The sequence below is a fragment of the Azospirillum griseum genome (assembly GCF_003966125.1).
Taxonomy (GTDB): domain Bacteria; phylum Pseudomonadota; class Alphaproteobacteria; order Azospirillales; family Azospirillaceae; genus Azospirillum; species Azospirillum griseum.
Genome location: NZ_RXMA01000014.1, coordinates 57,672 through 114,408, shown reverse-complemented (window position 1 = coordinate 114,408; position 56,737 = coordinate 57,672). Strand labels below are relative to the sequence as shown.

53 protein-coding genes (2 of these 53 only partly in view) are annotated in these 56,737 nt (G+C 65.7%); 18 read left to right on the top strand and 35 right to left on the bottom strand.

Annotated features, from left to right (window positions below):
• The 13 genes from EJ903_RS15575 to EJ903_RS15515 form a co-directional block, all read right to left on the bottom strand.
• Positions 1-664 carry the 5' portion of a Y-family DNA polymerase gene (locus tag EJ903_RS15575; protein ID WP_126617048.1) on the bottom strand. The gene continues 599 nt to the left of window position 1, outside the view, so only the first 664 of its 1,263 coding nucleotides appear in the window; it begins with the start codon at positions 662-664; its stop codon lies beyond the left edge, outside the window.
• 4 nt (positions 665-668) lie between these two features.
• Entirely contained in the window at positions 669-1,088 is a 420-nt protein-coding gene (locus EJ903_RS15570) for a LexA family protein (RefSeq protein WP_126617046.1), read from the bottom strand.
• Between the two features lie 168 nt (positions 1,089-1,256).
• Positions 1,257-2,378: an amino acid ABC transporter permease gene (locus tag EJ903_RS15565; protein ID WP_126617044.1), complete on the bottom strand. Its 1,122-nt coding sequence runs from the start codon at positions 2,376-2,378 to the stop codon at positions 1,257-1,259.
• The gene (locus EJ903_RS15560; RefSeq protein WP_174237308.1) at positions 2,375-3,607 is read right to left on the bottom strand and encodes an amino acid ABC transporter permease; all 1,233 of its coding nucleotides are present in this window, start codon (positions 3,605-3,607) and stop codon (positions 2,375-2,377) included. Before EJ903_RS15560 ends, EJ903_RS15565 begins: the two co-directional genes overlap by 4 nt.
• 21 nt (positions 3,608-3,628) lie before the next feature.
• Positions 3,629-4,714, bottom strand: a complete 1,086-nt coding sequence (locus EJ903_RS15555) for an amino acid ABC transporter substrate-binding protein (protein ID WP_246015617.1) — start codon at positions 4,712-4,714, stop codon at positions 3,629-3,631.
• A gap of 278 nt (positions 4,715-4,992) precedes the next feature.
• Positions 4,993-6,030: an ABC transporter substrate-binding protein gene (locus EJ903_RS15550; protein WP_126617042.1), complete on the bottom strand. Its 1,038-nt coding sequence runs from the start codon at positions 6,028-6,030 to the stop codon at positions 4,993-4,995.
• A 172-nt stretch (positions 6,031-6,202) separates the two neighbouring features.
• Positions 6,203-7,390, bottom strand: coding sequence for an FMNH2-dependent alkanesulfonate monooxygenase (gene ssuD / locus EJ903_RS15545; protein ID WP_126617040.1), 1,188 nt, complete (start codon positions 7,388-7,390; stop codon positions 6,203-6,205).
• Positions 7,387-8,349, bottom strand: a complete 963-nt coding sequence (locus EJ903_RS15540) for a sulfonate ABC transporter substrate-binding protein (RefSeq protein ID WP_126617038.1) — start codon at positions 8,347-8,349, stop codon at positions 7,387-7,389. Before EJ903_RS15540 ends, ssuD begins: the two co-directional genes overlap by 4 nt.
• 96 nt (positions 8,350-8,445) lie before the next feature.
• On the bottom strand, positions 8,446-9,657 hold the full coding sequence (locus tag EJ903_RS15535; protein WP_126617036.1) for an acyl-CoA dehydrogenase family protein: 1,212 nt from the start codon (positions 9,655-9,657) through the stop codon (positions 8,446-8,448).
• Entirely contained in the window at positions 9,657-10,655 is a 999-nt protein-coding gene (locus tag EJ903_RS15530) for an NrtA/SsuA/CpmA family ABC transporter substrate-binding protein (RefSeq protein WP_126617034.1), read from the bottom strand. Before EJ903_RS15530 ends, EJ903_RS15535 begins: the two co-directional genes overlap by 1 nt.
• 34 nt (positions 10,656-10,689) lie before the next feature.
• A complete protein-coding gene (locus EJ903_RS15525; protein ID WP_126617032.1) occupies positions 10,690-11,406 on the bottom strand; it encodes an ABC transporter ATP-binding protein in 717 nt (238 codons plus the stop codon).
• Entirely contained in the window at positions 11,403-12,263 is an 861-nt protein-coding gene (locus EJ903_RS15520) for an ABC transporter permease subunit (RefSeq protein WP_126617030.1), read from the bottom strand. Before EJ903_RS15520 ends, EJ903_RS15525 begins: the two co-directional genes overlap by 4 nt.
• A gap of 30 nt (positions 12,264-12,293) precedes the next feature.
• Complete coding sequence (locus EJ903_RS15515; RefSeq protein ID WP_126617028.1) at positions 12,294-13,376, bottom strand: LLM class flavin-dependent oxidoreductase; 1,083 nt, start codon at positions 13,374-13,376, stop codon at positions 12,294-12,296.
• A 212-nt stretch (positions 13,377-13,588) separates the two neighbouring features.
• Here EJ903_RS15515 and EJ903_RS15510 point away from each other — a divergent pair, with 212 nt between their 5' ends.
• The 3 genes from EJ903_RS15510 (at position 13,589) to bioB (ending at position 15,915) form a co-directional block, all read left to right on the top strand.
• Entirely contained in the window at positions 13,589-14,212 is a 624-nt protein-coding gene (locus EJ903_RS15510; RefSeq protein ID WP_126617026.1) for a GntR family transcriptional regulator, read from the top strand.
• A gap of 138 nt (positions 14,213-14,350) precedes the next feature.
• Positions 14,351-14,941 carry a biotin transporter BioY gene (locus EJ903_RS15505; RefSeq protein ID WP_126617024.1) on the top strand — a complete coding sequence of 197 codons (591 nt, stop codon included), beginning with the start codon at positions 14,351-14,353 and terminating at the stop codon, positions 14,939-14,941.
• Positions 14,938-15,915, top strand: coding sequence for a biotin synthase BioB (gene bioB, locus EJ903_RS15500; protein WP_126617022.1), 978 nt, complete (start codon positions 14,938-14,940; stop codon positions 15,913-15,915). The genes EJ903_RS15505 and bioB overlap by 4 nt, the downstream gene beginning before the upstream one ends.
• 319 nt (positions 15,916-16,234) lie before the next feature.
• On the opposite strand, the gene EJ903_RS15495 is transcribed toward bioB, so the two are convergent.
• The 9 genes from EJ903_RS15495 to EJ903_RS15455 all read right to left on the bottom strand — a co-directional run bounded on the left by EJ903_RS15495 (position 16,235) and on the right by EJ903_RS15455 (position 26,014).
• Positions 16,235-17,530, bottom strand: a complete 1,296-nt coding sequence (locus EJ903_RS15495; RefSeq protein ID WP_126617020.1) for an NAD(P)/FAD-dependent oxidoreductase — start codon at positions 17,528-17,530, stop codon at positions 16,235-16,237.
• A gap of 53 nt (positions 17,531-17,583) precedes the next feature.
• Entirely contained in the window at positions 17,584-18,006 is a 423-nt protein-coding gene (locus EJ903_RS15490; RefSeq protein WP_126617018.1) for a Rid family hydrolase, read from the bottom strand.
• Between the two features lie 107 nt (positions 18,007-18,113).
• Positions 18,114-19,253 (bottom strand): ornithine cyclodeaminase family protein, encoded by a 1,140-nt coding sequence (locus EJ903_RS15485; RefSeq protein ID WP_126617016.1) that lies wholly within the window; start codon positions 19,251-19,253, stop codon positions 18,114-18,116.
• A gap of 383 nt (positions 19,254-19,636) precedes the next feature.
• The gene (qhpR, locus tag EJ903_RS15480) at positions 19,637-20,713 is read right to left on the bottom strand and encodes an AraC-like transcriptional regulator QhpR (protein WP_246015616.1); all 1,077 of its coding nucleotides are present in this window, start codon (positions 20,711-20,713) and stop codon (positions 19,637-19,639) included.
• Between the two features lie 105 nt (positions 20,714-20,818).
• Complete coding sequence (locus EJ903_RS28110) at positions 20,819-22,147, bottom strand: ATP-binding cassette domain-containing protein (protein WP_126617014.1); 1,329 nt, start codon at positions 22,145-22,147, stop codon at positions 20,819-20,821.
• A gap of 5 nt (positions 22,148-22,152) precedes the next feature.
• A complete protein-coding gene (locus EJ903_RS15470; protein WP_126617012.1) occupies positions 22,153-22,917 on the bottom strand; it encodes an ABC transporter ATP-binding protein in 765 nt (254 codons plus the stop codon).
• A complete protein-coding gene (locus EJ903_RS15465) occupies positions 22,911-23,912 on the bottom strand; it encodes a branched-chain amino acid ABC transporter permease (protein WP_126617010.1) in 1,002 nt (333 codons plus the stop codon). Before EJ903_RS15465 ends, EJ903_RS15470 begins: the two co-directional genes overlap by 7 nt.
• Before the next feature lie 3 nt (positions 23,913-23,915).
• Positions 23,916-24,791, bottom strand: a complete 876-nt coding sequence (locus EJ903_RS15460) for a branched-chain amino acid ABC transporter permease (RefSeq protein WP_126617009.1) — start codon at positions 24,789-24,791, stop codon at positions 23,916-23,918.
• Between the two features lie 71 nt (positions 24,792-24,862).
• Positions 24,863-26,014 carry an ABC transporter substrate-binding protein gene (locus EJ903_RS15455; protein WP_126617007.1) on the bottom strand — a complete coding sequence of 384 codons (1,152 nt, stop codon included), beginning with the start codon at positions 26,012-26,014 and terminating at the stop codon, positions 24,863-24,865.
• Positions 26,015-26,477: 463 nt separating this feature from the next.
• On the opposite strand from EJ903_RS15455, the gene EJ903_RS15450 reads away from it, so the two are divergent.
• The gene (locus EJ903_RS15450) at positions 26,478-26,996 is read left to right on the top strand and encodes a MarR family winged helix-turn-helix transcriptional regulator (RefSeq protein WP_126617005.1); all 519 of its coding nucleotides are present in this window, start codon (positions 26,478-26,480) and stop codon (positions 26,994-26,996) included.
• A 5-nt stretch (positions 26,997-27,001) separates the two neighbouring features.
• On the opposite strand, the gene EJ903_RS15445 is transcribed toward EJ903_RS15450, so the two are convergent.
• The 8 genes from EJ903_RS15445 to EJ903_RS15410 are packed head-to-tail and all read right to left on the bottom strand — an operon-like array spanning position 27,002 to position 33,764.
• Positions 27,002-27,511: a flavin reductase gene (locus tag EJ903_RS15445; RefSeq protein ID WP_126617003.1), complete on the bottom strand. Its 510-nt coding sequence runs from the start codon at positions 27,509-27,511 to the stop codon at positions 27,002-27,004.
• 12 nt (positions 27,512-27,523) lie between these two features.
• Entirely contained in the window at positions 27,524-28,495 is a 972-nt protein-coding gene (locus tag EJ903_RS15440) for a PDR/VanB family oxidoreductase (RefSeq protein WP_126617001.1), read from the bottom strand.
• Positions 28,492-29,253 carry an SDR family NAD(P)-dependent oxidoreductase gene (locus EJ903_RS15435; protein WP_126616999.1) on the bottom strand — a complete coding sequence of 254 codons (762 nt, stop codon included), beginning with the start codon at positions 29,251-29,253 and terminating at the stop codon, positions 28,492-28,494. Before EJ903_RS15435 ends, EJ903_RS15440 begins: the two co-directional genes overlap by 4 nt.
• Positions 29,253-29,747 carry an aromatic-ring-hydroxylating dioxygenase subunit beta gene (locus EJ903_RS15430; RefSeq protein WP_126616997.1) on the bottom strand — a complete coding sequence of 165 codons (495 nt, stop codon included), beginning with the start codon at positions 29,745-29,747 and terminating at the stop codon, positions 29,253-29,255. The genes EJ903_RS15435 and EJ903_RS15430 overlap by 1 nt, the downstream gene beginning before the upstream one ends.
• Positions 29,744-31,006, bottom strand: a complete 1,263-nt coding sequence (locus tag EJ903_RS15425; RefSeq protein ID WP_126616995.1) for an aromatic ring-hydroxylating oxygenase subunit alpha — start codon at positions 31,004-31,006, stop codon at positions 29,744-29,746. Before EJ903_RS15425 ends, EJ903_RS15430 begins: the two co-directional genes overlap by 4 nt.
• A gap of 31 nt (positions 31,007-31,037) precedes the next feature.
• Complete coding sequence (locus EJ903_RS15420; RefSeq protein WP_126616993.1) at positions 31,038-31,403, bottom strand: hypothetical protein; 366 nt, start codon at positions 31,401-31,403, stop codon at positions 31,038-31,040.
• A 59-nt stretch (positions 31,404-31,462) separates the two neighbouring features.
• Complete coding sequence (locus tag EJ903_RS15415; protein ID WP_126616992.1) at positions 31,463-32,602, bottom strand: acyl-CoA dehydrogenase family protein; 1,140 nt, start codon at positions 32,600-32,602, stop codon at positions 31,463-31,465.
• Positions 32,603-32,606: 4 nt separating this feature from the next.
• Entirely contained in the window at positions 32,607-33,764 is a 1,158-nt protein-coding gene (locus tag EJ903_RS15410) for an amidase (protein ID WP_126616990.1), read from the bottom strand.
• Between the two features lie 489 nt (positions 33,765-34,253).
• Between EJ903_RS15410 and EJ903_RS15405 the strand changes: the two genes are divergently transcribed.
• On the top strand, positions 34,254-34,820 hold the full coding sequence (locus tag EJ903_RS15405; RefSeq protein ID WP_126616988.1) for a nuclear transport factor 2 family protein: 567 nt from the start codon (positions 34,254-34,256) through the stop codon (positions 34,818-34,820).
• An 82-nt stretch (positions 34,821-34,902) separates the two neighbouring features.
• Here the strand turns inward: EJ903_RS15405 and EJ903_RS15400 are convergent, their stop codons facing one another.
• A complete protein-coding gene (locus EJ903_RS15400) occupies positions 34,903-35,823 on the bottom strand; it encodes a LysR family transcriptional regulator (protein ID WP_126616986.1) in 921 nt (306 codons plus the stop codon).
• Between the two features lie 261 nt (positions 35,824-36,084).
• Here EJ903_RS15400 and EJ903_RS15395 point away from each other — a divergent pair, with 261 nt between their 5' ends.
• The 4 genes from EJ903_RS15395 to EJ903_RS15380 all read left to right on the top strand — a co-directional run bounded on the left by EJ903_RS15395 (position 36,085) and on the right by EJ903_RS15380 (position 41,013).
• On the top strand, positions 36,085-37,152 hold the full coding sequence (locus EJ903_RS15395; protein WP_126616984.1) for a maleylacetate reductase: 1,068 nt from the start codon (positions 36,085-36,087) through the stop codon (positions 37,150-37,152).
• A gap of 9 nt (positions 37,153-37,161) precedes the next feature.
• Positions 37,162-38,010, top strand: a complete 849-nt coding sequence (locus tag EJ903_RS15390; protein WP_126616982.1) for an intradiol ring-cleavage dioxygenase — start codon at positions 37,162-37,164, stop codon at positions 38,008-38,010.
• 18 nt (positions 38,011-38,028) lie between these two features.
• Positions 38,029-39,537, top strand: coding sequence for an aldehyde dehydrogenase family protein (locus tag EJ903_RS15385; RefSeq protein ID WP_126616980.1), 1,509 nt, complete (start codon positions 38,029-38,031; stop codon positions 39,535-39,537).
• Positions 39,538-39,702: 165 nt separating this feature from the next.
• Complete coding sequence (locus EJ903_RS15380; protein WP_342772175.1) at positions 39,703-41,013, top strand: methyl-accepting chemotaxis protein; 1,311 nt, start codon at positions 39,703-39,705, stop codon at positions 41,011-41,013.
• Between the two features lie 41 nt (positions 41,014-41,054).
• Here the strand turns inward: EJ903_RS15380 and EJ903_RS15375 are convergent, their stop codons facing one another.
• Positions 41,055-42,146 (bottom strand): AraC family transcriptional regulator, encoded by a 1,092-nt coding sequence (locus tag EJ903_RS15375; RefSeq protein ID WP_126616976.1) that lies wholly within the window; start codon positions 42,144-42,146, stop codon positions 41,055-41,057.
• Between the two features lie 125 nt (positions 42,147-42,271).
• Here EJ903_RS15375 and EJ903_RS15370 point away from each other — a divergent pair, with 125 nt between their 5' ends.
• Positions 42,272-43,720 carry an APC family permease gene (locus tag EJ903_RS15370; RefSeq protein WP_126616974.1) on the top strand — a complete coding sequence of 483 codons (1,449 nt, stop codon included), beginning with the start codon at positions 42,272-42,274 and terminating at the stop codon, positions 43,718-43,720.
• 163 nt (positions 43,721-43,883) lie between these two features.
• Here EJ903_RS15370 and EJ903_RS15365 read toward each other — a convergent pair whose 3' ends face one another.
• The 3 genes from EJ903_RS15365 to EJ903_RS15355 form a co-directional block, all read right to left on the bottom strand.
• Positions 43,884-45,257, bottom strand: a complete 1,374-nt coding sequence (locus EJ903_RS15365) for an alginate export family protein (RefSeq protein WP_126616972.1) — start codon at positions 45,255-45,257, stop codon at positions 43,884-43,886.
• A gap of 99 nt (positions 45,258-45,356) precedes the next feature.
• A complete protein-coding gene (locus tag EJ903_RS15360; protein ID WP_126616970.1) occupies positions 45,357-46,787 on the bottom strand; it encodes an aldehyde dehydrogenase family protein in 1,431 nt (476 codons plus the stop codon).
• 7 nt (positions 46,788-46,794) lie between these two features.
• The gene (locus EJ903_RS15355; RefSeq protein WP_126616968.1) at positions 46,795-47,967 is read right to left on the bottom strand and encodes an MFS transporter; all 1,173 of its coding nucleotides are present in this window, start codon (positions 47,965-47,967) and stop codon (positions 46,795-46,797) included.
• A 514-nt stretch (positions 47,968-48,481) separates the two neighbouring features.
• Here EJ903_RS15355 and EJ903_RS15350 point away from each other — a divergent pair.
• From EJ903_RS15350 to EJ903_RS15315, 8 genes are all read left to right on the top strand, one after another.
• Positions 48,482-49,945: an amidase gene (locus tag EJ903_RS15350; protein ID WP_126616966.1), complete on the top strand. Its 1,464-nt coding sequence runs from the start codon at positions 48,482-48,484 to the stop codon at positions 49,943-49,945.
• 85 nt (positions 49,946-50,030) lie between these two features.
• A complete protein-coding gene (locus EJ903_RS15345; protein ID WP_246015610.1) occupies positions 50,031-50,624 on the top strand; it encodes a TetR/AcrR family transcriptional regulator in 594 nt (197 codons plus the stop codon).
• Positions 50,625-50,652: 28 nt separating this feature from the next.
• Complete coding sequence (locus EJ903_RS15340; RefSeq protein WP_126616962.1) at positions 50,653-52,014, top strand: flavin monoamine oxidase family protein; 1,362 nt, start codon at positions 50,653-50,655, stop codon at positions 52,012-52,014.
• A gap of 42 nt (positions 52,015-52,056) precedes the next feature.
• Positions 52,057-53,115: an agmatinase gene (speB, locus tag EJ903_RS15335; protein WP_126616960.1), complete on the top strand. Its 1,059-nt coding sequence runs from the start codon at positions 52,057-52,059 to the stop codon at positions 53,113-53,115.
• Between the two features lie 238 nt (positions 53,116-53,353).
• Positions 53,354-54,385 (top strand): HD-GYP domain-containing protein, encoded by a 1,032-nt coding sequence (locus EJ903_RS15330; protein ID WP_126616958.1) that lies wholly within the window; start codon positions 53,354-53,356, stop codon positions 54,383-54,385.
• Positions 54,386-54,583: 198 nt separating this feature from the next.
• Positions 54,584-54,925 carry an STAS domain-containing protein gene (locus EJ903_RS15325; protein WP_158627943.1) on the top strand — a complete coding sequence of 114 codons (342 nt, stop codon included), beginning with the start codon at positions 54,584-54,586 and terminating at the stop codon, positions 54,923-54,925.
• Positions 54,900-55,268, top strand: coding sequence for a response regulator (locus EJ903_RS15320; protein WP_126616954.1), 369 nt, complete (start codon positions 54,900-54,902; stop codon positions 55,266-55,268). Before EJ903_RS15325 ends, EJ903_RS15320 begins: the two co-directional genes overlap by 26 nt.
• Positions 55,265-56,737, top strand: partial view of a chemotaxis protein CheA gene (locus EJ903_RS15315; protein ID WP_126616953.1) — the 5' portion only. It continues 573 nt past the right edge of the window; the window shows 1,473 of its 2,046 coding nt (coding positions 1-1,473); it begins with the start codon at positions 55,265-55,267; its stop codon lies beyond the right edge, outside the window. The genes EJ903_RS15320 and EJ903_RS15315 overlap by 4 nt, the downstream gene beginning before the upstream one ends.

Sequence of the window (56,737 nt, the reverse complement as noted above, 5' to 3'; positions counted from 1 at the left end):
CGATCACGGTCAGCGCCTGGCGGGCCAATCGCGGGTCAAGGTCGCGGAGATCGGCGGCGGTGGTGACGCCAAGCTGGCTCAACCGGACGGCGTTGCGCCGTCCAACGCCCCACACATCGGCCACCGGAACCTGCGGCAACACCCGCGCCCGCACGGCGGGATCGGACAGATCGCACACCCCGGACGGATCGAGCAGCGCCTTTTTGGCCGCGTGGTTGGCCAGCTTCGCCAGCGTTTTGGTGGGGCCGATGCCCACACAGGTGGGAATCCCGGTCCAGCGCTTCACCCTGGCCCGGATGTCGGCGGCGTAGGCGGGGAGGGGGCCGCCGATGCCGGTCAGATCCAGAAAGGACTCATCGATGGAGTAGACCTCCAGGCTTGGTGTGAATCCGTGCAGGCAGGCCACCACGCGCGACGACATGTCGCCGTAAAGCGCGTAATTCGACGAAAACACATGGACCTTGTGACGGCGAACCAGATCTCGCGTCTCGAAAAAAGGCTGGCCCATTTTCACGCCCAGCGCCTTGAGTTCCGCGCTGCGGGACACAAAGCATCCATCGTTGTTGCTCAGAACCCCGACGGGTAGGCCTTCCAGATCGGGACGAAAGACCCGCTCGCAGGACACATAGAAATTGTTGGCGTCCACCAGGGCATAAACGGGCATGACGTCACCGCCGGTGAAAGCGGATGGTCGCGGTGACGACGCCCCAGATCGCAAAACCCGGATGGTCGGTCACGTCGATGGCGGTGTAGGCGCGATCGTCGCAATCCGGTGCCAGCCGCGTGCGCCCCCGTTGGATCACCAGCCGTTTGCACAGCAACTCTCCATCAACGGCGGCGACGACCACATCGTCGTGCCGGGCGGTCAAGCTGCGGTCCACGATGGCCAGATCGCCGTCGTGGATTCCGGCCCCGGTCATGCTGTGACCGCTGATCCGCAAGGTGAAGCTGGCCGACGGGTGCGGAACCAGCGTGTCGGTCAGGTCGATGCGGCCCTCGGCATAGTCGCCAGCGGGCGACGGGAACCCGGCGGACACCACCGCCTCGACCGCGACGATCACGCAAGGTTGCAACGCCCGCAATTCCATATCCGTCCCTCCCAATCGGAACAAATATAGAACAAAACGCCTGTCCGGTCGAGTCCTGCGCTCCGTTGCCCAGGGCAACGAAGCCAGGTTAACGAAACGTTACCGACGCGAGGGATGGGTTTTGAACACGGATGAAAAGGATTGGACGTCCGGGTTGTTCCTCTCGACTCAACGCTCCACCCGCCGCAACCGGGCCTCCAGCCACAGGCTGTAGCGCGACGCCAGGACGCAGACGGTCAGATAGATCAGGGCGGCGAAGCCGAACGCTTCGGTGTAGAAGCCGAGCCAGGCGGGATCCTTGGCGGCGTTGCGGGCGGTGTTCAGCACGTCGAACAGGCCGATGGCGACGATCAGCGTGGTGTCCTGAAACAGCCCGATGGTGAGGTTGACGATGGATGGAATGACCGTCCGCAAGGCTTGCGGCAGGATCACCAGCCGCATGGTCCCCCAATAGGTCAAGCCCAGGGCGCGCGCCGCCTCATACTGGCCGTCGGGGATGGCCTGCAATCCGGCGCGGATGATTTCCGCCAGATAGGCCGAGACGAACAGGATGATGGCGACCTGCGCCCGCAACAGCTTGTCGATGGTCAGCCCGGACGGCAGCATCAGCGGGACCAGCAGCGTGGCGACGTAGAGAACGGCGATCAGCGGGACCCCGCGCGTCACCTCGATGAACAGCACCGCGAGGCTGCGGAGCCCGCCCATCCGGCTGCGCCGCGCCAAGGCCAGCAGCACCGCCACGGGAAAGGCCCCGATCATGCCGATGGTGGTGAGCAGCAGATTGATCGGCAGGCCGCTCCAGCGCTCCGTCGGCACCGGGGGGCCATCGGGCAGGCCGCAAAGCAGCAGCAGGGCCACGGCCAAACCCACCAGCCAGACGCCCAGCGTAGCCCGCCGCCAGAACAGCGGCGCGGCGCTCATCCCCGCCAGCCCCAGCAGGATGAGCGTGGCGGCCAGTGGCCGCCATTGTCGATCCTGATCGTAGAAGCCAAACAGGATGTAGCGCAGCTTTTCGCCGATGAAGGCCCAGCAGGCTCCGCCGCCGTCGGCGCAGCGCTCCGCCGGTCCGCTCCACACCGCATCCACAAGCGCCCAGCGGACCAGCGGCGGCAGGCTGACGGCCAGGACCGCCACACAGGCCAGCGTGATCGCCGCGTTGACTGGCGTGCCGAACAGCGCCCCCCACAGGGCACGGGCGTGGGACAGCGCCAGCCGTTGGCGCGGCGTCGGCTGGGTGGGCGGAAAGGGCGCGACCGGATGCGGCGCGGAGGTCAAGGCGTGATCGGTCATCGCCGCCTCCGATCGGTGAGCCGCCGGTTTTGGGCGTTCATCAGCGCCGACACGATCAGATTCACCGTCAAATAGGCCCCCATCATGATCGCCATGCTTTCCAGAACCTGCCCGGTCTGGTTGGCGCTGGTGTTGACCACGCTGACCAGATCGGGAAAGCCGATGGCCACGGCGAGGCTCGAATTCTTGATGAGATTCAAATAGCTGGAGGTCATCAGCGGCACGATCACGCGCAGGGCCTGGGGCAGAACCACCAGCCGCATGATCCGCCCGCGCGGCAGGCCCAGGGCGCGCGCGGCCTCCCATTGGCCGTTCGGCACCGCTTGGATGCCGCTGCGCACGATCTCCGCGATCATGGCGGCGGCGTTGACCACCAGCCCGATCAGCAGCGCTGAAAATTCCGGCGACACCACGCCGCCCCCGACGAAGTTGAAGCCGGTCAGTTCCGGGAAGCCGACGGTCAGGGACACGCCCGACCCGGCGATCACCCCGGCCCCGGTGCCCAGGGCGATCAGCAGGATCAGCGCGTCGGGCCACCGACCGCGGCCAATCGAACCCACGGTCCGGCCCATGATATGGTTGGACCGCAACCACATCCCGGCACCGCCCACCGCCACGGCGGCGAGCAGCGCCAGCAGAACCCAGCCGCCCGCCCCATCCTCGGCAAAGGCGGGCAACAGGATGCCCCGGTTGCACAGATAGACACCGGGCACAGGGTTGAGCGCCTGCCGGGGGCCGGGCAGGGCCTGGAGCGTCGCGCTCCAGAAGAAGAGCTGCAGCAGCAGCGGCGTGCTGCGGATCACCTCGACATAGCCCTGGACCAGCGCCGACAGCAGCGGATTGCCCGACAGCCGCGCCACCCCCAACGCCACCCCGATCACCGTGGCCAACAGGCCGCCGACCAGCGCGACCTTGACCGTGTTGAGCAGCCCGACCAGCATGGCCCGGGCGTAGCTGTCCTGCGGCTGGTAGCCGATCAGCGATTCGCCGATTTCAAAATTGGCCGGACGCAGCAGGAAGCCGAATCCGGGGGTGATGCCGAACCGCTCCATGTTCGCCGCCGTGTTGATGGCGAAAAAGACGAGGATCAGTGCCACCCCGGTCAGCAGCACCGCCTGCGTGACGGGCCGCTCCCCCCACCAGGAGACGACCCGACCGGTCAGGCCGGGCCGTCCGGGCGGTGATGCCCACCGCACGGGATCAAGCGCGGGCGTCGGTTGGTTCCGCACCGGACGGCTGCCGTGTCAGGCTCAACGGAAGGGCGGGGCGTAGAGCAGGCCGCCCTGCGTCCACAGGGCGTTGTGCCCGCGTTCCAGCGCGACCTTGGTCTTCGGGCCGACGTGGCGGTCGAAGATCTCGCCGTAATTCCCCACCGTCTTGATAATGGTGTAAATGAATTTGGGGTCGAGCTTGGCCGCTTCGCCCAGGCTGGGATCCACGCCCAGGAAGCGACGGATGCCGGGGTCGCTGCTGGTCAGGAAGCTGTCGACGTTGGCCTGGGTGATGCCGAACTCTTCGGCCTGGATGGTGGCGTTCACCACCCAATTGACGATCTCCAGCCATTGATCGTCGCCGTAGCGGATCGCCGGGGCCAGCGGTTCCTTGGAAATCCGTTCGGGCAGCAGGACGTAATCGTCGGGCTTGGGCAGCAGGGTGCGGGTGATCGCCAGATCGGAGGAATCCTGGGTCAGCACGTCGCAACGGCCGCTGGCGAACGCCTTCTGGTTTTCCGCCGTTTCCTCGATCACCACCGGTTTGAAGGTGATTTTGTTCTGGCGGAAAAAGTCGGTGATGTTCAACTCGCCCGTGGTCCCGGTCTGCACGCAGACGGTGGCCCCGTTCAGCTCCTTGCCCTTGGTCACGCCCAGCTTTTTGGGGACCAGCAGCCCTTGGCCGTCATAGAAGACGACCGGACCGAAATGGAAGCCCAGCTTGGTGGCGCGGGTGAAGGTCTGGGTCACGCCCGACAGCAGAATGTCGAACTCCCCCGATTGCAGGGAGGGAAGCCGTTGCTGCGGCGAGGAGGCGATGAACTGCACCTTGTCCGGGTCGTTGAACACGGCGATGGACAGCGCCCGCCCGAAATCGACGAAGAAACCCTGCCAGCGCCCGTTGCTGTCGGGTGAGAAGAAACCGGGCTGGGTGCCGACGCCGACCTTGATGGTTCCGCGCGCCTTGATGGCGTCGAGCGTCGGTCCCGCCTTGGCGGCGCCGGTGAGGGCCAACCCCAAGGCCAGGCTCAACGCACCGGCGATCAGCAGGCGCGGCGCCAGGCCCTTGGCGTTGGTGGGGCTGGTCGGGTGAGGCGGTGGAGAGGAGTGCGACAGGCTGCGCATGGTGTGGATTCCCGCAGAGTTTTGTGGTGTTGCCGCCGCGCTTGTGTTCGACGTGTTTGTAACGCCGAATGACCGAACCCAATGGCGGTGCGGGGCGTGCGGCTTATAATCTAATTATCTGGTAGACAATTATGGGTGTCAACTTGAATGTGGAAATTTAAATACAGCAAATTTTAATAGTGAAATAAGGGGCGTGCAGACCGACCAATCCCCCGGCATCACAGCGCGGTGGACCGTGCGGAGGCCAACACGGTCCACCACGCCGTGATGAATGTTGGTCAGCTCCCGGCCCGCAGATGGGCTTCCGGGAAGAACAGATCGCGCCAATCGTTCGGCTTGTTGCGAATGGTGCCGATGCGTCCCATAAAATCGGTGAAGGTCCCGATGCCGCGCGGCGTCAGGTCGTAACTCACCTCCGGATGGGCGATCAGTTTGGCGACCGTGTCGGCGTCCAGCTTGGAATTGTCGATCTTGATGTAGATGCGCGCCGCCTCCTGCGGGTTGGCCTTGATGAAGGCGACCGCTTCCTCCAGGGCGGCGAGCACGGCCTTGTACAGTTTGGGGTTGGCGTCGCGGAAGCTGGCGGTGGTCCAGATCGCGCTGAAGGAGGCCGGGCCGCCCAGCACGTCGTAGGAACTCAGCAGCTTGTGGATTTTCGGATCCTGAAGTTGCTGGTCCTGGAACGGCGGGCTGGTGAAATGGGCGGTGATTTCGGTTTTGCCGGACAGCAGGGCGGCGGTTCCGTCGGGGTGCGCCAGGGACACGGTCAGGGGATCAAGCCGCGCGTGCTGGCCGCTGCCGAACGCCTGTTCCGCCGCGATTTGCAGAACGATGGCTTGATAGGACGCGCGCACCGAGGGGACCACGATGCGGTCCTTTTCGGTGAAATCGGCAAGGCTTTTCACCTCGGCCCGGTTGGTGTTCAGATAGGCCGGTTGGGCGTTCAGCGCGCCAACACCGCGCAGATTCGCGTTTCCGCGTGTTTTGTCCCAGGCGATGATGAAGGCTGGCACGCCCGCCGCACCGAAATCGGCGTTGCCGGACAGGGTGGCCTCGGTGATCGTCGTCGGGTTTCCTAGAGCGGTGTAGCTGGTTTTGATCACGCCCAGACCGGCGGCCGCCGCGTGTTTTTCGACCAGCCCCAGATCCTGCATGACATAGAGCTGAAGGTACCCAAGGCCGAGGTTGCGGGCAAAGCGCACCTCTGTAGCCTCGGCTCTGGCCATGGTCGGCTGCAAAAGGGACGGAACGGCGACCGACAGGCCAATCGCCATGGCGAGCGCGGCGCGGCGGGTGAGGCGGGGCAGCAGTGGCATGGCGGGCGATGTCCTCACACAAGGGGGCGGATGACGCGAAAGCGGTGCGCGGGCAGGGCAGGGGCTGACCGCCTGCCGACCCACGCCACCGCCTCCCACAAGGTCAGCGGCGCGAGCGGCAGGAACCCGAGCAACAGGAACCAGGGCGGCCTCCCCACTCATGAACCGGTTTTCACTGCGCCGATTGGCGCAGTGCCGGCGGTTGCTGGTTGGCGATGCTTTCGCCAAAGGGGCCGTTGTTTGCCGCGCGACCGCGCGACCGCCCGGTGGTGGCCGCCAGCGGCAGCAGCGGGAACACCAGCTCGGCGAAGCGGTACGCCTCCTCCAGATGCGGGTAGCCCGACAGGATGAAGGTGTCGATGCCGAGGTCGATGTATTCGCGCATGCGGGCGGCCACCGTCGCCGGATCGCCGACCAGGGCGGTTCCCGCCCCGCCGCGCACCAGCCCGACACCCGCCCACAGGTTGGGGCTGACCTCCAGCTTGTCGCGGCGGCCGCCATGCAACTCCGACATCCGGCGTTGACCGACCGAATCCATCCGGCTGTAGACCGATTGCGCCGCCGCGATGGTGGCGTCGTCAACGTGGCGGATCAGGTCGTCGGCGGCCTTCCACGCCTGTTCGTTGGTGTCCCGCACGATCACGTGCAGGCGGATGCCGAAAGTGACGGTCCGGCCCTGCGCCTCGGCCAGACGGCGGACCTCCGCCAGCTTGGCGGCCACCTGCGCCGGAGGTTCGCCCCAGGTCAGATATTTGTCGACATAGGTGGCGGCGATCCCGTTGGCGGCGTCGGACGACCCGCCGAAGAACAACGGCGGCCCGCCCGCCTGGACCGGCGGGTAGAACAGGCGGCCATCCTCGATGCGGATGTGTTTGCCCTGGTGGTGGACCGGCTCCGGCCCGAACAGGCCCTTCCACACGTCCAGGAATTCGCGCGTCACCTCATAGCGTTCATCGTGCGAGAGAAAGATGCCGTCCCCCTTGTTCTCGACCGGATCGCCGCCGGTGACGACGTTGACCAGCAACCGCCCGTCGGAGATCCGGTCCAGCGTCGCCGCCATGCGGGCGGCCAGCGTCGGCGATTGCAAACCGGGCCGGACGGCGACCAGATAGCGCAGCCGCTCGGTCACGGGGACCAGCGAGGAGGCGACCACCCAACTGTCTTCGCAGGAACGGCCGGTCGGGAGCAGCACCCCGTAATAACCCAGGCTGTCGGCGGCCTGGGCGATCTGGCGCAGATAATGTCGGTCGGTCTCGCGTGCGCCGATGGTGGTGCCGAGATGGCGTCCGTCCCCGTGGGTGGGGATGAACCAGAGGATGTTGGCTTCGCCGGGGGTGGTGGTGTGGGGCTGGTGGCTCATGACTTGGTTCCGGGAGCGGCGGTGGACACGTCGATCTTTTTGGGAATCAGCTTCAGCTCAAAAAAGGTGTCGGCGATGCGCTGCTGTTCGGCGATCACCTCGGCATCGATGGGGCGCAGGCCGTAGCTCTGGCGACCGGCGGCAACCTCCAGGACCGAGACCGGAATGCCCACCTTCGGGCTGAGTTGCTCGGCCACCGTCTTGACGTTCTTGCCCGCCCAGTCGTCGATCTCCTTCAGCCCGGCCAGAATGGCGTCGATGGCCGGTTGGTTGGCGGCGGCGAAGGGCTTGGCGGCCAGGAAGAACTGGTGGTTCTTGACGATGTTCGTGCCGTCGGGGCTGGTTCCGTCGGTCAGGGTGCGGGCACCGGTGGCGGCGGACGCGGCGGCGTAGAACGGGTCCCAGATCGCCCAGGCGTCCACCGCACCGCGTTCGAAGGCGGCGCGGGCGTCGGCGGGCGGCAGATAGATCGGTTCAACGTCGGTGATCGTCAGCCCGGCCTTTTCCAGCGCCTTGACCAGCAGATAATGAACGTTGGAGCCCTTGTTCAGGGCAACCTTGCGGCCCTTGAGCTGGGCCACCGACTGGATCGCGCTGTCCTTCGGCACCAGGATCGCTTCGCCCTTGGGCGAGGCCGGTTCATAGCCGACATAGAGCAGCGGCGCGCCCGCAGCCTGTGCGAAGATCGGCGGCGCTTCCCCCGTGGTCCCGAAATCGAGCGCGCCGACGTTCAGCGCCTCCAGCAACTGCGGGCCACCGGGAAATTCGGTCCAGGCGACGCTGTAGCCCAGCGGGGCCAGCTTCTTTTCCAGCAGGCCCTGTTCCTTCAGGATGATGAGGGTCCCGTATTTCTGATAACCGATGCGGACCTGCTTGTCGGCGGCGAGCGCGTCGCCGACCGGTGCGGCAAGACCCAGCAGGGCGGCCGCGCCGACCAGCATTCCAATGAGCCGTTTCATGGCGTTGAGCCTCTGTGACTGTCGATTGCGTCGTGTGTGGCCGATCCCGCGCGCCGTCCCTGAGGCCGCGCGTTTCTGGGCAAGGCACGGATGTGTTTAGAAAAATCCCTTGGCGGGCAGCGGTGTGCCGTGGATCGCGTGGGCACCCACGGCCATCGCCTTGTAGGACGCGGGGTTGTGCGACGCCAAGGTGCGGGCGTTGCGCCAATGGCGGTCCAGGTTGGCGGTGCGCAGGGTGGCCGACGCCCCGGCCACGTCGAAAATCAGGCCGCCGCTGCGCAGAGCCAGATCATCGACGACGATCTTCGCCTTGGCGGCGGCGAGCGCGGCGGCGTGGGCCAGAGCGGGATCGTCGATACCCTCGTCCCGGCGGCGGGCCACGGCGTCGAGCGCGTCGGCGGCGGCCAGAACCACGGTTTCGGCGGCGAAGGCGTTCGCGGCGATCTGCCCGATGGCCTGTTGCAGGATCGGATCGTCGGCGGGCCGGGCCGCCGGGGCGTGGTAGAAACCGCGCCGCCGGTCCCGCAACAGCGCGGTGGCGTCGTTCAGAATGCCCCGGATGATCCCGGCGTTGACCGTGGTCAGGAACAATTGGGCCTGGGTGTTGGCGTAGGCCAGGCCATAGCCCGTTCCCTCGCGGTCGAACACGGCTTCGTCCGGTTCGACGCGGACGCTGTGGAAATGGGTGGTCCCTGACGCGGTCAGGCGCTGGCCGATGCCGTCCCAATCATCGACGATCTCGACGCCGTCGCGACCGGTCGGGATGATGACGGCGGCCAGCGCGTCGCCGGGACCGACCGCGCGCACCAGGGTGTAGTCGGCGTACAGCGTGCCGGTGCTGTAATACTTCGTCCCGTTCAGCCGATAGCCGTGACCGTCCGGTGTCAGGCGGGTGTCGGGGGCGGCCCCGCCGACGACGGGGGTGCCGAGTTCCGTGTTCGCCAGGCCGATGATCGCCCCATCGGCCACGGCGTCCCGCCAGCGCCGGGCCTGGGCGCTGCGCGGGGTGCGGATGTATTGCTCGGTCGCGGTGAAGTGGTTGCGCAGAATGTGCGCCACATTCGCGTCCGCCGCCGCCAATTGCAGGACCAGCCCGAACAGGGCGTGGAAGCTCAGGCCGCCACCGCCGTCGGCGGTGGCGATCCGCAACGCGCCGAAACGCGCCTGCCGCAGCAGGTCGAGCGCGGCAAAGGGCAGGCTGCGGGTGCGCTCCCGCTCGGACGCGCCCTCCGCGATCCGGTCGAACAGGGCGGCAAAGCCGTCGGCGCTGTCGGCCAACGGGGTTTTTTCAATCGTCTCGACGCTCATCACACCCTCGCCAGATGATCGGCCACCGTCACCGCTTCGGGCAGAACCTTGCGGGCGACCAGCCACTCGGTGGCTTTTTGCAGTTCGGTGACGAAGCTCTGGTCGGTGACGGGATACAGGGTGTAGCGCCGTTTCAGGCTGATGAGATGGTCGCGCACCTCGTCGCGGTATCCGGCCTTGGCCTGGGCGATGTGCTCGGCCTCCTTCGTGTTGGCCGTGGCCCAATCCGCCTCGATCTTCAAGGCGGCGTTGAAGGCGCGGATCAGCGACGGGTTGTCCTCCGCGAAGCGGCGGCGGGTGAGGTAGGAGGTGAAATCGATCTGGAAATCCAGGTCGCGGCCTTCCAGAAACACGTCGGTGGCGTTGTGTTCGACCCGGGCGATGTCCACCCCCGGACTCCACATCGACCACGCGTCCACCTTGCCGGACGCCAGCGCAGGCGCGGCGTCGGGCGGGTTCAGATAGACGACGTTGACCTTGGAGCGGTCGATTCCGTGCTTTTCCAACGCGGCCACCAACAGGAACTCGCCCAGACCCGACCGGTTGACCGCCACCGATTTGCCGACAAGGTCCTTCACCGTGCGGATGCCCGAGTCCGGCTTGGCGATGATGGAGGTGGTGCGCGGGTCGTAGACCAGGAATTGGGTGAACACCAACGGCGACCCGGCGATGATCGCCGCCAGCGCCGGGGTGGTGCTGCCGCCAAAGCTGACATCGGCGGTCCCGCCGGTCACGGCCTGCAAGGTCGGCGCGTGGTTGGGGAAGGGGCCGATCCATTCGACCTTGATGCCGTCCTTGGCCAGCGTCTTTTCCAGCTCGCCCCGTTCCTTGGCGATGAAGGTCAGGCCGGTGAAGCCCCAGGTCAGGCGCAGCGTGTCGGTCTTGCGCCCGTCGGCGGCGAAGGCCGACGGAAAGCTGGACAAACCGGCCAACGCACCGGCCCCGGCCAAGGAGGAGGCCAGGAAGCGGCGGCGGGTGGAGGGGGGAAAATCGGTCATTGATCGGGGTTCCCAAACAGGAGAGTGGGGGAATTCAGGCGGCAAACCCGGCGCGCACGCCCAGTTCGGCCAGCAAAAGGCGGCGCAGACCCAGGGCGTCGCCCGCCTGCTCGGTGTGGTGTTCGGCGGCGATGACGCCGCTGCGCATCACCAGGATGCGGTCGGCCAGCGCGATGGCCTCGTCCACGTCGTGCGTCACCAGCAGCACGCCGGGCCGGTGCCGCGCGACCAGCTCCTTGACCAGACCATGCATGCGGATGCGGGTGAGGGCGTCGAGCGCGGCGAACGGTTCGTCGAGCAGCAGCAGTTCGGGTTCCTGCACCAGCGCGCGGGCCAGGGCGACGCGCTGGGCCTGCCCACCGGACAGGTTGCGTGGCCAGTCGTCCAGCCGGTCGCCGAGACCGACCTCGGCCAGCGCGGCGGCGGCCCGTTCGCGCGCGCCCTGCGGCGGCAGGCCAAGCGCCACGTTGCTCCACAGCGTGTCCCAGGGCAGCAGGCGGTGTTCCTGGAAGACGACGGCGGGCCGTCCGGGGGCGTCGATGCGCCCGCCCTGGATCGGGTCCAGACCGGCCAGCGCGCGGAGCAGCGTGGTCTTGCCGCAGCCGCTTTCGCCCAGCAGCGCCACGAACTCCCCGCGCGCGATGCGCAGGGTGAGGGCGTCGATGACGGTGCGGTTCCCATAGGCGCGGCGCAGATCGGTGACGGTGACGGCGTCGCCGCTGTCTTGATGGACGGGGTGGGGGCGGGTCATCGGGCGGCTCCGTAATTCGGGTGCCAGGCGAGCAGGCGGCGTTCGAGCGCGCGGGCGAGGCTGTCGGCCCCGACGCCGATCAGCGCGTAGATGACGATGGTCAGCACGATCACGTCGGTGCGCAGGAACTCCCGCGCGTCCATCGCCAGAAAGCCCAATCCGGCCTGCGCGCCGATGGTTTCCGCCACCACCAGCGCCAGCCAGGCGGTGGCCAGCGCGTAACGCACGCCGGTCAGGATCGACGGCAGGGCACCGGGCAGAATGACGCGGCGGATCAACAGCGCGGTGCTCAAACCCTGAACCCGGCCAGGCTCCAGCAGCTTGGGATCGACCTGACGGATGCCCAAGGTGGTGTTGATGTAGATCGGGAAGGCCACGCCCAGCGAAACGAGGAAGATTTTCTGCCCCTCGCCCACGCCGAACCAGACGATGACCAGGGGCAGCAGCGCCAGAAAGGGAATGGCGCGGATCATCTGGACGCTGCGGTCGATGGCCGCCTCGGCCAACCGCGAAAATCCCACCAGCGTTCCCAGCGCGAAACCGATCCCGCCGCCCAGCGCGAAGCCGACCGCCGCGCGCAGCAGGCTGACGCCAAGATCATGCGGCAGGCTGCCGGACAGGGTCAGCTTGACGGCGGTCGCCACAACCTTGCTTGGCGCGGGCAGGATTTGGGGGGACAGCCAGCCGTTTCGGGCCAGCGCCTCCCAGACCAGAACCAGCAGGACCGGCGCGATCCAGGAGATGGCGATCAACCCGCGCGGGCCGATGGCGGTCCCGCCCGCTCCGCGCCGATCATTCGACCGCTGGCGCTGCTGGGGCGGGGTGACTGTGATGGATGTGTGTTCGATGGCGCTCATGGGGATCTCCGCCGCGTGGGGGACGCCGGGCTATTCGGCGGCTGCGCGCGCGGGACGGTCGGTTGGAACCGTTTTGCCGACGCGCGGAAAGATTTCGGCGGCAAAGCGCCGCAGTTCGGATCGCAACGGTTGGAATTGCAGCATGAACAGCTCGACCCCGGCGGCGTGGAACGCCTTGATGCGCTCGGCCACCTGATCGTGGCTGCCGACCAGACCGGCGGCGGTTCCGCCGTTGCTGCCGACCCGCACCGATTTTGCCATGGTCTGGTGCATCACCACCTTGGGATCGGAGTTGCCGCGCTGGACCGCGCGCACGTCCGCGTCCTTCTCGGCCAGGGACAGCAGATGCTCGTAATAGTCCTGGGCCTCGGCCTCCGTGTCGCGGGCGATGACGAAGGCCGACAGGCCGAAGCGCAGCGGCACGCCCGCGCGGGGCCGACGGCGCAGATCGGCGATCAGCGCCTCGACGTCGGCAAGCGGCTGGCCGTTGATGAACCACACGTCGCCATGGTCGGCGACCAGCGCGCGGGCCGGCTCGGATTCGCCGCCGACATAGATCGACGGGCGCGGGCGGAACAGATCCTTCGGGGTCAGCGCGTAATCGGTGATGGTGAACTGCGCGCCCTGGTGGGTGACGCGTTCCCCGGCGATCAGGCGTGACACGATGGAAATCCATTCCCGGCCATAGGCGTAGCGGTCGTCATGCTCGCCAAAGGGGATGCCCGCCTTTTCAAACTCCACCCGGTTCCAGGCGTTGACCAGATTGAGGCCGAAGCGCCCGCCGCTGATGTTTTCGATTTGCAGCGCCATCTTGGCCAGAAAGACCGGATGGTGGATGTAGGGCTTGATGGCGGCGATGATCTCGATCCGGCTGGTCAGCGCCGCCAGGGCGGCGGCGGCGGTCCAGGTTTCGAGCTGGTCATGGTTGGGCAGATGCGGGTTGACCGTGTGCTGCGCCACCAGGGTGGAATCGAACCCCAGGGCCTCGGCCTCCAGCACCACGGCGCGGTTGTGCTCCCACGAGGCGTCGAACGGTTCGGCGGGATCCTGCAATGCGGCGCGGGGACCATGGACCGGTGCCCAAACACCAAACCGGATGGCGGAAGTCGCCATGGCAATCGTCCTTATCGTCAGGGGCTGTCGCGAAAGGGTGGCACCCAAGGGGGCGGTCATGTTGCGCGGTCGGCGACGGCGCGCCCACAGAAATCTCGATTACACTAGTAGGTAAGTCAATATATAAAATATAATAACACTAAAGAAATGTTTTTATAGCGCAAGGCGCTTGGACGCTTGGCGAGGCCGCCCGTTGGAATTATCTATAAAACATGACGAAATCGAAAGACGACACCATCGCCGCGCGCATCGGCAAGGCGCTTGCCGACCGCATCATCGCCGGAACTCTGGAGCCGGGATCCCGGCTTGGCCAGGATCACATCGCCGAGGAGTTCGGGGCCAGCCATGTGCCGGTGCGCGAGGCGTTCCGGCGGCTGGAGGCGCAAGGGCTGGTGGTCAGCGAACCGCGCCGGGGGGTGCGGGTCGCCAGCTTCAGCATGGCGGATGTCAAGGAGGTGGCCGAGATGCGGGCCGCCTTGGAGGTGTTGGCGCTGCGCCACGCCGCGCCGCATCTGACCCCGGCCATTCTGGACGCGGCGGAGGAGGCGACCCGGGCCGGGGACAAGGCGGGCGACGTCCAGGCGTGGGAGGACGCCAACCGCAACTTCCATCGTCTGATTCTCAACCCCTGCGGCATGCCCCGGCTGCTGGCGTCGATTGCCGATCTGCACATGGCCAGCGCCCGTTTCCTGTTTTCGGGATGGCGGGCCGAATGGGACGCGCCGACGGACCGGGACCACCGGGCGATTCTCGACGCCCTGCGGGCGGGAAAGCTGGACGTCGCCGCGTCCGTGCTGGCCCGGCATGTTCAATGGGTCGGTCGGAAGCCTCGATAAATCAAAGCATTGGGTCGCCCGGGCGGGCGTGGTGGGGGCGTTGGCGCAGCGGGCTGTTGCCAAGATTGGACATCCGTGTCTTTCTTTAGCGATAGAAATTCAAAATTATCTATAATTTCTCGCCGAAGGAAACACCACATGCCCCACGCCATCGCACACCCCACCACCGCAAGGGCGCTTGAAAGCCCGCAGGCCCGGCTTGCCCGGACGGTTCTGACCGTTCTGGCGGGCACCGCCCTGGTGACGCTCGCCGCCAAGACGCAGATCCCGTTTTGGCCGGTGCCGATGACTCTGCACACCCTGGCCGTGATGGCTCTGGCCGTGGCCTTCGGGCCGCGCGTCGCCGTTTCGATCCTGTTGACCTATCTGGCGAGCGGGGCCGTCGGGCTGCCGGTCTTCTCCGGTTCGCCGGAACGCGGCGTCGGCCTCGCCTACATGGTCGGGCCGACGGGCGGCTATCTGCTGGGCTATCTCGCCGCCGCCGGGGTGGTGGGGGCGTTGGCGCGCGGCGCGGGTTTTGTCGGTCGGGTCGGCGCGATGCTGGCCGGGTTGGCGCTGGTGTATCTGTTCGGCGTGGCGTGGCTGGCCGTCTTCGTGCCGGTGGACCGGCTTCTGGCGGTTGGTGTCGCGCCGTTCCTGCTGGGCGACCTGCTGAAGATCGGCGTCGTCGCGGTGGGCGGGGCGCTGCTGCCGGGGCTGCGCGGCTGGGTCAAGGGTATTCGGTCGTGACGGCGGTGGATGGAACGATCCGACGCGACTGGACCATCGACGGCATCACCACCCTGCTCACCCTGCCGTTGCTGGAACTGGTCGGGCGGGCCAACGCGGTGCATCGCCAGCACCACGACCCGAACCGGGTGCAGAGGGCAAGCCTGCTGTCGATCAAGACCGGCGGCTGCCCGGAGAACTGCGCCTATTGCCCGCAATCGGCCCATCACAGCGAGGTCGATCTGACCCGCGACCGGTTGATGAACCCGGATCAGGTGGTGGCGCTGGCCGCGACCGCCCAGGCGGCGGGGGCCGAGCGGTTCTGCATGGGGGCGGCGTGGCGGCAGGTGCGCGACGGCGCGGAGTTCGACGCCGTCCTCGCCATGGTGAAGGGCGTGCGGGCGCTGGGCATGGAGGCGTGCGTCACGCTGGGCATGCTCAAACCGCATCAAGCCGAGCGGCTCGCCGCCGCCGGTCTGACCGCTTACAACCACAATCTCGACACCAGCCCGGAGTTTTACGGGCAGATCGTCACCACCCGGACCTACGCGGATCGGCTGGAGACGCTGGCCATCGTCCGGTCCTTCGGCATCGATCTGTGCTGCGGCGGCATCATCGGCATGGGCGAGACGGTTCGGGACCGGGCGGCCATGCTGCATGTTCTGTCCGCGATGGATCCGCATCCCGAAAGCGTGCCGATCAACGCGCTGGTTCCGGTGGCCGGAACGCCGTTGGCCGACCGTCCCCCCATCGACCCGTTGGAATTGGTGCGGATGGTGGCGGCGACCCGTCTTGTCCTGCCGACATCGGTGGTGCGCCTGTCCGCTGGCCGCTCCAGCCTCAACCGCGAGGCGCAGATCCTGTGTCTGGTCGCCGGGGCCAATTCCCTGTTCTACGGCGACCGTCTGCTGACCACGCCCAACGCCGATGTGGGCACGGATTCCGAGCTGTTCGCCGCGCTGGGCGAACCGGCCTTGGCGGGGGCCGCTTCCTGACACTGACCTATGGAAAGCCCGTCGTCCGCTGTGGGCGACGGGCTTATGGTGGATCAGAGCAAGGTCAAAATGGAGTTGCCCTGGAAAAGTGGAGAGGCATCACCCTCAAATGTGGGGTTGATGGAGGTTCTGACGGTTCGAGCGAGGCATGGCAAGATTACGGCTGAATGCAAGCGTGACGCGCTTCGCATTATGCCGACGAGGTTGAACTGGTCCCCATCGACGGCCCTTCTGACGTGGTTTCTCCGACAGCATCGGCTTGCCACCGAACCAGGAGAGTGGAAGGGGCGTCCACCACATCACCTCAAACCACGAAGTCCTATTGCAGGCGCCCGAGCCGATAGGGTGTCGGGTCCACGATCGGTTTTTCTCCCGTCACAAGGTCGGCGGCGAGTTGTCCGGCGGCGGGGGCGGTGCCAAAACCGTGACCGGAAAAACCGCTGGCCACGATCAGGCCGGGAAGCCGTTCAACATGATCGATCACCGGCAAGGAGTCCGGTGTGATGTCCATCGTGCCCCCCCAGACCTGTTCAACCCTGGCGGCGGCAAAGGTGGGCCATGCGGCACGGATGTTGTCCATCGCTTCGGCGTTGATGCCATGATTCACGCGCGGATCCATGGTCCGCACCGTTTCGAAGGGGGTGGTGTCGGACGCGCGCCAACGGCGGGCCAACCGCAGATCGTCGAAAAACGCCTTGCCGAAGCTGATGCGCAGCTGGTGCCGTCCTTCCCGGAACATCGGGAGGTAGCGCAGTCCCAGCCGCGCGTGATCGAGCACGAGCGGCGATCCCACCGCCCCGCGTTGGCAGATGGTGAAGCCACCATCCATCCGCTTGCGGAAGGAGAAGTTCGGGCCACCAACCGCGATCTCGGTTGGTCCTTCCATGGGGGCGGTGCGGATCGCGTAGCATTCCAGCGGCAGGGTGGGCAGGAAGACCCCCAGATTTCCCAGGAAGCGGCGCGACCAGAGGCCGCCCGCAAGCACCACCTGATCGCAGGCGATTTCACCCTTTTCCGTCACGACGCCGCACACGGATCCGCCCGACAGGGACAGCGTGCGGACGGCGCAGTTTTCCAGGATGACCGCCCCCTTCGCCAAGGCCGCCCGGGCGATGGCGCTGGAGGCGAGGGTGGGTTCGGCACGACCATCCGATGGGGTGTGCACGCCCCCCACCCATTGCCCGGTGCCGCCCGGAACAAGATGGTCGATCTCCTTCGGTGTGACGAGTCGGGAATCCAACGACAGCCCCTGCGTCGCCGTCATCCAACGGCGATGAGCATTGAACTCGGCCTCGGTCTTGGCGAGGAACATGATTCCCGCCGGCCGATACCCGACATCCTCTCCAACGCGGGTGGCCATGGCGTTCCACAGGCGATCCGATTCCAGAGCCATCGGCAAATCGGCGACTGAACGCGAGGTTTTGCGCACCCAGCCGAGGTTGCGGGACGATTGTTCCCCCGCCAGCCGCCCCTTTTCCAGCACCACCACCGGAACACCGCGCTCCGCCAGGGTGAGCGCCGTGACCAGACCGACGATTCCCCCGCCGATCACGACAACGGTTGTGGATTTCGGCATCGCCGTGGATGTCTGGACGGGAGAAATGACCGGGGCCATGGGCGGTGTCCTTGATGGGATGGCGGCTGAATGGGACGGCGGGCGACAGCCCATCAGGGCGAGAGGGTGAGGCGTTCCACCTCTGCCTGACCGCTGCCACGGTAGGCCGTGACCTCGATCTCGACCTTGTAGACGGAGGAGCCGAGGGGTGGGCATGTCACCGTTGTCGTGGGATCAACGTTGCGGAAGACGTTGCCGAAGATGCCCATGACCGTCGGTGTGTCCTCCGGATTCTGGATGAAGACCCGCGTCGAAATCACGTCGGCCAGGCTGGCGTTGACCCCCTGAAGCGCGCGTTCGATGTTTGCGAACACCTGACGGGTTTGTTCGCTCACGTCCGCCGGGATGTCCTTGGTGAGGGGATTCCGGCCCGCCGTGTTGGACACAAAGATCCAATCATCGACCATGACGATGCGCGAGTAGCTGCTGGTTTCTTCCAGCTTGTTGCCGGATTTGACCTTTACGATTTTCACCATTGGGTGTCGTCCCGAGGCAGGGGCGGACCGGGCGATCCGCCGGGATGTGGGTGTGGGGGATGGCAGGGCTGCGCCATTGGCCAGGACGCGGCAGCGATCCGCCGACGTCAGCGCAGGACCGGGGTGTCCCACAGGTTCAGCGTGACGCCGATGCCCTTGGCAACGGCGTTCCGGTAGACCACCGTGCCCCACGCCACGTCTTCGACAGGCATGCCGCCCACCGACAGGATGATGATTTCCTCGTCGTTCTGGCGGCCGGGCTTGGCACCGGCGCAGATCGCGCCGAGATCCTCCAGGGCGTCGCGGCTCATTTTGCCTTCGTGGATCATGTCCATGAAGCGCACGCCGATCACCGGAACATGGACGTGAGCGGGTTTGGGCAGTTCCTCGAACCACGCCTCGTAGAGGCCGATGTTGTCCATCACCTTGCGGACGTCAGCCTGTTCCATGCCCGCGTCGATGTCGCAGGAGGCCGGCATCGACAGAAAGGCCCCCGGCTTGACCCACGCGCGCTTGACCATCGGGTATTTGGAAACGTCGCCGGTCTCACCGGACGCGCAGTAGGTCACGATGTCGGAACCACGGACGATCTGCTCGATGTCGTGAACGATTTCGACCGTGGTGATCTGCGGGTAGGTCTCCGTCACCCAGGATATGAAGCTGTCGAGGCTCCTTTGTCCGCGCCCCTGGACCTTTACGGTGTCGATGTTCGGACAGGTTGCCATGAACGCCGCCAGCGAAGTCTTGGCCATGACGCCGGGACCGTAAACACCGACGACCTTGGACCCCTTGCGGGCCAAATGACGCGCGCCGACACCGGGAACCGCGCCCGTCCGATAGGCGGACAGCAGGTTGGCCGACATGTGAGCCAGCGGTGCCCCGGTGTCGGCGTCGTTCAGCGTGAACATCAGAATGGAGCGGGGCAGACCTTTGTCGCGATTGGCAATGTTGGAGCCATACCATTTCATGCCGGCGGTGCAGTATTGGCCGCCGAGATAGGCGGGCATCGCCATGAAACGCCGGTCCGCTGTGGGTTTTGGCATGTTCGGAAACGGCGACTGTTCCGGGAAGACGATCATGGCACCGTGGGAGTCGTTGTTTGCCCCCGCCATCCGGTAATCGCCGGTGTGAAGCAGGACAAACATATCCTCCATCGTGTCCACGCACGCGGCCATATCGGTCACGCCCGCTTTGATCATGTCCTGTTCCGAAAGATAGAGGAAATCGATCTTGGGCAGGTCGCTCATGGTGATTGTCTTTCCTGATGGCGTGGGAGTGATGTTGGGAAGAAAGCCAAGAAATCCGATGCGAGTGTTGATCGTTTCAGCGAATCCGAAGTTTCCGATGGCGGAAACCTCTTTGGTTTTTTCATGAATTGTTGCGGTTGGTGCTGCTGCGGCAAACCGGATAGCCGCTTCACTGCTGAGGCCGCCGACAGATCATCCGCCCAATCAAGATTTGGGAAATGGACCGAAACCGCTTGATCGAACAAATCATTCTTTTGATATTTCAGGTCACATGTCGATTTTGTGTTGCCCGTTCATCGTGCCAGCGAGCGGACGTGCGACCGCGATTTCGCCAACCGCGAGGGGGCATCACCGTGATGGGGAGGGTGGGGGCGCTTGCCTGGTCAGGTGGTTGGCGTTGGGATCGTTGCGTCCGATGACCGGCGGGCAGCCTGCTGCTGCTTGCGGTACATGGACGGCGTCATGCCGAACCAACGGCGGCAGGCGCGGGTGAAGCAGGCTCCGTCCGCGTAACCGAGAACATGGGCGATTTCCGTTATCGAAAGATCGGAATCGACGAGGTAATTCTCCGTCAGAGCGCGCCGCTTGTCCTGCTTGATCGTTGAAAAACTGCCGCCGGATTTGCGCAAGGCGCGTTGCAGGGTGCTGGTCGACAGGCCCAAGGATTGCGCCGTGGACGTCATGTTGAAACAACCGTCACCCGGAAAATGGTCGGAGGCCATGCGGCGGACCTTGTCCTCCACCGACCGCGCGGGCACGGCCCGTTCGCGCAGCATCCCGAGATAATGCTCCACAATGCCATAGACCCTGTGGTCCCCGCCGTTGCCGGACAAGGCCAGATCCTTGACCGGGAACATCAATTCGTTGGCGGGTTGGTTGAAGTACAGCGGGGCTTTGAAAAAGGCGTTGTGGGGTTGCAGATTGGCCGGGGCTGCGTGTTCGAAATGAACCTCCAACGGCCGCCACGCGGCCCCGGCCCGCGATCGCATCATCTCCACCACAATGGCCAGCGAGAATTCGGCGTCGTGGCGACGTGGAAAGATTCTTTTGTCCTCAATGCGGTATCGAAACACACACGTGTCGCCGTCGCGCGTCATGCGGCAACTTGTGCCCTGCTGAACCAGCCAATTGTAATCGATGAATCCTGTCAAGGCCGCGCCCAGGGTGGGGGCGCTGGTGAAGAGCAGCCCGACCGGGCCAAGCGTCAGCGGCGACAGATTCCGTGCGATGGACAAACCGAAATGGCTGTCGCCGACATAGGCCGCCGCCGCTTCGAACGCCGCCACATACTGGCGCAGGGGAATGTCCCGATAGGGATCCAGCGGCGTCGTCTCTGACAGCCCGAAGCGGTCGAGCAGCGCATCGGGCGCGCAGCCGCGCGCCTTCAACGCGTCGATCAGGCTTTGCGTCACCATCGCCCAGATCTTGGGTTCTTCGTCGGGGGGCGTGGTCTTCGGCATCGGTTGTGGGTATCGGTTGTGGGCGTCGTTCGGGACCTGCGGCTGGTTGACCATCCATATCAAATTCGTCCGCCCACGGCGTCCCCGAAAGCAGCCCCCCGGCGGCTACATGCCAAGATACGCGCGCCGGACCTCATCGTTCTTCAGCAAATCCCGGCCCGGTCCCTGCAAGGCAATCCGCCCGGATTCCATGACATAGGCGTGATCGGCGATGGACAGCGCCGCCCGCGCGTTCTGCTCCACCAGCAGAATGGTCATGCCCGCGTCCCGCAGCATGCGGACGATGCGGAAGATGTCGGCGACGATCAGCGGCGCCAGCCCCATGCTCGGCTCGTCGAGCAGCAGGAGTGTGGGTTTTCCCATCAGGGCGCGGCCCAAGGCGACCATCTGCTGCTGCCCTCCCGACAGGACGCCGGCGGGTTGGTCGCGCCGTTCGCGCAGGATCGGAAAGAGGGTGAACACCTCCTCCAAACGCTCACGGATCTCGTCGGTCGGGCGGGTGTAGGCCCCCATCCGCAGATTGTCCTCGATGGTCATCGGGGCGAACACATGCCGCCCCTCCGGCACCTGGCACAGACCGGCCCGCACCCGCGCGTCCGGGCGGGCGTCCGTGATCGGCTTTCCCTGCATCCGGACCGACCCGGCGGTGACGGGCTGCACCCCGGAGATGCAGCGCAGCAGGGTGGTCTTTCCCGCGCCGTTGGCACCGACCAACGCCACCAATTGCCCCGCCGCCACCTGGATGGACACGCCATGCAGCACCTGGATGCGGCTGTAGGCGCTGGTCAGCCCATCCACCGCCAGCAGCGCCTCGCCGGGGGCGGAGGGCGGTTTCAGGGCGATGGGGGCGTGGTCGGTCCGCGCCCCGAATCCTTCCGGCGACGGCAGCAATTGCGTGATCCGGGCGCGCAGGAGTGCCACGGTTTCCGCCGGATCGGCGTGATCCAGCGGGTCGCTGCGGGCGGCGAAGGCGGCGTCGATCGCCGTCCAATCCTCGGCGGTCAGCACCGCGCTGGCCAGGGGGAAGCAGTCCTCCTCCTCAACCCGCAAATGATCGTCCAGATGCTGGCGGAAATGACGGATCTCGGCGGCCAGATCGGTCAGATTTTTGACGTCATAACGGTTGGGGTTGCTGGCGAAATGGCGCAACCGGGCAAGGTGGCGGTGCGCGCCCTGATGCTCCTGGTCGAGGCGGTCGAGCATCGCCGTTCCCTGATCGCTGCGCGCGCGCATCCGCGCGAACAGCACGTCGGTTTCGCGGGCGTGATGGCAGTGGTCGCCGTAAGCCTCGAAATAGTCGGCGACCAGTTCGACGGTGTGGAGGCTGGCCTCGTCGGCCGAACCGGTGGCGAAGCGGTCGCCCAGAACCGACAAGGCCCCGGCGACCAGACGCATGTTGCGGTGTTCCGCCGCGATGATGGCAAGCGCGCGCATGGGGATCATTCCTCCTCGGTGTCGGCACCCAGATAGGCGGCGATCACATCCGGGTTTTCGCGAATGTCGGCGGGGGTTCCCTCGGCCAGACGACGGCCATAATTCAGAACCAGAATGCGGTCTGACACGCTCATCACCAGCTTCATGTCATGCTCGACCACCACCACGGTCAAGCCGGACCGGGCCAGCTCCGCCACCAGCGTTTGAACGCTGTGGGTTTCGGTGTGGTTCAACCCCGCCGCCGGTTCGTCCAAAAACAGGATCTTCGGGTCGGAGGCCAAGGCGCGGGCGATCTCCAACCGCTTCAGGGCACCATAGGGCATGGCGGCGGCGTCAGCGGTGATGAAGTCCCCACACCCCACCCGTTCCATCAGCGCGGCGGCCCGCTCGCGGCAAGCCCGGTCGGCGCGGGCCAGGCCCGGCCAGCGGAACATGCCCGCGAACATGCTGGCGTTCAGGGTCAGATGCGCGCCGACCATCACATTGTCGATGGCGCTGAGGTTCTTGCAGATTTGCAGGTTTTGAAAGGTGCGGCTCATACCCCGTCTGGCCAGCCGGTCCGGGGCCTGCCCGCTGATGTCCTGCCCTTCGAACCGGATGCTGCCGGAGGTCGGGGTGTACAGACCGGAAATCAGGTTGAACAGCGTCGTCTTGCCAGCGCCGTTCGGACCGATCACCGAATAGACGCAGCCCTGCGGAATGGTGAAGCTCACATCCTGGACCGCGTGAACCCCGCCGAACTGTTTGGACAGATTGGCAACCGTCAGCATGGCGCGTTCCCCTTGGTTCCAAAGCGGGTGGAGCGCAGGCGCGCGGTCAGGCTGGGCACGACGCCGCGCGGCAGGACGATCATCGTCACCACCATGATCAGGCCGAACAGGACCGAATCCCACCCTTCGTACCCGGCCAGGAGTTGCGGCAGCAGCCCCATGACCACCGCCCCGAAAATCGACCCGTAGATCGAGGCCATCCCGCCCAGCACCACGATGATGACCAGCTCCACCGATTGCAGAAAGCCCGCGATGCCTGGGTTGATGTAACCGGCATAGTGCGCCGACAGGCTGCCCATCACCGCCGCGACTGTGGCCGAGAGAACGAACACGCCGACCTTGCGGCGTCCCACATCGATGCCCGCCACAGACGCGGCGGTTTCCGATCCGTGCAGCGCCTGCAACGCCCGCCCGGCGGGGGAATCGATGAGGTTCTGCGCCAGGATCACGGTGCCGATCAGCAGCCCGCCAAACACCCAGTACCAGCGCCGCTCCCCGGACAGGGGGACGCCGAACAGGCTGAAGCTGTCCACCGCCATGCCGTCGGGACCACCGGTCCACGCCGTTTCGTTGCTCAGGACGATCGAGATGATGATGCCAAGCCCCAAGGTGGCCATGGCCAGATAATGGCCGCGCAGGCGCAGGATGACGCGCGCCACGCCCCAGGCGATCACCGCCGTCATCGCGGCGGCGGCCAGCAGCGCCCACAGGGGCGACCAGCCGAAATGTGCGGTCAGCACGGCGGACCCATAGGCCCCCAAACCAAAAAAGCCCGCATGGCCCAGGCTGATTTGCCCGGTGTAGCCCATCAGCAGATTGAGCGCGATGCCGTTCACCGCCAGGATGGCGATGCGGATCGCCACATCGACGTAAAAGGCGTTGGGCAGCGCCAGCGGCAGCAGCGCCACAACCGTGGTCAGCGTCGCCAGACCGATGAAACGTCCGGTGTTGGACCGGGCGGCGCGCGGCGCGGGTGATTGGGAAATCTGCGTCATGGGTCAGATCCGATCCGTCGGTTTGGTGCCCAGCAGCCCTTGCGGGCGCAGCACCAGAACGATGAACACCAGCACGAAGGGGACCGCATCCTTGTAGGCGGAGGAGATGTAACCGGCGGTCAACGCCTCGATCAGGCCAAGGAACAGCCCGCCAGCCACAGCGCCCGGCCCGCTGCCCAACCCGCCCAGCGTCGCCGCGACGAATCCTTTCAGCCCCAGCATCATGCCGGTGTCGTAGGCCACCGTTGAAATCGGCGTGATGAGCACCCCGCCCACAGCCCCGATGCCCGCCGACAGCACGAAGCTGAGCGTCAACACCCGACGCACGTCCACCCCCACCAGTTGCGCGGCCAGGCGGTCGTAGGCGGTCGCCAGCACCCCTTTGCCGATGCGGGTGCGGCCGAAGAACAGATTCAGCCCCAGCACGATCAACGCGCCGACCACCAGCACCCACAGGCTTTGCGGCAGGATGGTGGCCCCAAGGACCGTGATCGGCGCTTCGCCGGAAAAATGGGGCAGGGCGTGGGGGCGCTTGCCCAGCAGGATTTCCGTCAACCCCCGCAGGATCATCGACACGCCGATGGTGATGATGATGACGCTGGCGACCTCGGCGTCGCGCGCCGGGGCAACCGCCCACCGTTCGACCAGGCCCCCGACCAGCCCCGCGATCATCACCCCGGCGACGCAGGCCATCGGCAAGGGCACGCCCGTCGCCGACAGAAAGGAGGCCGCCATCCCACCCACCATGATGAACTCGCCCTGGGCGAAGTTGATGACGCCGCTGGCGTTGTAGATCATCGAAAACCCAAGCGCCGACAGCGTGTACATCGCGCCCAGCGTCACGCCGGACAGAATGAATTGAAGAAGCTCTGACAGCATGGAGCCTGTCTCCTCTCGGCGGTGTGCCGCCGTCCACTTGCCCGCGCACGGGGGAGGGCGGCGGCAGCGCGTCAGTTCGCGATCACGAAATTGCCGTTCTTGATCGTGACGATCTTCAAACCGGAGACATCCAGGCCCAGATGGTCCTGTGGGGTCATGTTGATGATGCCGGATGTGCCGGGAAGGCCCGCCGTGTTCTCGATGAACTCGCGAATCTTGACCTTGTCAAAGCTCTTGGCCTGCTTCACCGCGTTCGTCCAGATGAACCAGGCGTCGCGCGCGTAGGCTCCGAACGAGGACACATCGGTTTTGTAGCGGGCCTCATACTCCTCGACGTAATCAATGGAGAGCTGCTTTTGCGGGTCGCTGTCGGGCAGTTCGGCGGCGACCATCAGCACGGGGGCGGGCAGCCGCACCCCTTCGGCGGCCGGACCCGACAGGCGGATGTACTCCCGCGTCGCCACGCCGGAGGTCTGGTAATGCGGCAGATCGATGCCCAGCTGCGCGACGTTCTTGGTGACGACCACCGCCCCTTGCCCGAAGGTGACGACGAACAGGGCCTGGACGTTGGGGGTGTTCTTGATCTTGGCCAATTGGGCGGTGACGTCCGTGTCCTTGGGGTTGAACGTCTCATCCACCGCGATGGTGATGCCAACCTTCTGGGCGACGTTCTGCATCTCCTTGCGGGCGGATTGCCCGAAGCCGCTGGTGTCCGACAGCATGGCGATGGTTTTGTAACCCTTCGCCTTCATGTCCAGCATCACCCGCTGACCAACCATCCGGTCATGGTGGGCGGCCTTGAACATCCAGTGTTTGACCGGCTCAACGATCACCAGGGCACCGGCCAGCGAGATGAACGGGATCTGCGCCCGTTCGATCAGCGGGTACATCGCCATGCTGGCCCCGGTCGTGGTTCCGCCGATCAGCATGTCCACCTTGTCGTCTTCGATCAGGCGCTTGACCAGGACGTTGGCCTTGCCGGGTTCGCTGCCATCGTCGTAATGGACCAAGGCAACCGGACGGCCCAGGAGGCCGCCCGCCTTGTTGGTCTGTTCGACCATCATTTCCAGGGTCTTCAGCTCGGGATCCCCCAAGCTCGACGCCCCGCCGGTCAAGGACAGGACGGATCCCACCTTCACCGGGTCCGCCGCCAACGCCGTCGCGGCCAACGCGCCGAGTCCCAGCGCGCAGGCGATTCCCATCATCGTGTTGAAGAGGCGCATAACTGTCTTGTCTCCCTGTCGAGGGTGTCCGGAAGTCTCTGTTCGCGCGATGTGCGATCAAAAGGTGCGGTTGTTGTTTTGAATGCACCTTCAGCCGTCCACCGAATCGCCGCCGTTTGCCAAGTGCCCTGTTCGCACGGACTCGGAGGTCGTTGATCGGTAAAAGAATAAAAAGATGCAACAGCTCACGACATAAAATTTAAGATAAATAAAAGCCGCGCCATAATAATATATCTTTACTCCTGTGTCTAAATAAAATATTCGGACTGTGTGTTGAAATGTGATGGTGATTTATTCTGTGATCTGTGTCCATTCTTTAAGCATAATGCTTATTATCAGACTTGCCTCCTCGTTCCGTTTCGTTTATTCAGGCTTTGATTGTGCGTGGAAGCCGTGCGCGTGACCGAAGAGCGCGCCCCAGGTGCTTGCCGCGAACAGCGGCGTTTCTGATGAAGGGCATTGCATGACCAAGTCTGATCCAGGGGCGACCCCCGAGGCCCCCGCCGAGATCCTCCCCGAGATCCCCGTCGAGGATGGCGGCAAATTCACCCGAAAGCGCATGCGGCGGAATTGGCCGTTCTATTGGATTTCCCGCGTGAACGCGCGCTACGTGCAGGTTCTGGAAACGCGGTTGAAGCCGATCAACCTCGACATGCCGCGTTGGCGCGTGTTGATGTCCCTGCACGAGGACGAGCATCTGAGCGTCTCCGAAATTGCGGAGTTCAGCGTGTTGAAACTCAACACGGCCACGAAGATCGTGCAGCGGATGCTGGCCGATGGGTTGGTGGTGACACGGACCAGCCCGGTGGACGCGCGGGCGACGGAGGTCAGCCTGACGCCGCACGGGGATCGGATGCGCCAACTCGCCATGGTCGAGGCGGACCGCATTCTGGCCAGCTCCTTTCTCGACATCCCGCCGGAGGACATCGCCACGCTCAACACCCTTCTGCAAAAGGTGTTCAACCAGCTTGGGGAGATGTGACCGGCTCATTCCGCCGCCTTCAGCGTGTGGAACCCCCGGCCGAACCAGATCAGCCCCTCGTCGGGACCGTCGCTGAGGGTGGTGGAGCGGACCTCGCAAAACAGCACGCTGTGTGTGCCTTTGCGTTGGTGATCGACGATCCGGCAATCGAAGGACGCCGACGCGTCGGACAGCACCGGGGCACCGGTGTCGCGGGTGATCCAGGTCGCCTTGGCGAAGCGGTCTTCCCCGGTCCAGCGGGCAAAGGCGCGGGACAACTCCGTGTGAGCGCTGTTCAGCACGTTCACGCACAAGACTCCGTTGTCCAGGAACGCGTCGTGGGAAAAGGCGTTGCTGTTGATGCACACCAGCAGGGTGGGCGGGCTGTCCGTCACCGAACAGACGGCGGACACGGTCAACCCGTGCCGACCGGACGGGCCATCGGTGGTGACAAGGTTTACGGCAGCGCCAAGGCGGCTCATGCCGCCGCGAAAGGCCAGCGCTTCGGGCGGCAGGGCGGGGGAGGGGGTGGTCATGGCGCTTCCTCTTCAGATGTCCAGAATCAGGGTTTTGGACCGCGCGCGGGAGCAGCAAACGCACAGCATTGTGCCCTCCGCGCGCTCCTCGTCCGTCAGGAACCGGTCGCGGTGGTCCGGTGTGCCGTCCAGAATGTCGGTCACGCAGGTGCCGCAGACGCCCTCTTCGCATTTGACCGTGATCGACACGCCGACCCGGGCCAGCGCCTTGGCGATGGTGTCCTCCGGCCCAACGCTGACGGTGACGCCGGAGCGCCGCGCCGTCACTTCGAAGCGGTCGCCCGAAACATCGACCTCGGCGGAAAAATACTCGCGGTGGATGTTGCCGGGGGCATGGCCTGCCGTGGTCGCCGCGCCGATCACCCACTCCATGAATCCCGCCGGGCCGCAGACGTAGAGATGGGTGTCGGCGCTTGGCGGCGGCAGGTCGCGGGCGGGATCCAGCCGCTGCGCCGGATCCCGATCGTCGTGGTGGAACACCACCCGATCCGCCCAAGGGGCGACGGCGATCACGTCGCGGAACGCGGTGGCGCTGTCGGATCGGGTGCAGTAATGCACGACAAAATCGCGGCCCAGCCGGTGCAGCCGTTGGGCCATGGCCAGCATCGGGGTGATCCCGATTCCGCCGCCAAACAGAACCGTCTGTGCGGCGTCTTCGGTCAGGGCGAAATGGTTGCGGGGACCGTCAATCGTGAAGCGCGCGCCCACCACGGCCAGCCGGTGCAGCGCTTCGGACCCGCCCCGGCTGTTCGGGGCGCGCAGGACGCCGATTTCGTAATGATCGGTCTGGGCCGGATCGGAGCAGAGCGAATATTGACGCCACAGATCCAGATCGCCGTCCTGCAACCGGACATCGATGTGCGCGCCCGCCGTAAAGGGGGGCAACGGCGCGCCATCCGCTGCGGCGAGCTTCACCCGCAGGATGTTGCCCGGTTCCTCGATCCGTTCGATGACGGTCAGGGTGTGCTTGGGCGTGTCGTTCATCGCATGTAAATCCCCCCGTTGACGTCCCAGCAGGCCCCGGTGACGAAACCGGAGTCCGGCTTGGCCAGAAGCGTGACGAGATCGGCGACGAAGTCCGGGTTGCCCAGCGTCCCGACCGGGATCCCAGCCAGCGCCATCGGCAACCGGTCGGGCGTGAGCACCGCGCGAACCGCCGGGGTGTCCATCGGCCCCGGCGCGATGGCGTTGCAGGTGACGCCGAACGGGGCCAGATCGCGGGCGAACACCTTGGTCAAGGTCAGGATGGCCCCCTTCGAGGCGGCGTAATGCGCGCCCGTCGCGGTGCCGCCGTTCTGCCCGGCCAGGGACGCCATGTTGATGAGGCGGCCATAACCGCGCTGTTTGAAATGGCGGCCAAAGATCTGACACCCGGCGAAGGTTCCGCCGGCGTTGGTCGCCATCACGGCGTTGAACTCGTCCAGCCCGATGTCCAACACCGGTTTCACCACGGTGCGGGCGGCGTTGTTGACCAACACCTCGACGCTTCCCCAACGTTCGACACAGCGGTCCAGGACCCGTTGAAAATCCTCGGGCTTGGACACATCCAGCGTGGCCGCCATGGCGGTTTCCCCGGCCAGATCCAGCTCTTGCGCCAACCGTTCGGCGGGGGCGGAAATCAGGTCGGTGATGACGACGCGGAAGCCCGCGCGGTGCAGCGCCTTGACGGTGAGCGCGCCCAGGCCGCTCGCGCCGCCCGTCACCACGGCCGTCTGAAGGGTTTCAGGATGCGGGGCGGCCATCAGAACAGATAGCTGAACGCCGTCAGCTCCCCATCCGAATTGAGCAGCCGCGCCACCTTGTGGCGGATGCGCAGCGCGCCATCGACGCGCACCAGCGTGTAGGTGAGATTCGCCGCATAAACGCGCTGGCGACCGAACTTGTTTTCAATGACATGCTCGGCGCAACGCAGGATGATCTCCTCCTCCGTCGCGCTGTGCAGGACAAAGCGGGAAACGGTGCGGACGGTGTTGGCCGGGGGGGCCGAGGAAATGGAAAACCCCTGTTGGAAGCGTTCGATCCGCAGCTTGCGCATCTTGGCGTCGTCGAAACAGATGTTGAGCTGGTCCTCGTAATCCTCGCCGGGGGCCATCGGCACGACGTAACGCCCGTCTGTGGTCCACAGCGCCAGCCAGGCGTCATACTCGCAACGGTCGAGGATCTCGGCCTCGCGCCAGACGAACTCAGCCAACTCGTGCAGGCTGACGCGGGTGTCGCTCATGGTGATCGTGCTCATCGGCTCATCATCCTCTTCCACATCTGGTAGGCGGCGCGCATCCCGGTTTCCGCGCTGAAATGCCCACGCGGCCCATCGGTGCCCGGCACCTCGTCCACCAACCCACGGTTCACCAGGATCGGCAGTTCCTTGCCGCCCAGCGTGCCGCGCTGAACCCGTTCCCAGACTTCGGCGTCATCGGGGGTGCCGAAGCCCATCGGACCCTGGAAATGCTCCTGCAAGCGCATCTTCATCCGGTTGGCGGCGACGGGGCCGCCGTCCATGCCCAGGCAGACGTGACGGATCGCGGTGTCGCGCACGTTCAGCGGCCGCAGGACGCGGAAGAAGGACAGCGACAGCGAGACGTTGGGGAACAGGTTCAGATTGAAACCGGCCCCGCCGGTGGCGCGCACGATCCGGCGCACCTTGTCCTCGCTGAATCCCTCGTCGCGCAGGGTTTGCGCCAGCTCCTGATAACGCTCGGGGATCGGCTCATCGAGATTGGCGTCGAGGTCGATCAGTTCGGGGATCATGACCGCCACCGAATGACCGTTGCCGAGATCCTCGACAAAGCCCTCCTTGTCGAAGAAGGAGAAGGTGTTGGTGGCTTCCGCGTCCAACGTCTGGATGAAGGACTTGTGCACGACCGGGAAGTGATAGGCGTCCGTGGTGTTTTCGAGCTGGATTTTCCAGTTCATCGGCACGGTGAACTGATGCTCGCCCAGCACCTTGACCGGATAGCCGCCGCCCTGTTTCATGAACAGGTCAATCCATTTCGTCGCTGGGCCGAGGAAATCGACCAGCGGTTCGATCTCGGGGGCAAGCGTGGCGAAAATCATGTTCTGGTAGGATTCGGTGCGCAGGGCCTTCATTCCCAGCGACGCCTTGTCGAAATCCTCGCCATATTGTTCGGGGTAGGGCACGGCGCGCAGGGAGCCATCCAAACCGTAACCCCAACCATGATACGGGCATTGGAAGGAGGAGGTCTTGCCCTTCTTCACCTCGCACACCGTGGCGGCGCGGTGACGGCAGCGGTTGACCAGGACGTTGATGTCGCCCTTGCGGTCGCGCACCACGATCACCGGCTGGCGGCCAACCCAGGACAGAATGAAGGACCCCTTTTCCGGCACTTCCGAACCATGGGCGACGAACACCCAGGTGCGCCCGAAAATCTTGTCCATTTCCTCTTCGAAAAGGGCGGCGTCTTCGTACAGGGGGGTTTGCACCCGATCATGCTCAACAAGCTCTTCCGGTCGAACCGGCGCGTTGGCGACAGACATGGGGGAGTCCTTTCGGGCTTGCCGCGTGGGATCAGAGTTCAGGGGCGGGCAGCGGACGGCCCAAGCGGGCTTCGACCCGCATGTACCGCCACAGGCGGTGGCCCTGATCGCCGACCTCGATCGTGCGGAACAGGTTGCAGGCGGCCACGACCGCGTCGCGATCGGGAAAATCCGCCATCACGTAGCAGGTCCAGGGGAAACCGGTGGGCGACGTGCCGACCATGGTTTCGTCGTCATCGAAGGTGCCGAGCACCGTGACGCCGGGCATCGTGTGGACGGTGGTGAGAAACCGCTTGGTCGCGGCCCACACCGGGCCGATCTGATCAAAGGGCAGGTCGAAGAAAGTCTGTTGCACGGCGATGCACAACAGGGTGCGGATCGGCTTCGGGTCCGTCATCGTCTGGATCCACTTGGCTTGAAGGTTGTGGTGTGCGGGGGGGGAGAGCGGGCGGCGGCTCAGGGAAAGCCGGGGGCGGCGGGCTGGTTCAACAGAACCGCCCCGGCCATCTGCCAGCTTCCGGCCCCGATGAAGGCGTGCTGGGCCACGCACGCGGCGTCGATCATGCAGCGCCCCAGCGGGTGGCTGCTGTTCATGGAGTCCGACCCGCCCAGCACGAAGGCGAGGCGGGCGGCTTCGGCCCCATCCTCGGCGGCTTTCGAGGCGACCTGGCGCAGGCGGATCAACGTGGCCCGATCCACCTCGCCCTTGGTCAGCATCTGCTCCCACCCCTGTTCGATGGCGTCATAGAAGGCCGCGCGGGCACCGAGCAGCAGACCTTCGGCACGGGCGAAGCCCGTCTGGACATAGCCGCGCTCGGCGGGGCTGGGCGCGCCGGTGATCGAGGCGCGGCCCACCGCGTCGTCCCGCAACCAGTCCAGCGCCGCCCGCGCCGTGCCCAGCGCGACCACGGCGAGAACCTGGGCCGCGAGCGCCATCGCCGGGTAGCGGAAGATGGCGTCGTCCATTGATGGCGCGCCGCCCCGGATGAACACCCAATCTTCGGGAACCACAACCCGATCCGCCGTCACCTCGTGGCTGCCGGTGGCGCGCAGGCCGATGGTGTCCCACGTCTCGTGAACCGTCACGTTGGCGCGTGGGGTCACGGCGGTGCGGGGAAGAGGGCTGCTTTCCCCGTCCACCTTGATGCCCGCGCCAACGAGCGAGGCCCCCATGACGCCCGAACACCAGGGCCAGCGGCCCGACAGTTCCAGCCCCCCTGCCACCTTGCGGGTGGCCTGCGGCGGGTACATCGCCCCGGCGAACACGGTGTCGGGATCCGTCCCATAGATCGCCGCGTAGGTGTCCTTTGGCAGGGCGGCGAGGTAGGTGGTGGAGACGCCGAAGCTGGCCACCCATCCCGCCGATGCGTCCGCCGTGGAAATCTCCTCGATCAGGCGGCAGAACTCCGCCGGTGATCGTGCATCGCCGCCAAAACGGGTGGGAACGAAGGCGCGGTAGACCCCAACCTCCTGAAACTTGCGCACGATGTCCATGGGGATGTGGCGCAGCGCCTGGAAGTCGTTCCGGCGCGCGCGGATCTCGGCTTTGAGGCTGTCGAGCGTGGTTGCGGCGACGGGGGTTGTGGAAGCGCTCATGGGCTTAGTCCTTGGCCTGGAATGTGGGAGCCGCCGCGCTGAACCAGCTTGCAACCGCGCAAAGCTGGGGGTCCTCAAACGCGCGCCCGACGATGTGGAGTCCGGTCGGAAGACCGGCGTCGTCGGTCGCCGGCAGAACGATGGCGGGGTGCCCCGACAGGTTGAAGGGGCGCAGATAGCGGGTCAGCGGCAGAACGCGTTGCGGGTCCTGCGCCTCGTCCAGTCTGGGCGGGGGGATTGGCAAGGCGGGGGTGATCAGACCGTCATGGTCTTGAAGGACGGCGTTCACCTCGGCGGTGAAGCGGGTGCGGATGCCCTCGGCCCAGGCCACATCATCGTCCGTCACCGTCGCGGCGGTCCGCAGGCGGGCGAGCACATCCTCTCCCAGCGGCGCGTGTTCCGCCAACAGATGCCCGAACGCCCAATGGGTTTCCCGCGCGATGATGATCATTCCGGCCCGGAACGCGTCGTCCAGCAGTGGCAACGCCACATCAGTCACGGCGATGTCCGGCCCGATCAGCGGATCGCTCCACGCCGCAGGTGGATGGCCGTTGGCAAGGCGCAGACGCGCGACGCGCGGGGGCGTGTCGAGACGGGGGGCGGGGACGAAACTGGGATCCATGGCCGCCATCGCCTGCTCCAGCCTGTCCATGCGGCGGGCCAGCGGCCCGATGCAGTCGAGCGAGCTTCGGCTTGGCGAGGCACCGGAGCGGTCGATGCGGCCGAAGGTCGGTTTCAGGCCGATCACACCGCAGCACACCGCCGGTTGGCGGATGGACCCGCCGGTGTCGGTGCCGATGGCGGCATCGACCAGCCCGGCGGCCACCGCAACCGCCGATCCGGAGGAGGAGCCGCCGGGAATGAGGTAGGGCCATCGCGGATTCACCGGGGTTCCCGCATGGGCGTTGATCCCGGTCATGCCGTAGGCCAACTCATGCATCGTGGTTTTGCCAACGATCCGGCAACCCGACGCGAGCAGATGGGCAATGACGGTGGCGTGCTGCCGCGCCGGTGGCGCGTTGTCAAAGGCGGCGGAGCCGCAGCGTGTGGGATGCCCGGCGATGTCGATGCAATCCTTGACCGCGACCGTCAGCCCCTGCGCGGAACCCAGATCGAGGGTTTCCGTGAAGATCGACCCGTGAATGTCTTGCGCCTGTGTCATGGCTGTCCGTTCCGGTGAGATCGGGGGGATTGGGCCGCGCTGCGGTCTATTGCGTGAAAATTACCGTAATTTGGGTAATCGTCAATATCATTTGTGGAGCAATCAGAAAAATAATTCTTTTGTATCAATGGCTTAATTTGAGACGCAAGCAGGGTGCGCCGCCTTTCACAGGCGGATGAGGCGCGATTCCGGTCGTTGAGCGCGAGGCGTTTGGCTGTGTGTCAAACGTGACAATAACATGATTTTTCACGCAATGCTTTTGCGATGCTCGCAAAAGTCCTTTTCAAATGCTGCCAAGCTGGCCCGCATCTGCGAAGCCTTCGGATTCGCACGCATTTTTCCAAAAGCCGCCGGGGTGGGGAGAATTTACGTGAATATTACCGCTTGACCATCCGCCACCGCCCGGTACCGTGATCGCGATCCCGACGGTTGCGCGCGCCACGCAGCCCCCCGCCGGGAATCCTTCCCGGAAAGGTGACGATCACAGCCATGACACACGCGACTGATATTGCGGCGTTGGTTCGACGCATCGAAATTTTGGAAGCCGAAGCCGACATCCGTCGGGTTGAGGCCCGCTACATGTTCCTGTGCGACACGCCCATTCCCGAATTCGGTGTGGTTGACGATCAGCAGCGCATCGAACTCATTCTGGAACTGTACACGGAAGATGCGGTCTGGGAGGGGGTTGGGGAGTATTACACCAACCAGTTTGGCCGCTTGGAAGGCAAGGCGGCGCTGCGCCAGCATTTTCAGAATTTCTGGGGCAGCCGCCGCGATCCGGCGCTCATCCTCAACTGCCATTACCTGACTTCCGAACAGATTCATGTTCATGAGGATGGCCGCACCGCCGATGCCCAATGGGTCCACATGCAGCCCTGGCTGTTCTCGGACGGGACGGCGCTGCTGCGGTCTTCGCGCCTGAACAACGGGTTCCGCAAGGAACCGGATGGCAAATGGCGCCTCACACGCACCCGGACGGAAAATGTCTTCGTGGCCCCGCTGCCGCCGACCTGGGCATCGCATTACCCGTCCAAATCGGTTCTGATGCAGCCGTAACGGTTCCGCCATCGCACGTCTGCGCCAACCGAAGCGGTGTGCGGCGGGGGCGTGCGGTGGTCAGGTGTCGGTCAGGTGATGGTCAGGTCAGGGCCTCCCACTCGGCCTCGAAGTTGTTTTGGGCGAAATGCTCGACCAGGGCGTTGATGAACAGCCGGGTTCGGGCGGGCAGGTGGGTGCGGGACGGAAAGACCAGATTCATGACGAGGCGCGGCAACTCCCAGTCCGGCAGAACGCGGACCAGTCGGCCCGCCTTCAGGTCGGCGTGCAGGATGTAGGCCGGTTGAATGAGGATGCCCAACCCCTCCAAGGCCGCTTGCCGCAGGATCTGGCCATCGTTGCACACCAATTCCCCGGTGACGGGGATGCGGACCACCTCGCCGTTGCGCGCCAGATTCAGGTGATCCGGGTCGTTGGCCAGGGAATAGAGCAGAAGATCATGCGCCGCCAAATCCTTTGGCTCGGCCGGCGTTCCCCGGCGGTCCAGATAGGCCGGTGACGCGGCGATCAGCCGCCGGGTTTCGGCGAGCTTGCGGATGGTGACGCTGCTGTCCACCTCCGACCGGCGGGTCCGGATGGCCAGGTCAAGGCCGTTTTCCACCAGATCATAATAGCGGTTGGACACCTGAAGATCGATGCGGACCAGCGGATATTGCGCCTTGAACGCCTGGATGACGGGCGTCAGGTGCAGCATCGAAAAGGACAGGGATGCGCCGATGCGCAGGGTGCCGCGCGGCTGCGCCACCACCACGCTGACGCTGGCCTCGGCCTCGCGCAGATTGGCCAGGATGTCCCGTGCGCTGGCGGCGAAGCTTTCACCCTCCGGTGTCAGGTAAAGCTGTCGGGTCGTGCGCTGGACCAGACGCACGCCTAGGCGGTTTTCCAGGCTGGTCAAATGCCGACTGACGCCGGACACCGACATGCCAAGGCTGTCCGCCGCCCGTGTCAGATTGGCCTCCTCCGCGATCCTGGTGAACACCTCAAGTTCGGTGAGCCGATCCATTCTTGCGGCCTCCTGCGCGTCAATACGGTAACTTTCATCTTTTTGGCCGGTTTGACAAGTGGCGCTTTGCCAGAATCGCAACGGCATTGTTGCAGAAATTGGAAGGCTGTTTCTCAAATTACGTGATTTATACCGTAAAGATTTGGTGCAAACCTCGGATCATCCGTTCCCGCTCCAGTCTGCGTTCGCCACATCGTGATGCAGCGCATCGGACTGTGTCCGATGAACAGCAAACGGCCCCCTTACACGCAGAGCAATGACATGAAAGCGCGCCACTTCACCTATGTCAGCCATCCCGCCCGGGTGATCTTCGGGTCGGGAACGGTCGGCCAATTGCCGGACGAGGTGGATCGTCTGAACGCCCAACGGGCGCTGATCCTGTCCACGGCGGCGCAACAGGGCGATGCCGAGGCTTTGGCGGATCGGCTGGGGCCGCGCGTGGCCGGAATTTTTCCCGGAGCGGTCATGCACACGCCGGTCGAGGTCAGCGTCTTGGCGACGGAGCGGGCGCGGGAGCTGGGGGCCGATGTGCTCGTCGCGCTGGGGGGCGGATCGACCACCGGATTGGCCAAGGCGATCGCGCTGCGCACTGATCTGCCGCAGATCATCCTGCCCACCACCTACGCCGGGTCGGAGATGACTCCGATCCTGGGTGAAACCAGCGACGGCCAGAAGCGGACGCAGTCGTCGCCGAAGGTCCTGCCCGAAGTGGTGATCTATGACGTGGATCTGACGCTCGGGCTGCCGGTCGGCTTGTCGGGGACCAGCGGCATCAACGCCATCGCCCACGCGGTGGAAGCGCTGTACGCCCGCGACCGCAACCCGGTGATCGAGGCGTTGGCGATCGAGGCGATCGGGGCGCTGGCGCGGGCGCTGCCCCGGATCGTCGCCGCTCCCCGCGACCCGGCCGCCCGCAGCGAGGCGCTTTATGGTGCGTGGCTCTGCGGCGTCTGCCTGGGGTCCGTCGGCATGGCCCTGCACCACAAGCTGTGCCACACGCTGGGCGGCAGCTTCGATCTGCCCCATGCGGAAACCCACACGGTCGTGCTGCCGCACGCCCTGGCCTACAACGCGCCCGCCATCCCCGATGCGATGGCGGCGTTGGTCCGCGTCCTCGGTCCGGACCCGGCTGCCGCGCTGTTCGCGCTTGGCCGCAAGGTTGGTGCGCCCGCCGGGCTGGCCGCGCTGGGCATGCCGACCGATGGCGTGGACCGTGCCGTCGATCTGGCGCTGTCAAACCCCTATTGGAATCCGCAACCTTTGGAACGCGCGGGTCTGCGAGACCTGATCGCCCGCGCCTGCGATGGCGGGCCTCCGCGTTCGCTGTGAGGAGGAGTCATGTCGAGCTATTTTTCGGCAACCCGTTCGGTCGAGACGGTCAACGGCCGCATCGGCGCAGACACCGACCCGCGTTTGCGGCGAATCATGACATCGCTTGTCACCCATCTGCATGGCTTCGTCAAAGAGGTCGAACTGACCGAAGCGGAGTGGGAACAGGCCATCGCCTTCCTGACCCGCACCGGGCAAATGTGCAGCGACACCCGGCAGGAGTTCATCCTGCTGTCGGACGTCCTGGGTGTGTCGATGCTGGTCGATGCGATCAACCACCAGGCCCCGGGCGGAGCCACCGAAAGCACGGTGCTCGGCCCCTTCCACGTCGACGGTGCCCCCCACCGCGCGCCGGGTGAGACCATCAGTCTGGATGGCAAGGGCGAGGCCTGCCTGTTCCGGGGCCGTGTTCTGGATCTGGATGGCGCGCCCATCGCAAACGCTCTGTTGGACGTGTGGTCGGACAACGCCGATGGATTCTATGACGTCCAGCAGCCGGGCCTTCAGCCGCCCTTCAACAACCGGGGTGTTTTCCGAACGGACGCAGAGGGGTGTTATGCCTTTCGCGGCGTCAAACCGGTGTCCTACCCCATCCCCGCCGACGGCCCGGTCGGGTGGATGCTGGCCGCGCTGGGGCGTCATCCCTGGCGTCCGGCGCACCTGCATGTCCTCATCACCGCCCCCGGTTTTGACCGCCTGATCACGCATCTGTTCGTGGCGGGCGACCGCTACCTCCAGTCCGACGCCGTGTTCGGTGTCAAGGAAGCCCTGATCGTGGCGTTCCAACCGGTGGATGGGCCGAACGAGCGCTGGTTGGTGGAGCATGACTTCGTCTTGGCGCGCCCGCTGGCGCACTGACAAAAACAGGGAGACATCATGAAGATCGCACCGCCCGACAGCGTCGTGGAGCGGGTTCTGCCTTCGGTCGAGGCGTTCCTGACGGCCCCTTTGATGGTGATTGGCCGGGAGTTCGTTCCGGCGGCCAGCGGCAACACCTACACGGTGTTCAACCCGGCGACCGGCAAACCTCTGGCCCAGGTTCCCGCCGCCGCTTCCGAAGATGTGGAGCGCGCGGTTGCGGCGGCGCGCGCGGCGTTTGCCGGTCCGTGGGGGCGCCTGCCGCCGGTTCAACGCCAGGCGGTCATGTTGAGGCTGGCCGATCTGATCGAGGAGCATGGCGAGGAGCTGGCGCAGCTTGAAACGCTGAACAACGGCAAATCGATCACGCTGTCGCGGCTGGTCGAGGTGCAGTCCTCGGTCGAGTATGTCCGTTACATGGCCGGATGGGCGACGAAGATCGAAGGCTCCACCCTGGATGTTTCGATCCCGATTCCGCCGGGGATGCGCTATCAGGCCTTCACCCGCAAGGAGCCGGTGGGCGTCGTCGCCGCAATCACACCCTGGAACTTCCCCCTGACGATGGCGTGCTGGAAGGTGGCTCCGGCGCTGGCGGCGGGGTGCACGGTGGTGCTGAAACCGGCAGAGGAAACGCCGCTGACCTCCATCCGTCTGGCCCAGCTCTGTCTGGAGGCCGGGATACCCGAAGGGGTGGTCAACGTCATCACCGGTTTGGGCGAGGACGCGGGTGCGCCGCTTGTTGCCCATCCCGGCGTGTCGAAGATCAGCTTCACCGGATCGACCGAGACCGGAAAGCGGATCGGGATCCAGGCCATGCGCGACATGAAGCGGGTGACGTTGGAGTTGGGCGGCAAGGCGCCGATGTTGATGTTCGACGACATGGACCTGGATCTTCTGGGTGTTGCGGCGGGCGTCGGCTCCTTCTTCAACACCGGGCAGACCTGCTGCGCGGGCGTGCGCATCTACGCGCAAAAGGGCATCCATGACCGGGTGCTGGACACCCTGTCCGCCGTGACCCGTCGGTTGTCCATCGGTTCGGGGCTTGATCCGCGCAACCAGATCAACCCGTTGGTGTCGGCCCGCCACAAGGCCCATGTCCAGGCGTGCATCGCGCGCGGCGTGGCGGATGGTGCCCGCCCGGTCATCGCGGGCAGCGCACCGGACGAAGGGTACTACGTCGCCCCCGAACTCTTCACCGACGTGCGTCAGGACATGGCGCTGATGCAGGACGAGGTGTTCGGCCCGGTCATCACCGTCACCCCCTTCCACGACGAGGATGAGGCGATCCGTCTGGCCAACGACACCCGCTATGGTCTGGGTGCGTCGATCTGGACCGGCAACCTCAACACCGTGATGCGCTGTGTGCCGCAGATCCAGGCCGGAACGGTTTGGGTGAACAGCCACAATCTGCCCGACCAAAACATGCCGTTCGGCGGTTTCAAGCAGTCGGGCATTGGCCGGGAGCACGGGCGCGGGGCGCTGGACAATTATCTGGAAACCAAGTCCGTTTGCGTCGCCTTCCGTTGATCGGGTGCGGGCCAGCCGTTGGGCTTGCCCGCTCCGCGCCCGGATCGGTCATGGTTGGGCGACATCAAACGGAAACCCTGTCCGGTCCGGTGGCGGGTGGGGGACGTCCCGGCTTCCGCCATCCGATGGGGTTCGTGGTTTTCAGGCAATCGCTTCATCGCAGGAATGGCGGACATGTTGGACGGGTTGAGCGGGGGACGACCGGGAGGGTGGCGGTTTCGGAGGCATCTGGTCCGGCGGATTTTTGACGCGTCACCCGACGGGTACATGCTGATGCACAGGGACGTGATCGTGGATTGCAACCGGGCGGCGGCGCGGATGCTGGGCTATGGCGATCCCCGCGACCTGATCGGCCTGTTGCCCGACGCTTTTGATCCCGAATTCCAACCCAACGGGCAGCGGTCCGCCGATCTCAGCGACAGGATTGTCGAACGCGTGCAGCGCAACGGCCATGACCGTTTTGAATGGCAGCACAGGCGCAAAGACGGCAGCGCGCTGAATGTTTCCGTCACCTTGATGGTCTTTGAAATCGCCGGTTATCCGGTGTGGCTGGTGTTCTATCAGGACATTGGCGCGCTGGTCGCGGCACGGGAGGCGGAGCGGCGCAGCCAGCAGGCGTTCGCCGATCGGTTGCGCGACCTGTCCAGCGCCTTCAGCGCCAACATCCGCAGCGTTGAGGGTGCCTTGCAGGACACCGTGGGGGGCACGGCGGCCGAAGCGGCCCGTGTGCGCGACATGGCCGTGACCGTGAGCCAACTGGCGCAGGACGGGGCCGAGGCGGTGCGCCAGGCCAACGGCGCGGCGGATGGAGTGGCGGCGGCGGCCAGCGAACTGTCCGCCTCGATCTCGGAAATCAGCCGTCAACTGGTGGCGGGGCTGAACGTGACCGAGCGCACGGTCGGACAGGCCGACCATGCGGAGCGCATCATGGCGCGTTTGGACGCGACCGCGCAGCGCATCGAGGGCATCGTCCACCTGATCCGCAGCATCGCCGGTCAAACGAATCTCCTGGCCCTGAACGCCACGATCGAAGCCGCCCGCGCGGGCGAGTCGGGGCGGGGGTTTGCCGTGGTGGCGACGGAGGTCAAGGCGCTGGCCGGTCAAACGGCGCGCGCCACGGAGGAGATCAGCGCGGAAGTCACCCGCATCCAGGAGGTGGCGCGCGACGCCTCGGCATCGACCGGAGCCATGGCCACGGCCATCGGGTCGTTGGGGCAGGTGATGAGCGCCATCGCCGCCGCCGTCGAACAACAGCGCGCCGCGACCGAAGAGATCGCGCGTGGCATCCAGCAGGCCGCTGACCAAACGGGAGACGCCGCCGGCCGGATCGGGGCCTGCGCGTCGTTGGTGAACGCGACGCGCGACGCCGTGGGGGGGCTTTTGGACGGCGTGTCCGAGGTGAAGGACAAGGCCGATGCGCTGGGCCACCACACCGACGCCTTCATGCGCGCGCTGACCACCGGTGCGCAACAGTGAGGCCGCGAGGTCCTGGTGGGGATCATGGGGTGGCGGCGGGGTTATTCCGCTGCGGTCGGCGGGTCGTCCGGGGTGTCGGGTTTGTGGTCGCCGATCAGGGCGGCGTGCCGCCGGAACGCGCTCGGTTCCTCTCCGGTCCAGTTGCGGAACGCGCGCCAGAACGCGGTTTCGTCGGCGTAGCCAAGGGCGTTGGCGACGTCCGTGACCCGCGCGCCCTTTTGCGAGAGATAGACCTTGGCCATTTGCTGGCGATGGTGCGCCAGAAGCTCGCGAAGACTGGTCCCTTCTTCGGTCAGTCGGCGTTGCAGGTTGCGTGGAGACATCCGCAAATCGCGGGCGAGCACCGGCAGCGTGACCGGTTTTTGACCAAGATACAGACCGATCAAGGCGCGCACCCGGTCGGTGATGGTGTCATCCTCGTTCGCTTCGCCGATCAGGTCGGCGATGTGATGCTCCAGTATCGTGGTCAGGCCACGGTCTTCGGTGCGAAAGACCCGCTCACTGTCGGTGCGGCGCATGACGAAGCGGTTGCCCGATTGGCGGAACAGCACGGGCGCGCGGAAGACGCGCTGCAACAGCGAGGTGTCCCCCTCCTCCCCATGCTCGAAATGCACCTCCACCGGACGCCAATCCGACGCGAAGCAGGAGCGGACCAACTGGCAATTGGAGACCATCGTGAATTCCGCATCCTGCCGACGGGGCCAGAGCGTCAGGTCGGTGATGCGGTAGCTCCAGACCAGATCCTCCCCCATTTCGAACAGCGAGGATTGGGTTCCACCCTGCAACGCCTTCACGTTCCTCGACAGACGTTCAAACCCCACCTTGAGGGTGGGAGATAGCGAGAACAGAACGCCCATCGGTCCCATATCCGCCGGGCGGAGTTTCAAGCCGAGGCGAACGCCGAGATTCGGTTCGTTCAGCCCGTGGGCAGCGCTTTCGAACAATCTGATATAGTGCGCCAGTGGGACCACCGAATAGGGGTCCGAAAGGATCGCGCGCGTCAACCCATGTTTGGTCAAGAAATGAGCGACATCGCCTCCGGATTGGGCAAGATGCTCAAACAATGGCGCGAGCGCGGACGCGCGAATGACCGCGCCTCTCTGGGGTGGCGGGGGAGGAACGGGGGGTGCCATGCGACCAGGCTCCATCGCGCAAACTGGCGCATATTATCGGAATAATGGCGCGGAATACAATGGGTGAGGCGGGAAATCCGGTCATAGTTCAGGGACAAAAAAATCCTACACAGGGGGTTGGTCTCATGTCGTTTGACGCAACCGCGCGGGCACCCGAGGGTGAGCGCCTGTCACGCAACTCCATCGGGCTTTTGCACATTGTGTTCTTTGTCGTCGCCGCCGCCGCGCCCTTGACCGCCGTCGTCGGGGCGTCGCCCGCCGCCTTCGCGTTCGGCAACGGGGCGGGAGTGCCCGGGGCCTTTGTGCTGGCGGGTCTTCTCTACATCATGTTTTCGGCGGGCTTCACCGCCATGAGCCACCATGTCGGCGGCACCGGAGCCTTTTACGTGTACATCGCGCAAGGTCTTGGCCGACAGATGGCGGTGGCCGGAGCGCTGATTTCGTTGCTGACCTACAGTTCGGTCCAGATCGCGGTCTACGCGCTGTCCGGCGTGTTCATGGCGGGGACCATGGAGGGGTTTGGCGTTGCGGCACCCTGGTATGTCTGGTCCTTTGCCCAGCTTCTTCTGGTCCATCTGGCCGGGCAGCGCAACATCGCCTTTTCCGGCAAGATCCTTGGTGTGGCGATGATTTTGGAATTTGTCGTCCTGCTGCTGCTCGACCTGGGGATCCTGTTCCAAGGCGGCGGCCCCGAGGGTTTGACCCTGAACAATTTCGCGCCGTCGGTGGTGTTCGGACCGGGGTTGGGGATTGCGCTGGTTTTCGTGATCGGCTCCTTCATCGGCTTTGAATCGACGGCGATCTTTGGTGAGGAGGCCCGCAACCCCACCGTCACCATCCCCCGCGCAACCTATGTGGCGGTGCTGCTGATCACGCTGTTCTACGCTTTTTCGACCTGGGCGATCGCCCAACATTATGGCTTCTCCCACATCCAGCAGGAGGCCATGAACAACAAGGAAGCGCTTTATTTCGTCGCGGCCGAGAAGGTTCTGGGCGGTTGGTCCGTCGCCTTGATGAACGGCCTGCTGGCCCTGTCCTTCTTCGCCTGCGTCCTGTCCTTTCACAACACGCTCAACCGTTATTTCTTCGCGCTGGGCCGTGAAGGTGTCGCGTGGCATGGGCTGGCCAGAATCCATCCGGTCCATGGGTCGCCCTGGGTTGCCGGCAACCTTCAATCCCTGTCGGCGGCGTCGATCCTGCTGGCCTTCCTTCTGGTGGGGGCGGATGGTTTCGCGGTGGTCTTTTCCTGGATGTCGGCGTTGGCGGTGCTGGGCATTCTGGCGGTGCAGGCGCTGGTGTCCTTGGCGATCATCCGCTATTTCTCCCGCCGCCATGGTCATGAGCACAGCCCGCTGGTGACGCGAATCCTGCCCTTTGTGTCGCTGGTTGGTCTGGCGGGGGCCTTTGTTCTGGTGGCGGCGAATCTTGAACTGCTGACCGGCAGCGACAGCCACATCGTGCAGGCCTTCCCCGTTCTGGTTCTGGCCGTTGGTCTGGGCGGTTTGGCGCTCGCCCGTGTCATCCGCCTGCGCAAGCCGGAGCTGTACGACAATCTCGGCAAGGTTTTCGAGTAGCGGACAACGGCGGTTGCGGTTTGACAGGGATCGCCCGAATTCAGGGGGCCTGCACGCCGCACCACCACAGCGTTGCCGGACGCATGGGAATGGGACGATGGGCGGTATTGTTCACACCGCCCATCATCCTGTTTCAGTCGTCCTTATGAACACCCGACCTGGGTCAGAAGGTGATGATCGCGGTGACTTCGGCCAGCGTGGTGTCCTTGCGCCCCCCCAACTGCTGGCGCCCCCCTTCACCGGCGAAGAATTTGCCAACCGCGCCGCTGACCAGAAGGTTCGGTGTGGCTTGCCAATCGACGGCGAGGTTCAGTTCGTTGCCGAAATCGTTGGACCGCACGCCGACCGGCTTCTCGTTGAAGCGGAAATTGTAGAACAGCCCGGTCAGCGTCACCGTTTCCGAGGGCTGCACCGCCAGCTGAACGGTGTTGACCGACAGGTTGGAGTTCACGTTCGGGAAATACTGCCCGGCGATTTCACCCTGCAGCCAAGTGCCCCAACGCGGGAAACCCAGATGCAGCGGGTCGAACGCCTCGTTCTTTGTGGTCCCGGCCTTGTCGCCGCTGAAGCGGCTGAAACGGTAGCTCAAGCGGGGCGTCCAGGGCAGATCCGACAGGGTGTAGGCGGCCTCGCCGTACCAGGCGTTCGCGTCGAGGTTGGCGTTTGACCGGGTGTTGCGCTCCTTCACATACTCCGCCGACAGGCTCAGGTCGGGAAGATTCGGCACAAAGGCCCCCTGCGCGCGCAGGCTGGCGATGCGCATGCCGTTGCGGGAGGCGAGCCGGGAGTCGGTGATGGTCATGTAGGAGCCGCCGACCACCAGCTTGCCGTCCGCCCCGCCGCGCCATTCCAGATTTCCACCATGGATGACGTCGGAAAAGCTGTTCTTGTCGCTTTTCAGGCGGAACAGATCCAGATGGACCGGTTTGACGTCCACCCGCGCCACGGCGCTGGACAGTCCCCAGCCACGGCGCGGACCCAGCCAATAGGCCCCCATCCGCCCGGAGTCGAAGGTGCCGTCGCCGATGATGAAGCCGTCGCCGATCATGAAGGGTTGACGGCCGACGGTGATGTCGATGGCGTTGTCGCCCAGGCTGGGGAACAGGCTTCCCGATTTCCAGCCGAGGAACAGGTTGTCGACGTCAAAACGGCCTTGCCGACCCTGCACATTGCCACCGGCGTCGCCGTCGCCCCGCGTTCCGCTGCCGACGATGCGGAAACCGGTGTAGAGGGCACCGGCCGACTCCGTGGCGACGGTCACTTTGCCGCTGGGCGCGATGAACGCCTCCATCCAGGAGCGATTTTGCTGCACCCGACCGTCGGGGGTGCGGACGCCCGCCCCCAGATTGGCGTTGCCGACGCTCAACGCCGCAAGCCCGGCGGTCAACCCGCCTTCGACGGTCACGTTGTCCTGTTCCAGCAGGGTGACGTCCGCCTGGGCGGTGTGCGGCAGGCCGAGCAGGGCGGTGCTGATGAGGCACAGGGCTTTGAGCAGGCGCGCGCCGGGGTACGGCGCGACGCGGGACGCGTTGCACATGGAAACCTCGTCTGTTCGATGGTGTGGTTCGTTGTGTGATTGATGGGGCGGCGGCCGACGGCGTTTCACCGTCGGATCCACCTCCGCCTTTGCGGGCGATCAGGTCGGATCGACGCCGACCACGCCCTTGATCTCCAGGAATTCGGCCAACCCGAATTCGGCGTATTCACGACCGTTGCCGGATTGGCCATAACCCCCAAAGGGGGCCGCCGGATCCCAGGCCGGGCCGTTCAGATAGATCGTGCCCGCCCGCAGCCGCCGGGCCACCGCGCCCGCCCGCTTCGGATCGCCGGACTGGACGTAACCGGCCAAGCCATACACGGTGTCGTTGGCGATGCGGATCGCGTCCTCTTCGTCCTGATAGGTCAGGATGGACAGGACGGGGCCGAAGATCTCCTCGCGCGCGATGGTCATGCCGGGGGTTACGCGGCCGAAGATGGTCGGACGGACGTAGTAGCCGCGCTCCAGCCCGGCGGGGCGTCCGGTTCCGCCGGTCAGCAGATCGGCTCCCTCGGCGATGCCCAGCTCGATCATCCGCTGAATCTTCTGGAACTGCGTTGCGTTCGACACCGGGCCGAGCGTGGTCGCCGGGTCCAGCGGATCGCCGACCGTGATCGCGGCGGCGGCGGCCACCGCCAGGGCGGCGACCCGCTCATACTGATCCGCCGCCACCAGAAGCCGGGTGGGTGCGTTGCAGGATTGGCCGCTGTTGTTGAAGCAGCGCTGCACCGCCTCCGTCACCGCCTTGGGCAGGTCGGCGTCGGGCAGGATGATGTTGGCGGATTTGCCGCCCAGCTCCTGCGTCACCCGCTTCACCGTGTCGGCGGCCAGCTTGGCGACCGCGACGCCCGCGCGGGTGGAGCCGGTGAAGGACACCACGTCGATGCCGGGATGGGCGGCGATGGCCTGCCCCACACCCGGCCCATCGCCCTGGACCAGATTGAACACACCGGGGGGAACGCCCGCCGCGTGCATCACCTCGGCGAACAGGGCGGCGCTGACCGGGGCCAGTTCGCTCGGTTTCAGGACCATGGTGCAACCGGCGGCGATGGCGGGGGCCACCTTGCACAGGATCTGGTTCATCGGCCAGTTCCACGGGGTGATGAATCCGGCCACGCCGATCGGTTCGCGCAGGATGCGCAGGTCGCCCCGCTTTTCCTCGAACGCAAAGGCGCGCGCGGTCGCGATCATCTGGTGCAGATGCGCCGCGCCGATTCCGGCCTGGACCTGCCGGGCGAAACCCAGCGGCGCGCCCATTTCCTGGCTCATCGCGTCGCCCAGATCGGCGATCCGGGTCTCATACGCCGCCAGGATGGCGACCAGCAGGTCGATGCGCTCCGCCGGGGTGCTTTGCGAAAAGCCGACGAAGGCCCGCCGCGCCGCCGACACGGCGCGGTCAACGTCCGCCGCGTTGCCAAGCGCGACCTGGGTGAAGGCCGTTTCCGTGGCCGGGTTGATGACGTCGATCAGGCGCGGCGCGTCGGGGGCCGTCCATTGACCGTCGATGTAGAACCGGGTGGTGTCCGCCATAATCAGGTTATCCGTGAGACAGGGAGGGAGAGGATGCCTGGGCCGATCCGGCGGGCGAGCGCCAGCGCGCCCACCCATAGGCCAAGGCGGAGATGAGAAACAGCGCGGAGCCTTCGACCACCACGGCACCATAACCGCTCCAGTCGATGGTGAAGCCCGCCAGCAGCGGCCCCAGCGCGGCCCCGCCGCCGATGATCATGTTGGACAGGATGACCATGGCCCCCTGGTCATCGGATTCGGCCAGCGCGGCCAGCAGCATCGGCAACAGGAAGGCCCAGAGGATTTGCAGCAGGATCGTGGCGGCGGAAAACGCCGTGTGATCCTTGGTCAGGGTCAAGACCGCCAGGCAGGCGATCAGGCCGACGTAGCTGCCGATCGACCAGCGGCCTTGCCACGCGCTGCCCCCGGTGTAGGACGCCAGGAAAGAGCCGATGACGCTCACCCCCATCGCGCCGGAGGTCAGGATGCCGATGTCGATTTCGGAAAAGCCGATCTCGGATCCGGGGATGCCCAGAAAGGCCCAGCCGCCGCCGATCGCCACGTAAAAGCAGAAGATCGCCAGCATGTTCAGGCGCGCCGCCGGGCGTGCCGCGTGGCCGTCGGCCTGCGGGGGCAGCATCTTGTCCGCCGGGAAGCCGCTCAGGAAGGGCAGGGCGAGCAACGCGGCGATCGCGAGAACGCCATACAGGCCGCCCAGCCCGGTGTGCGGGAACAGATCGGGCAGGTAGAGCAGTCCCGCTGCCGATGTCACCGTCTGCCCGCCGGTCCAGAAGGCGAAGGAGCGCGGCGGGTTTTCCGACCGCGCGGCGGTCAGCAGGCACACGACCGACAGAACGCCGCCCGCCGCCCCGGCGATGACGCGGGCGGTCAGAAACCACGGGATCGCGGTGGCCATTGTGGACAGAAGGTTGGAGAGGATGAACAGCAGGGTTGCCAGCGCCACCAGACGGCGCGGGGTGATCCGGCGCAGCATCCGCACCGCCGGAATCGAAATCAGCGAGGCACCCGCCAGTTCCCCGGCCATCAACAGGCCGATGGTTCCCGGCGACCATTCCATCTGAACGGCCATCTGCCCGGCGATCACCGGCGAAATCAAAAAGGTGTAGGGGCCGACAAGGCCAAACAGCGTGATGGCGGCCACCGATTGGAGGCTGTCGTGGGGTGCCGATGACGAACTCATGCTCTGTCTCCCAGAATGGCGGTGGGCGGAAGAATCCTGTTCAGCGGCATTCCGTGTTCAGCCGAGCGTTGGGCGCGGCCGCAGGAATGTCCATGTCGTTTTTTGCTTCATCGGTTGGGTCGGCGTGGCGGGCGGGCGACCAACCGGTGTTGAACCGGTTGCGGCCAATCTCCGCGTTCTCAAGACGGTGTTGGCGGGGTTGGGCTGCGCCTCCTGCCGGGTGGGTGTGAGAGGGCTTGCGGGCGGCAAACGGCGCGTTCGGACGCGCGCGTCACCGCCCGTGACGGGGCGATTCTGGCCGGATCACAAAAATATAGTCAAATGACCAAATCGTTTGACCAAGATGCAGATCGGGTGATATCGGTGTCAAGCGAAACATGAACAAAAACGCCCAGCCCGGCTGTGACCCGGCGTTGCCCCATCCGGCGCGCGGCGGCTGGCGGTCTTGTGTGATCGGACCTTTCGCAAGGGTCTTCGAGACACAAGGGTCTTCGAGACAAGGGATTGCGCGCACATGAACAGGGACGCCCATCACCCCACCCCGTCCACCCCCGCCCCCGCCGATCCCTGGCGGTGGGACGCCGCAACGCTGGCGGGTCGCCTGGCCCGGCGCGAGCTGTCGGCGCGCGAGGCGGTTCAAAGCTGCCTGGATCGGTTGGACGCGGTGAATCCGCGCATCAACGCCGTGGTCGATGCCCCGCACGCGGCGGCGCTGGCCGCCGCCGACCGGGCGGACGCGCTGGCCGCTTCCGGCGCGGCGCTGCCGCCGCTGCACGGCGTGCCGGTGACGACCAAGATCAACGTCGATCAGGTCGGCGTTGCCACCACCAACGGCGTTCGCGCCTTCACCGGTTTGATCGCCGACAGCGACAGCCCGTCCATCGCCAATCTGCGGCGGGCCGGGGCCGTGTTCCTGGGGCGGACCAACGCGCCGCCCTTCTCCCTGCGCTGGTTCACCGACAACGACCCGCATGGCTTGACGCTCAACCCCTGGGATCCGGCGCTCAACGTCGGCGGATCGAGCGGCGGCGCGGCGGCGGCGGTGGCGACCGGGATCGGGCCGATTGCTCATGGCAACGATCTGGCCGGGTCGGTGCGTTTGCCCGCCAGCGCCTGCGGCGTCTATGGCCTGCGGCCCACCACCGGGCGGATTCCGGCCTTCAACCCGACCGGCACGGCGGAACGGTCGCTGTGCCTGCAACTGGGGGCGACGCAAGGGGTGCTGGCCCGGTCGGTGCGCGACATCCGGCTGGGTCTGATGGCGATGAGCGCGCGCGATCCGCGCGATCCCTGGTGGGTTCCGGCCCCACTCGACCAGGAGGGCGACCGCGAGACCCAGCGGGTGGCGCTCTACACCGGTGCGGCCGATTGCGACGTCGATCCCGCCGTGTCCGCCGCCCTGCGCCGGGCCGGGGATTGGTTGAGCGACGCCGGTTACACAGTGGAGGAGGCCGCTCCGCCCCGGTTCGTCGAGGCGGCGGACCTGTGGATGACCCTGCTGGGCAACGAAATCCGCACTCCGGCGATGCAAGCCGCTCTGGCCCTGACGGACGAGGGGCTGCGGCGGTCGCAGGAGCTGACGATCCACTGGGCACCCGTGATGTCGGCGGAGGAGAGGCTGGCCGGGCTGGCGACGCGCACGACGCTGCAACGCGCCTGGACCCTGTTCTTCGAACGTTATCCGCTGCTGCTGCTTCCCACCTCCTGGCGGCTGCCTTTTCCGGTCGGTTACGACACGGTCGGGCCGGACGAGGCGCGCGCGGTTCTGCGGGCGCACAGCCCGTGCAGCGCCACGGCGATGCTGGGTGTCCCGGCGATTTCGGTCCCGGTCGTGCGCGCGCCCCTGCCCATCGGCGTTCAGATCGTCGGCGCGCGGTTCCGCGACGGTCTGTGTCTGGCCGCCGCCGCCGCGCTGGAGGCGCGGTTGGGGCCGGTCGATCCCATCGATCCCGTGGATGCCGCGAAAAAGCTCGTATGAACTGGTCATTTGACCTATTTTCGGTTCCCCGCCGATCCGTTCCGGGTCGGCGTCTGCCTGCCACCGTTGGAAAGGGAACCGGGTCGTGCTGCGGAGTCCAAAGAGTGAAGAAAAGCGCGAGGCGATTTTGCAAGCGGCGGTCGTCGTCATCGCCAAGAACGGTGTGCACGGAGCCACCACGCGGAAAATCGCCGCCGAAGCGGGGATCAACCTCGCCACGCTGCATTACCAGTTCGAGAACAAGGAGGCGATCCTGCTCAGTGTTCTGGGCCATCTGGCCTCGAAATACCGGCAGAATCTGGAACAGACCTTTGCCAGACCCGAACCCCTGCGGGATCGGATCGAACGTTTGCTGACCTACATCTGGGGTGAGGTCCAGAAGAACCCGCACGAGCAACTGACGCTGTTCGACCTGACTTTGTACGCCCTGACCACGCCGGGATCGGAGTGGATGGGGAAGAAGAAGTACGACGAGTATCTCGTGCTCTACCGGGACGCTCTGGCCTCCTCCAGCGAGATCACCGCCGGTTCGTTGGAAATCGATGTCGATGCCCTGACCAACTTCATCTTCACGGGCTTCATCGGACTCGTTCTGCAATGGCTGGCCACCGCCAACACGCCCCGCGCGCGGCAGCAACTCCAGACCCTCATCACCGCCGCGCAGCGCGTGTTCCTATGACCCATTCCTGATTCCCTATGGAGACACCATGGCCTCTTCCCCCCTGCACATCGCCGTCATCGGTGCCGGTTTCGCCGGGTTGACCGCCGCGCGCGCCCTGAAGGCCGCCGGGCACAGCGTGACCATTCTCGAAGCCCGTGACCGGGTGGGTGGGCGCATCCACACCAAGGCGGCGGCGGATGGAACCCCGGTGGATGTCGGTGGCCAATGGATCGGCCCCGGCCAGGATCGGGTTCTGGCGTTGGCCGAAGAATTGGGGGTCGAGACCTTCCCATCCTATGAGACGGGCGATAACCTGTGTCTGTTCAACGGCGAACGGATGCGCTTCTCCGGCATTCTGCCGCCCCACGCCCCCGAGGCGGTGGCGGAAACCGAGGCGACCTTCCAGGCGCTCGATGCCTTGGCCGCGACGGTGGACGCGGAGCGGCCCTGGACCTCGCCCAACGCGCAGGAGTTGGACAACCAGACCTTCGAAGCCTGGATCCAGCGCACCGCCCAGGGGCCGGAGGCGCGGTTCTGGATGCGCTTTCTGGCCAATTCGGTTCTGGCGGCGGACGCGCGCGAGCTGTCGTTGCTGCATGTGCTGTTCTATGTGAAGTCCGGCGGCGGTCTGGCCAGCCTCATCAGCATGTCGGGCGGCGCGCAGGAGCGGCGCTTCACCCGGGGTGCCCAGCATCTGGTCGAACGTCTGGCCGAGGATCTGCGCCCGAACCTGCGCTTCAATTGCCCGGTCACGGCGCTGCATCAGGACGAGCGCGGCGTGGTGGTCGAGCATGCCGGCGGCTCCTTGCCGGCCGACCGGGTGGTGGTGACGCTGCCGCCGACCCTGGCCGGCCGCCTGCGCTATTCCCCCGCCTTGCCCGGCGCGCGCGATCACCTGACCCAACGGATGCCGATGGGGGCCTGCATCAAGATCCAGTGCGTCTACGCACGCCCGTTCTGGCGCGACGCGGGCCTGTCCGGCATGGCGATCACCGACGCCGGGCCGATCAGCCTTGTTTACGACAACTCTCCGGCGTCGGGCACGCCCGGCGTTCTGGTCGCCTTCATCGAGGGGGAGGAGGCCAAGCTGTGGACCAACCGCAGCGCCGCCGACCGTCGAGCGGCGGTTCTGGGCGCGCTGGTCGATCTGTTCGGTCCGGACGCGGCGGCGGTCCGGGAGTTCATCGAACAATCCTGGTTGGAGGAGGAGTTCTCGCGCGGCGGTTATGGCGGCTTCCTGGTCCCCGGCGCGTGGACCACGCTGGGACCGGCGCTGCGCCAGCCTTGCGGCCGCATTCATTGGGCCGGGACCGAAACCGCCAGCCAATGGGCGGGGTACATGGACGGCGCGATCCGCTCGGGCGAACGCGTCGCGGCGGAAATCCTGGCCATCGCCGCCGCTCAATAACACCCGAACGGGTCAACACCATCCGAACAGTGGGAGTCTTCCATGGTTGACAGCGCGAAACTCGCCCGGCTGCGCGCGCGGTACGGCGCGGCCTCGCCCGCCGATTTCTTCGATCCCCATTTCCAGCAGGTCGCGGCGGCGGTGTTCCAGGGGGCCGACGCCCCACGCCCGCCCTACAGTGACGCCGGAACGTTGCTGGACGCGCCGTTGCGCCCTGATTTTGCGTCTTTGCCGGACTTTGGCGGGCTGGACATGGCGCTCATCGGCATTCCGCTGGATTTGGGCGTGACCAACCGGGCCGGTGCCCGCTTTGGCCCGCGCGCCGTGCGCGGGGTGGATCGCATCGGCCCCTACGATCATGCGCTGCGCATGGCCCCGGCGACCGAAATCGCGGTGGCGGACATCGGCGATGTGCCCTTTGCCAATTACCTCAGCCATGATTCCTGCCACGCCGACATCCAGGCCTTTTACGGGCGCATCATGGACGCCGGGGTGATTCCGTTGAGCGTTGGCGGCGATCATTCCGTCACCGCCTCCATCCTCAAGAATCTGGGCCGGTCGGAACCGGTCGGTCTCGTGCATTTCGACGCCCATTGCGACACCAGCGGGGTGGGCGACGGTGCCCGTTTCCACCACAGCGGTCCGTTCCGCACGGCGGTTCTGGACGGTGTTCTGGATCCCGACCGGACCATCCAGATCGGCATCCGGGGCAGCGCCGAGTTCTTTTGGGAATTCTCCTATGAGTCCGGCATGACCGTTCTGCACGCCGAGGATGTCCAGGAGATGGGCCTGAAGGCGGTGATCGCCAAGGCGCGGGAGGTGGTTGGGACCGGGCCGGTCTATGTCTCCTTCGACGTCGATTGTCTCGATCCGGTCTTTGCCCCCGGAACCGGCACCCCGGAGGTTGGCGGCCTGACCTCGCGCGAGGCGCTGACCATTTTGCGCGGGCTGGATGGGTTGGATGTGATCGGTGCCGACGTGGTGGAGGTGGCCCCGCAATACGACCCGACCAGCAACACCGCGCAGGTGGCCGCGCAAATCCTGTTTGTGGAACTCTGCCTTGCCACCCGGGCCTTGCAGCGCCGCCGCAACGGCGGCTGACGTTGGGAGATTGAAGACCGGTGAGCGCTGGCCCTTCGCAAGCGCTCATCGGTCGCCGCGACCTGTCACGTCCTTGGTGCGCCCGTGTTCGGAACCGGCCACGCGGTCCATGTCGGGCGAACGCTCGGCAAAGGTGGGAAAGGCCTCCGGACAGACCGCCACCCCTGCGGGCCAGCCCTGATTGCTCCCTCGGATGCCGCAAGCGTATTGTTGGCTGCGCTGACGATGGGCGGGTGAGATGAAAGTTGCCGTTGTTGACGACAGTGACAGTTCCCTGTCCCTCATGTCCGGGTTGGTCGCCGCCCTGGACAACGTCGAAGCCGTGCCGTTTTCCCGTGCGACGGACGCCCTGATATGGATTGGACAGAATCCGGTCGATCTGGTCATCGTTGATTACCTGATGCCATCCCTCAACGGATTGGGATTCATCGAGCTGTTTCGTCGCGACCCGAAGCAGGCGTCGATTCCCGTCATCATGGTGACGTCGTCGGAATCAAAGGACGTGCGTTACATGGCCCTGCAATTGGGGGCGACGGATTTCCTGACCAAGCCGATCGATCCGGTCGAGTTCACCGCGCGCGTCAACAACACCCTTGAAGCGCATCGGGCGCACAAGGCCATGGCCGATCAGTCGGCATGGCTGGCCAGCGAAGTGGCCCGCGCCACCGAACGGCTGCTGGATCGGGAGCGCGAGGCCCTGCTGGTTCTGGGGCGCACCGCCGAACATCGCGATCCCGAAACCGGACGTCACCTGACCCGCATGTCCCACTATTCATGGCTCATTGCGCTGGCCTTGGGGCTGCCCACCGATCAGGCCGCCCGCATCAAGGTGGCCAGCCCGTTGCACGATGTGGGCAAGGTGGCGATTCCCGATCACATCCTGCTCAAACCGGGAAAACTGACCCCCGACGAGTTTGCGATCATGAAGGGGCACGCCCAGCATGGAGCCAACATCCTGGCGGGCAGCCAATCGCCGTTGCTGCAACTGGCCTGCGAGATCGCCCTGTCCCACCATGAATGGTTCGACGGCAGCGGCTATCCCAACGGCTTGAGCGGCGACGCGATCCCGTTGTCGGGCCGGATCGTCGCGGTTGCCGATGTGTTTGACGCCCTGACCACCACCAGACCCTACAAGACGCCGTGGAGCTTCGAAGACGCGCACGACCATCTGCGCACCGGGGCTGGTTGTCATTTTGATCCGGTGTGCGTGACGGCCTTTGGCTCCGTTCTTTCGGACATCCGGGATGTTTTTGAAGCGAACAGGGAATGAATAATCCGGGCAGGCGAAAACAAATCCCAAACTATAGAAATGATATCTGCAACGCTTTGATTTTAATAACCAATTATATTTGAGTGCATTTGTTTTAATTCAGGATCTCCCCGTATCGATCCGAGTTCATTCATCATCTACAATCCATTTCATCGCTGAAATCGATCCTGTCTGTTTCGGCTCAAAGGGATGGTTCTGATGGACGATGGATTTCCGACCACCACATTGCGCCTGTCGGGCAGCGAGACCATCGCGCAGGTCGATGGGCTGTGCGACCGGCTGCGGGCCTCTCTGCAGGCATCGCACTCGGTGATTGTCGATTGCGACGCCCTGGAGGAAGCCGATCTTGCCTTGGTGCAGGCGTTGATCGCCGCGCGTCTCAGCGCGCAGCGTCGCCGCACCGCCTTTCATCTCAAACACCCACTGTGCGAGCCGCTGTCGGATGCGCTGCGACGCGGCGGCTTTTTCAACGATCCGCAACACGCCGCATTTTGGACAGGGGGGGACGAACAGCATGCCCAAGACCATTCTCAGCGTTGATGACTCGGCCAGCATGCGCCAGATGGTCAAGCTCACCCTGTCGTCGGCGGGCTATCAGGTGGTGGAGGCGACGGATGGCCGCGACGCGCTGGCCAAGGCCAAGGCCGGAAGCTTCCACATGGTTCTGACCGATCTGAACATGCCGAACATGGATGGCTTGTCGCTGATCCGGGAATTGCGCGCCCTGTCGGCCTATCGCGGCGTGCCGATTGTCTTCCTGACCACCGAATCCGACGCTGGAAAAAAGAACGAGGCCAAGGCCGCCGGGGCCACCGCCTGGGTCGTCAAACCCTTCCAGCAGGACCAGCTTCTGGGTGTGGTTCGCAAGGTCATCGGGCCATGACCAACCGCACCGATCCCGCCCAGATCTTTCGCGAGGAATCCGCTGAACTGCTGGCCGAGCTGGAAAGCACGCTTTTGCTGTTGGAAGCCCGGCCGGACGACCGCGACCTGCTCGACACCGCGTTCCGCGCCCTGCACACGATCAAGGGATCGGGTGCCATGTTCGGGTTCGACGCGGCGGCGGCCTTCACCCACCATCTGGAAAGCGCGTTTGACCGCATGCGGACGGGCGCGCTGGCACCCAATTCGGTTCTGATCGGGGTGGCTCTGGCTGCCAAGGACCACATCCGCGCCCTGATCGAAACCCCCGCCCTGGCCGATGCGGCGGAAGGCGACCGGTTGTTGGCGCTGGTCGCCGCGCAGACCGATGCGCCGGGGGCCGCCCCATCGCCCTCCGTTGCGTCCAATCTGGTCCAGGGGGCCGACAGCCCGGTGCGCGCGTGGCGGATTCGTTTCCGTCTGGCTCCGGACGCGATGGAGCGGGGGACGAATCCCCTGCTGCTGCTGGACGAGCTGCGTGGCCTGGGGGATGCGACCGTCCGCGCTGTGACCGACGCGGTCCCGCCGCTGGAGGAATTGGACCCCAGCCGTTGCGCCCTGGCCTGGGATGTGACGCTGACCACCGCCGAACCGCTGTCCACCATCCAGGATGTCTTTATCTTTGTGATGGACGACACCGATCTGACCATCGACGCGGTGGCCCCCGACGCCCCGGCGGGTGTCGAGGCACCGCCCGCCCCGGCGCAACCGATCATTCCGCTCGCCAGCGCCGCCCGCACGGACACCGTTGCGACACGGCCACCCCAATCCGCGCCCGTTCCGGCATCCGGGGAGCGCGCCGCCGCCGCCAACGCAAACACCGCCAGTTCCATCCGTGTGCCCGCCGAGCGCCTGGACGATCTGATGGATCAGGTTGGTGAACTTGTGATCGCGCAGGCCCGCCTGAAGCAGTTGATCGGAGCCAGCACGGATCTTCAGATCAAATCGGTGGCCGAGGAGATCGAACGTCTGTCGAACGGGTTGCGCGACATCACCATGGGCATCCGCATGGTCCCGATCGGCTCGCTGTTCGGGCGGTTCCGCCGTCTGGTCCGCGATCTGTCGCAGGAATTGGGCAAGGACGTCGCCCTGACCATGTCGGGTGAAGACACCGAACTCGACAAGACGATGATCGAGCGGCTGAACGACCCGCTGATCCACATCATCCGCAACAGCCTGGATCACGGGCTGGAAACCGCCGACCAGCGCAGCGCCGGGGGCAAACCCCCGCAAGGCCACATCCATCTGTCCGCCCGCCACGCCGGAACCCAGGTGCTCATCACCATCCGCGACGACGGGCGCGGCCTGGACCGCGAGCGCATCCGCGCCAAGGCCGAGGAGCAGGAGTTGATCCAGCCCGGCGCGAAGCTGTCGGACGCCGAGCTGTTTCAACTGATCTTCCATCCCGGCTTCTCCACCGCGCGCACCCTG

Bases quoted from the DNA above. Each gene is read 5' to 3' on its own strand.
- EJ903_RS15570 (WP_126617046.1), bottom strand. From the start codon at position 1,088: ATGGAATTGCGGGCGTTGCAACCTTGCGTGATCGTCGCGGTCGAGGCG.
- EJ903_RS15565 (WP_126617044.1), bottom strand. From the start codon at position 2,378: ATGACCGATCACGCCTTGACCTCCGCGCCGCATCCGGTCGCGCCCTTT.
- EJ903_RS15555 (WP_246015617.1), bottom strand. From the start codon at position 4,714: ATGCGCAGCCTGTCGCACTCCTCTCCACCGCCTCACCCGACCAGCCCC.
- EJ903_RS15550 (WP_126617042.1), bottom strand. From the start codon at position 6,030: ATGCCACTGCTGCCCCGCCTCACCCGCCGCGCCGCGCTCGCCATGGCG.
- ssuD (WP_126617040.1), bottom strand. From the start codon at position 7,390: ATGAGCCACCAGCCCCACACCACCACCCCCGGCGAAGCCAACATCCTC.
- EJ903_RS15540 (WP_126617038.1), bottom strand. From the start codon at position 8,349: ATGAAACGGCTCATTGGAATGCTGGTCGGCGCGGCCGCCCTGCTGGGT.
- EJ903_RS15535 (WP_126617036.1), bottom strand. From the start codon at position 9,657: ATGAGCGTCGAGACGATTGAAAAAACCCCGTTGGCCGACAGCGCCGAC.
- EJ903_RS15530 (WP_126617034.1), bottom strand. From the start codon at position 10,655: ATGACCGATTTTCCCCCCTCCACCCGCCGCCGCTTCCTGGCCTCCTCC.
- EJ903_RS15525 (WP_126617032.1), bottom strand. From the start codon at position 11,406: ATGACCCGCCCCCACCCCGTCCATCAAGACAGCGGCGACGCCGTCACC.
- EJ903_RS15520 (WP_126617030.1), bottom strand. From the start codon at position 12,263: ATGAGCGCCATCGAACACACATCCATCACAGTCACCCCGCCCCAGCAG.
- EJ903_RS15515 (WP_126617028.1), bottom strand. From the start codon at position 13,376: ATGGCGACTTCCGCCATCCGGTTTGGTGTTTGGGCACCGGTCCATGGT.
- EJ903_RS15510 (WP_126617026.1), top strand. From the start codon at position 13,589: ATGACGAAATCGAAAGACGACACCATCGCCGCGCGCATCGGCAAGGCG.
- EJ903_RS15505 (WP_126617024.1), top strand. From the start codon at position 14,351: ATGCCCCACGCCATCGCACACCCCACCACCGCAAGGGCGCTTGAAAGC.
- EJ903_RS15495 (WP_126617020.1), bottom strand. From the start codon at position 17,530: ATGGCCCCGGTCATTTCTCCCGTCCAGACATCCACGGCGATGCCGAAA.
- EJ903_RS15490 (WP_126617018.1), bottom strand. From the start codon at position 18,006: ATGGTGAAAATCGTAAAGGTCAAATCCGGCAACAAGCTGGAAGAAACC.
- EJ903_RS15485 (WP_126617016.1), bottom strand. From the start codon at position 19,253: ATGAGCGACCTGCCCAAGATCGATTTCCTCTATCTTTCGGAACAGGAC.
- qhpR (WP_246015616.1), bottom strand. From the start codon at position 20,713: ATGCCGAAGACCACGCCCCCCGACGAAGAACCCAAGATCTGGGCGATG.
- EJ903_RS28110 (WP_126617014.1), bottom strand. From the start codon at position 22,147: ATGCGCGCGCTTGCCATCATCGCGGCGGAACACCGCAACATGCGTCTG.
- EJ903_RS15470 (WP_126617012.1), bottom strand. From the start codon at position 22,917: ATGCTGACGGTTGCCAATCTGTCCAAACAGTTCGGCGGGGTTCACGCG.
- EJ903_RS15465 (WP_126617010.1), bottom strand. From the start codon at position 23,912: ATGACGCAGATTTCCCAATCACCCGCGCCGCGCGCCGCCCGGTCCAAC.
- EJ903_RS15460 (WP_126617009.1), bottom strand. From the start codon at position 24,791: ATGCTGTCAGAGCTTCTTCAATTCATTCTGTCCGGCGTGACGCTGGGC.
- EJ903_RS15455 (WP_126617007.1), bottom strand. From the start codon at position 26,014: ATGCGCCTCTTCAACACGATGATGGGAATCGCCTGCGCGCTGGGACTC.
- EJ903_RS15450 (WP_126617005.1), top strand. From the start codon at position 26,478: ATGACCAAGTCTGATCCAGGGGCGACCCCCGAGGCCCCCGCCGAGATC.
- EJ903_RS15445 (WP_126617003.1), bottom strand. From the start codon at position 27,511: ATGACCACCCCCTCCCCCGCCCTGCCGCCCGAAGCGCTGGCCTTTCGC.
- EJ903_RS15440 (WP_126617001.1), bottom strand. From the start codon at position 28,495: ATGAACGACACGCCCAAGCACACCCTGACCGTCATCGAACGGATCGAG.
- EJ903_RS15435 (WP_126616999.1), bottom strand. From the start codon at position 29,253: ATGGCCGCCCCGCATCCTGAAACCCTTCAGACGGCCGTGGTGACGGGC.
- EJ903_RS15430 (WP_126616997.1), bottom strand. From the start codon at position 29,747: ATGAGCACGATCACCATGAGCGACACCCGCGTCAGCCTGCACGAGTTG.
- EJ903_RS15425 (WP_126616995.1), bottom strand. From the start codon at position 31,006: ATGTCTGTCGCCAACGCGCCGGTTCGACCGGAAGAGCTTGTTGAGCAT.
- EJ903_RS15420 (WP_126616993.1), bottom strand. From the start codon at position 31,403: ATGACGGACCCGAAGCCGATCCGCACCCTGTTGTGCATCGCCGTGCAA.
- EJ903_RS15415 (WP_126616992.1), bottom strand. From the start codon at position 32,602: ATGAGCGCTTCCACAACCCCCGTCGCCGCAACCACGCTCGACAGCCTC.
- EJ903_RS15410 (WP_126616990.1), bottom strand. From the start codon at position 33,764: ATGACACAGGCGCAAGACATTCACGGGTCGATCTTCACGGAAACCCTC.
- EJ903_RS15405 (WP_126616988.1), top strand. From the start codon at position 34,254: ATGACACACGCGACTGATATTGCGGCGTTGGTTCGACGCATCGAAATT.
- EJ903_RS15400 (WP_126616986.1), bottom strand. From the start codon at position 35,823: ATGGATCGGCTCACCGAACTTGAGGTGTTCACCAGGATCGCGGAGGAG.
- EJ903_RS15395 (WP_126616984.1), top strand. From the start codon at position 36,085: ATGAAAGCGCGCCACTTCACCTATGTCAGCCATCCCGCCCGGGTGATC.
- EJ903_RS15390 (WP_126616982.1), top strand. From the start codon at position 37,162: ATGTCGAGCTATTTTTCGGCAACCCGTTCGGTCGAGACGGTCAACGGC.
- EJ903_RS15385 (WP_126616980.1), top strand. From the start codon at position 38,029: ATGAAGATCGCACCGCCCGACAGCGTCGTGGAGCGGGTTCTGCCTTCG.
- EJ903_RS15380 (WP_342772175.1), top strand. From the start codon at position 39,703: ATGGCGGACATGTTGGACGGGTTGAGCGGGGGACGACCGGGAGGGTGG.
- EJ903_RS15375 (WP_126616976.1), bottom strand. From the start codon at position 42,146: ATGGCACCCCCCGTTCCTCCCCCGCCACCCCAGAGAGGCGCGGTCATT.
- EJ903_RS15370 (WP_126616974.1), top strand. From the start codon at position 42,272: ATGTCGTTTGACGCAACCGCGCGGGCACCCGAGGGTGAGCGCCTGTCA.
- EJ903_RS15365 (WP_126616972.1), bottom strand. From the start codon at position 45,257: ATGTGCAACGCGTCCCGCGTCGCGCCGTACCCCGGCGCGCGCCTGCTC.
- EJ903_RS15360 (WP_126616970.1), bottom strand. From the start codon at position 46,787: ATGGCGGACACCACCCGGTTCTACATCGACGGTCAATGGACGGCCCCC.
- EJ903_RS15355 (WP_126616968.1), bottom strand. From the start codon at position 47,967: ATGAGTTCGTCATCGGCACCCCACGACAGCCTCCAATCGGTGGCCGCC.
- EJ903_RS15350 (WP_126616966.1), top strand. From the start codon at position 48,482: ATGAACAGGGACGCCCATCACCCCACCCCGTCCACCCCCGCCCCCGCC.
- EJ903_RS15340 (WP_126616962.1), top strand. From the start codon at position 50,653: ATGGCCTCTTCCCCCCTGCACATCGCCGTCATCGGTGCCGGTTTCGCC.
- speB (WP_126616960.1), top strand. From the start codon at position 52,057: ATGGTTGACAGCGCGAAACTCGCCCGGCTGCGCGCGCGGTACGGCGCG.
- EJ903_RS15330 (WP_126616958.1), top strand. From the start codon at position 53,354: ATGAAAGTTGCCGTTGTTGACGACAGTGACAGTTCCCTGTCCCTCATG.
- EJ903_RS15325 (WP_158627943.1), top strand. From the start codon at position 54,584: ATGGACGATGGATTTCCGACCACCACATTGCGCCTGTCGGGCAGCGAG.
- EJ903_RS15320 (WP_126616954.1), top strand. From the start codon at position 54,900: ATGCCCAAGACCATTCTCAGCGTTGATGACTCGGCCAGCATGCGCCAG.